Genomic DNA, 43,185 nt, shown 5'->3' on the forward strand with positions numbered 1-43,185 from the left:
CGCTGGCCGGACCGTACAGCTTCTCGTCGAAGACATAGGCGTTGGCGGACGGCTCCAGATTGATCTCGCAGGTCGGCACGCCCATCGCCCGCGCCATCTCGACGAAGCCGGCGGCCGGATAGACCGAGCCGGAGGTGCCGATCGAGACGAAGAGATCGGCCTCTGACAGGGCGTCCTCGATCTCCTCCATGTAGAGCGGAATCTCGCCGAACCAGACGATGTGCGGGCGCGCCGCGCCTTCGCGCCCGCAGGCCTCGCACACGATCTCGGCGGTCAGCGGCGCGGTGTCGGGCCACGTCGCCTGGCAGGCATGGCAGCGGCTGACCGCCAGCTCGCCGTGCATGTGGATCACCCGCTGCGAGCCGGCCCGTTCGTGCAGGTCGTCGACGTTCTGGGTACACAGGAAGAGCGCGCCGCCCCTTGCGGCCAATCCGGCTTCGAGCCTCGCCAGGGCGTCGTGCGCTGCGTTCGCAACCGCACCCGCCAGGTTCTCGCGACGGGCGTTGTAGAAGGCCCGCACCAGGGCCGGATTGCGCGCGAAGCCCTCCGGCGTGGCGACCTCGTTCAGGTCGTATTGCGTCCACACCCCGTCCTTGTCGCGAAAGGTGCCCAGGCCGCTCTCGGCCGACACTCCGGCCCCGGTCAGCACGAAGATCTTCATTCCGCCCTCGAATTAATGCAGCGCAGCAAAGGTGACGCCTCCGTCATTTTTAATTTGACCACCGTCAAGAGTTGAGTTGACAGTGTTCAGGTCGCTCGGAGGCCCGCGCAAGACGGCCCCGTTGATGGACGCAAACTGGCCGATAGGGAGCGCCGCCATGACCGACAAGAACATCACCAAGGACGCCATGTACGACGCCGTGGCGCCGGACGACTTCGAAGCGATGCTCGAACTCGACCGCTACGGCAACCGCTCGTCGGCCTTCGACAAGATCATCGCGGCCACCCACGACCACTTCTGGGATCCGCTGGACAAGACCTATATCGATTTCGACGAGCCGTTCGACATGGAGAACCAGCCGCTGGTTCCCGAAGATCTCGTGATCGCCCTGTCGACCGAGTACGTTTCCAATCACCTCAGCGATCCCAAGCTCCGCACCCGGTTCATCAACCAGTCGGTGCTGCGCAGCTTCTCGTCGATCCTGCACGGCGAGCAAGGCGCGCTGAACCTCTCGGCCAGCCTGTGCCACGTGCTCAAGGACCAAGGCGCCCAGGAGTACGCGGCCAACCAGACCCGCGAGGAAGCCCGCCACGTCACGGCCTTCGCCAAATATATCAGCACCCGCTGGGGTCGCCCGGTCGCGTGCGGTCCGGCCCTGAAGACCCTACTGGTCGAGATCATCGGCGCGCCCGAGGTCTACAAGAAGATCATCGGCATGCAGATGCTGGTCGAAGGCCTGGCCATGGGCGCCTTCGCCACCTTTTACAACCAGATCAACGATCCGGTCGGCAAGAAGCTGCTGCAGCTGGTGATGACCGACGAGGCCTTCCACCACAAGTTCGGGAAGATCTGGGCCGACCGAACTGTGCCCAAGCTGACCCCCGAAGAGCATGCGATCATCGAGGACTGGGCGGCGCACTGCTTCCAGACCCTGCTCTTCAACCTGGTCTCGCCGCACCAGCAGCTGGATCTCTATGCCGAGTTCGGCCTGGACCCCGACAAGGTGGTCGAGGAGTACGGGAAGATCATGACCGACGATGTCCGTCGCGAGGGCATGAAGGAGCAGACCAACATCTTCCGGGTGCTGGTCAAGACGCTGCTGAACGCGGGCATCATCACCGACCGCACCAAGGCGTTCTACGCCATGTATGTCGACCTCAACGAGCTGAAGAGCGAAGGCGACCGCATGGTCGGCGACGACATCGCCGAGGACGGCATCCGCTATCTGCAGGCCATCAACTTCAAGGATCGGCCGGCAAGTGCGGTGAGCATCGCGGCTGAGTAGGCGGAACATCATTTGGCCGACAGGCGTTTGGGCGGACCTAGCAAAGGTTCGCCCATGCGCTTTTCTACGATCGCCCTGCCCGCTCTTGCGACCCTCGTCGCTGGCGCAGCGTGGGCCGCGGCCACCCCGCCCGCCAAGCCCGTGCCCGCCGCCTTCTATTCCGGCCGCTGGTACGAGATCGCCCGCACGCCCAACAGCGGCCAGCGAAACTGCCAGGCGCCGACGACGGACTTCACGGCCCAGGGGACCAACTTCAAGGTCCGCCAGGTCTGCCATCGCGGCTCGCCACGCGGCGCGCAGAAGGTGTTCCGCACCAGCGGCAAGATCCTGCCCGGCGGCCAGAACAACCGCTTCACGATGAGCTTCCTGGGAGGCCTCAAGAAGCAGGAGTACTGGATCCTCGACAGCGCCGCCGACGACAGCTGGGGCATCATGGCTACGCCTGGCGGCAACTATGTCTGGCTGCTGTCGCGCACCCCCGACCTGCCGGCTGCGACCAAGGCCGTCGCCCTCGAGAAGGTCAAGGCGCTGGGCTACCAGAAGCTGGAATATCCGGAGCATCCCGCATGAAGCCTCTGCTCGCCCTGGCCGCGGCTCTCAGCCTGTCGGCCTGCGTCGCCGGGCCGGTCGGCAACCCCAGTCCGCCCCAGCCGGCCAAGGCCGTCGACCTGGATCGCTACGCCGGCCGCTGGTACGAAGTGGCCCGCTACGACATGCGGTTCGAGGAAGGCTGCGAGGGCGTCACCGCCGAATATTCCAAGCGCCCCGACGGCCTGATCCGCGTGCTCAACACCTGCCGCGAGGGCGCGGTGGACGGCCCCGTCAAGGTCAGCGAAGGCAAGGCCAAGGTCGCCGACACGACCACCAACGCCAAGCTGAAGGTCAGCTTCTTCGGCCCGTTCTTCTTCGGCGACTACTGGGTGCTGGACCACGCCGACGACTACAGCTGGTCGATCGTCGGCGAAGGCTCGGGCAAGTACCTCTGGCTGCTGTCGCGCAAGCTGCCGACCGACGCCGACCGCGCCGCCCTGACCGCCCGCGCCAAGGCGCTGGGCTATGACGTCACGATGCTGCGACCGACGAAGCAGCCCGCGCCTTAAGGCCCTGGCGCGCGCCCTGGCCGGACGGCTAGACAACCTCCGGTGAATCACGGCCGTCGGGGGACGTCATGAAGTCTTGGATCTTGATCGCTGGCCTGACGGCCGCCGCGCCGGCGCTGGCGCAGGACGATCCGCCGCCTGCGCCGATCCCGGGCCAGGTGCGCGTCCTCGAAGGCTGCTGGGCGGGAACCGGCGAGGTCATGGGCAAGGCCGTAACCATCGCCCTGGCCGCCAAGCCAATTGTGGAAGGAACAATGTTCCTGATCGAGGCCAAGAGCCACGCTGTCGCGGATCCCAAGGACCGTTACGCCGCGCACCTGGTGTTCGGCGGCAAGGGCCCCGCGCCGAAGAGCGACCAGGCGAGCGCCATATCCGGCTTCTGGATCGACAGCTTCGGCGGCGATTTTACCGCCATAGGCTCGGGCGCGGCCACCGCCGACGGTTTCGACATCGCCTACGCCTATCCCGACGCCAGCTTCGTCAACCGCTGGCGCCCTGCAGGCGAGGCCCTGTCGTGGACGATCGTCGCCAAGACGGCCAAGGCCGAGAACGCCTTCGCGCGCTACGACCTCAAGCGGACGGACTGCCCGAAAGGCTAGGGACGGACCAGGAAGCCGGGCAGCGGCGCTCGTTCCGGATAGGCGGCCGCCAGGCGATAGTCGAAGGCCGGGGCCGGATCGGGACGCGGCTCGGCCTTGGCCATGATCACGGCGGGCGCAACAGGCTTCTGAACGACGGCCTCCACGATCCGAGGGCGTGGGACAAGCTCAGCACGGACAGGCGCAGGCTGGGCCATCACTGGCCGGACGGGCGCGCGCTCGACCATCTGCAGGTCAGCTTGGCGCGGGGGCGGCGGCAAGACAGAGACAGGAGCAGCCTTCGTCGTCTGTACGGCGAAGTCGCGGCGCTGCACCGCCGCGGGCGGCGACCACCTGCGCAGACTGGCGGAGAACTGCGCGAGACAAGCCCGACCGGCCTTATCGAAGATCGCCTTCAGCAAGGCCGCCCTGTCATCCAGCAGCGCGTTACGGGTCGGCGCGCCCTCCGGCATGGGGCCTCCGTTCTTGTCGGAGTTCCACTTGCAGACCTCGGCCAGCGCGATCTCGCGGGTCTGGGTGTCGACCACATTGAGCGCCGCCGAGTAGTAGACCCGATAGCGGCTCCAGGCGAGCGACTGCCACATGAAGCTGCGCGAAGCCGTGACCGTTCCCACGACATAACGGGCAGGTCCGCCCTCGGCGGCGATCTCGCCGGCCTTCATGCGCTGCAAGTTCAGCGGACGATCATCGACCGCGGCGCCGCGCAGGTCGGCCAGTTCAAAAGCCAGGGCCCGGGCCATGGGCGCAGCAGGATCGGGCAGGTCATTGTCGGCGACGATCTGCTTGCCGTCCGACATGTCGATCAAGGCCCCGACGAGGCCGCCGACCAGCAGGTTGCGGCTGCTGGACGCCGCGGACAGACCGCTCGGGCGCAGGGCTCCGTAAGCGATGGTTTCGGGCCCCTCGACAGCGGCGGCCGGCGATGCCCGCGGTCCCGCGCTCGCAACCCCGGCGATCGCCGCCATCGTCGTCGCCAGAATGACAATCCGCGCCGTCACGTCCCACCCCCACCCCGGTTTCGTCAGGAGCCGCATAAGTCGCCGTGGAGTTGTGATAAAGCGCGCTCGCTTACCGGGAGGTTATTTAACCTTGTTCTGCGCTTGCCCCGCGAACAAAGCTGGAACATGATAACGGCGTGGACGTCATCATCCAGCTCCAGAGCCGACCGGAAACGACCCTGACCGTCACGCGGGGAGCCGCGCGGCTGCTCGTCGACCTGGGCTATGCGCCGCTGGCCGAGGTGACGCTGCCCAACGGCCGACGCGCAGACTTGATGGCGCTCGGTCCCAAAGGGGATGTGCTGATCGTCGAAGTGAAGTCCGGGCTGGAAGATTTCCGCGTCGACCGGAAATGGGGCGAGTACGCGCCCTATTGCGACGCCTTCTACTTCGCCGTCGCGCCTAGTTTTCCGGAAGACGTCCTGCCGGACGAGCCGGGCCTGATCGTCGCCGACGGCTTTGGCGGCGCGGTCGTGCGGGAGGCCCCGGCGACGACGCTGGCGCCGGCCCGCCGCAAGGCCCTGACCTTGGCGTTCGCCCGTCTCGCGGCCCTGCGGGCGGCGGGAGTGAATGCTGAGCGGCTGGCGCTCTGAGGGATCGAAACCCCGCCCTTCGACACGCTCAGGGAGAGGTTTCTACGCATCGGCTTGGAAGTCGCCCTCACCCCGAGCTTGTCGAAGGCGAGGACGAGGCCGTTTCGCTAGTCCAGGTTCCGCGCGATCAGGAAGCCCACGCCAAGGCCGATCGCGAACGCGCCCAGCGCGACGCCGACCGGATGTTCCTCGGCGGCATGGTGGGCGACCTGGGCCTTGTCGCGGGTCCAGGCGGCGCCGACCTTGGCCTTCTCCGAAGCGAAGGTGCGGGTCTGCTGGGCCACTTCGGTGGCGGTGTCGCGGGCCGATTTCACGGCCTTGCTGACCGCTTCCTTGGCCTGCTTGGTCTTTTCGGCGGTCGAGGTCTTCGCACCGTCCAGCGCGGCGGCTGCTGACGAGGTGTCGGGAGTGAAGCTGCTGATGTCAGTCATTGGGGGAGGCTCCTAGGCTTGACCGGATACCAACACCCAAGGAGCGGTTTAGTTCTCCCGCACGACCTTCAAAACCGCTTCGCCGTAACGGTCCAGCTTGCCTTGACCCACGCCGCCGGACTTGCCCAGAGCCGCCAGACTGGCCGGACGGGCCGCGGCGATCTCGGCCAGGGTGGCGTCGTGGAAGATGATATAGGGCGGCACATGCTGGGCCTGGGCCGCCTCCCGGCGCCAGGCGCGCAGGGCTTCGAACAGAACCTGGTTCTCGGCCGGGATGGCCAGGGCCTTGCCCTCGCGGCGCTTGCGCGCGCCGGTGGCGCGGCCGGTCTCGGGCGCCTCGGCCATCTGGCGCAGGGCCACGCGACGCTCGCCGCGATAGACCTGACGCACGCCCTCGACGTCGCCCAGGCCGATCAGCGGCCGACCGTCATTGGGGTCCTCGCGCAGCAGCCCCTCGAAGATCAGGGTGTCGAACAGGTCGCGCCACACCGGCTGGCTGAACTCGCGGCCGATGCCGAAGGTCGGCAGCTGGGCCTCCTGCGGCGTGACGTCCTTGGTCTTGCCCAAGAGGTGGTCGATCAGCCGCCCGCGCCCGAACCGGCCGCCCATGCGGTGCACGGCCGAGAGGGCCTTTTGCGCGGCCTCGGTGGCGTCGATCCCGGTCGGCGGCGCGACGCAGACGTCGCAGACGCCGCAGCGAGCCACCCCCTCCTCGCCGAAATAGCGGCGGACGGCGGCGGCGCGGCAGGTGACGCCTTCCAGCATCGAATAGAACTGACGCAGCTTGCGGCTCTGGGCCTGCTTGACCTCGTCGGGCGCCTCGCGGGTCTCGATCCGGCGACCGGCCCAGGCCATGTCGGCCGAGCCGTACAGAGTGATGCCCTCGGCCGGCTGGCCGTCGCGGCCAGCGCGGCCGACCTCCTGCCAATAGGCCTCGATGGCGGCCGGCGGGTCGGCATGGATCACGAAGCGGACGTCGGGCTTGTCGACGCCCATGCCGAAGGCGATCGTCGCCACCATCACCGCGGCGTCGGCCTCGAGAAAGTCCTCAAGCCGCTTGGCGCGGACGGCCTTGTCCAGGCCGGCGTGATAGGCCAGCGCGGGGATACCTTCGGCGTTCAGTTTCTCGGCCAGCTTCTCGGTCGAGTCGCGGCTGCCGGCATAGACGACGCCGGCCCGGCCGGGGCGCTCCAGAACGAGCTCGACGACGCGGTCGTGGCCCTTGCCGCGCTTGCGTTCGGCAGACAGGGCCAGTTCCGGACGGGCGAAGCTGTCGACGAACTCGGCCGCGCCCTGCAGGCGCAGTTCGGCGCGGATATCGTCGCGGGTGCGGGCGTCGGCGGTGGCGGTGACGGCCAGGCGCGGCACGTCGGGGAACAGCTCGGCCAGCCGTCCCATCATCCGGTACTCGGGCCGGAAGTCGTGGCCCCACTGGCTGACGCAGTGGGCTTCGTCGACGGCGATCAAGGCCAGCGGCGTGCGGGCCAGGCGATCCAGCATCCACGGCTGCATCAGGCCTTCGGGCGACAGGTACAGCATGTCGACCTCGCCGGCGTCGATGCGCCGCCAGATGTCGCCGCGCTCGTCCAGCGAGATGGCGCTGTCCATCCGCTCGGCCGCCACGCCCGCCTGGCGCAGGCCTTGGACCTGGTCGGCCATCAGGGCGATCAGCGGCGAGATCACCAGGCCCACGCCCGGCCGGATCAGCGACGGGATCTGGTAGCACAGCGACTTGCCGCCGCCGGTGGGCAGCACGGCCATGGCGCTGTGGCCGGCCAGGATTTCATTGATCACCCCGGCCTGCATGCCCCGGAAATCGGCATGGCCGAACGTACGCCGCAGGACGTCGCGGGCGTGGTCGAGAGCGGGGGATTCGGGAGGAACGTACACGGCGGCTCTTTTGGCAGCCGAACGCGTCTCGGCCAAGGGCGTCATCGTGCTCGCCATTTCCGAAGTTCAATTCCAGGTAGTACAATGGCGCCGGATCCGAAGCGTCACAAGAGCGCCTTAAGCTTCGTTCACCTCTCGTCAATCTTGTCGCGCGTTGTGTGGGCTTGGGATAAACGAGACACGCTCTTCACCGGCGCGCGCCGGGGTGTGTAGGAATACAGGACGACCATGGCGAACGGACCCTTCGGCGGGAACAAGGCGGCTCGGCCGCAACGCACCCCGCTCCAGGCCCTGGTCTATTGGGGCACCGTTCTGGGCGTCTGGGGCCTGATCTTCGTCGTCGCCTTCTTCGCGGTGTTCGCCAGCGACCTGCCCGACACCTCCAAGCTTTACGACGTCAAGCGCCAGCCCTCGATCAACTATCTGGACCGCTCGGGCGCCCTGCTGGCCGTGCGCGGCAGCCAATATGCGCCGCCGGTCGACATCGACGCCCTGCCGAAATACGTGCCGGCCGCCTTCGTGGCGATCGAGGACCGCCAGTTCTATCATCACTTCGGCTTCAACCCTTGGGGCATCATCCGCTCGCTGGCCTGGAACATGACCCATGACGGCGGGCCCCAGCGCGGCGGCTCGACCATCACCCAGCAGCTGGCCCGCAACCTGTTCCTGAGCCCGGCCCAGAACTACCGCCGCAAGGCCCAGGAGCTGATCCTGGCCGTCTGGCTGGAGCTGAAGTTCTCCAAGAACCAGATCCTGGCCCTCTACATGAACCGGGTCTATTTCGGGGCCGGCGCCTACGGCATTGAGGCCGCCTCGCAGCGCTATTTCAACAAGCCCGCCAAGGAGCTGACCATCGGCGAGGCCGCCCTGCTGGCCGGCATGATGAAGGGCCCGGCCCGCTATTCGCCGGTCTCGGCCAAGGAGCGCGCCGCCCGTCGCGCCACCATCGTTCTGGACGAGATGGTGCGCATCAAGGCCATCACGCCCGAGCAGCGCGACGAGGCGTTCAAGACGCCGGTGCAGGTCTCGGCCACCCTGGCCAACCAGCGCGCCCAGTACTTCACCGACTATATCGACGCCCAGGTCCGCTCGCTGGTCGGCGAACCGACCGAGGACCTGGTGGTCGAGACCACCATGGACCTGCCGATCCAGGCCTCGGCCGAGCGCGCCGTGAAGCTGGGCGTGGACGGCCACGGCGAACAGGGCGTGCAGCAGGCGGCCCTGGTGGCCATCGACGGCGAAGGCCGCATCCGCGCTTACGTGGGCGGCGCCGACTATGCCGACAGCCAGTTCGACCGCGCCACCACCGCCCGTCGCCAAGCTGGCTCGGCCTTCAAGCCGTTCGTCTATCTGACCGCCATGGAACAGGGCCGCACGCCGGCGGTCATGGTCGTCGACGAGCCGGTGAAGATCGGCAACTGGGAGCCGCGCAACTACACCAACAAGTTCCTGGGTCCGATGACCCTGCAGACGGCCTTGGCTCAGTCGATCAACACGGTCGCCGCCCGCCTGGCTTCGGAAGTCGGCACCAGCAACGTCGCCGCCACCGCGAAGCGCCTGGGCATCACCAGTAAGATCCAGCTGGACCCGTCGATGGCGCTCGGCGCGGTCGAGGTCAGCCCCATGGAGATGGCCCAGGCCTACGCCCCGTTCTCGAACGGCGGCTTCCTGGCCAAGGGCTACGGCATCGAGCGCATCCGCACCGCCAGCGGCAAGGTCCTGTACGATCACAGCGTCGACCGCCAAGCCCGCGCCGCGGTGATCGGCTCGCCGGCCCTGCAGTACATGAACCAGATGATGCGCCAGGTCGTGGCCTCGGGCACCGGCGCGCGCGCCAAGGTCGCCGGCTACGACGTGGCCGGCAAGACCGGCACCACCAGCGACTACAAGGACGCCTGGTTCGTCGGCTACACCGGCGGCTTCGTGGCCGCCGTCTGGACCGGCAAGGACGACAACACGCCGATGAAGCGGGTGACCGGCGGCGGCGCGCCCGCCGAGATCTGGCGCACCTTCATGGCCGCGGCCCTGCCCCGCCTGAAGGCCACCCCGATCCCCGGCGGCGTGGTTGAACCTCCGCCCGTGGCGACCGAGGACCCGATCGGCGACCTGATCAACCCGGCTCCCACGCCCGAAGGCCCGGCCGCAGAAACCCCAGCCGGCGCGACGCCGCCGGTGGATCAGCTGCCTTACTAAGGACTAGGCCCCGATCGCGTGCAGCTCGGCCGCGTGCGCCCGCAGCCAGGCGCGGTGCGGGGTCGGGTCGCCGGCCAGCTCTTCGCACAGCGCCCAGAAGCGCGGACCGTGATTGGCCTCGATCAGGTGGGCGCATTCGTGGGCGACGACATAGTCGGCCACCGCCGCGGGGGCCAGGATCAGCCGCCAGCTGTAGCGGATCGCCGCCGGCGTTCGCGGCGTCGCCGGCCGGCATGAGCCCCAGCGCGCCTTGGGATCGGCCACCGCCACCGACGGCATCGGCCGGTTCAGGGCCGCGGCGTGGACGGCGGTCCGTTCGGTCAGCACGGCCAGCGCCTCGCGCTTGGCCAGGCGGATGACCTTCAGCCCCCAGTTGGCGTCGTGGGGCGCGACGATGCGCTCGCCGTCGATGCGGGCGCGGCCGGGAGCGGCCTCCAAGCGATAGGGAATGTCGTTGAGGCGCAGGATCCCGCCGGGGGCGAGGCTCATCCGCTCGGGCAGGGCCGCCAGCTGCTTGGCGATCCAGCCGGACTTCTCCTGGGCGAAGGCGACGGCCTCGTTCAGGCGCTTGGGATTTGGCGCGAGGGCGACGATCTCGGAATTGGCCCGGTCGACGCGCAACGAAATCCGCCGCGCCCGGCCATCCACCCGCAGGCGGACGGGCCAGCCGCCGATCTCCAGTCGATCACCATCCGAGAAGCGTGGGGCCTTGAGCGCAAACATCTGGCGCTAAGATCGTGTGCGCCGCCGTCCGCTGCAAGCCGGACGTAACGTTACGCTTCTTCCTCGAAGTGCGGATCGCACTTCCTGATAAACTTGCGCACGCGCGGATAGATCTCTTCGCGGAAGCGGCGACCGTTGAACACACCGTAGTGGCCGACGCTGGGCTGGACATAGTCGAGCTTCAGGTCGTCGGGAATGTTGGCGCACAGGGTGTGGGCGGCCTGGGTCTGGCCGATGCCGGAGATGTCGTCGTTCTCGCCCTCGACCGTCATCAGGCCGATGTCGGTGATCGCCTCGGGCTTCACCCGCGTCCCGCGATGCGTCAGCTCGCCCTTGGGCAGCAGGTACTGCTGGAAGACGATGTCGATGGTCTGGAGATAGAACTCCTCGGTCAGGTCCAGGACCGACAGATATTCGTCGTAGAACTCCAGGTGCTTGTCGGCGCTGTCGCCGTCGCCCTTCACCAGATCGTTGAAGTAGCGGCGGTGGGCTTCCTGGTGGCGCTCGGCGTTCATGCTCATGAAGCTGGCCAGCTGGACGAAGCCCGGATAGACGCGCCGGCCCGCGCCCGGATAGGGCGGCGGCACGGTGTAGATCATGTTCGACTGGAACCAGGTGAACGGCTTTTCCTCGGCCAGCTGGTTGGTCACGGTCGGCGACAGGCGCGCATCGATCGGCGAGCCCATGAAGGTCATGCTGGCCGGACGCGAAGGATGGTTCTGCTCGGCCATCAGGGCGGCGGCGGCCAGAACCGGCGGACCGGGCTGGCAGACGGCCACGACATTGGGACGCGGGCCCAGCACCGACAGCATCTGGATGATGTGGTCGATATAGTCGTGGAAGTCGAAGCGGCCTTCCAGCACCGAGACGTTGCGGGCGTTGACCCAGTCGACGATGAACACCGCGTGGTCGGGCAGGAACGCCTCGACCGTGCCGCGCAGCAGGGTGGCGTAGTGGCCCGAAAGCGGCGCGACGATCAGCACCGCCGGATCCAGCGAGAACTTCCCCGCCCGGCGCATGTCGGCCATGTCGCGGTCGAACTGCACGAGACGCGCCCACGGGCTTTCCCAGACCACGTTCTGGCGCACGCGCACATCGACCTGACCGATCTTGACCGTGTCGATGTTCCAGCGCGGCTTGCCGTAGCGGCGGGTGATGTTGGCGAAGAGATCCGCGCCCGCGTGCATGCGCCGGCCGACGGCCGAGTCTGCGGCCGGATTCAGCGGCGATCCCCAGAAGTCCCGGGCCGCCAGCGCCGCCAGGCGCATCGGAGTGGAGGCGTAATAAGCCGCCTCATGGAGAGCGTAAAGCATGGCGCACCCGCGATGTTGCAACGCAACATAACACGCTGAACCCTAAGAAAGTCCACCCTTTCCTGACTTTTTGCGCCGCGTCATGGCGCCGCTTGCGCGGGGAGGTGGAAACAGGATCGGCGCTCGCGGCTGGGAGGCGGCGCATCCGCTTCCCAGCCGCCGGCCTGGACTAGATCTGGTTGTCCCAGGCCTTCAGTTGGTGATCCTTGAGCATGTCCTCGATCACCTGCGGCACGACGTTGCGGAACTTGCCGGTGTCGGCCGGGACGATGTCGATCATCCGGTCGATCATCTCCTGGGCGTCCATCTTGCCCTCGGGCGTGGCGAAGAAGTCGTCGAAGCCCTTGCGCAGGTCGGCCCGCTTGGTGAAGTTCCGGCCGTCATCCATCCAGCGGAACGGGTTGTCGGCCATCGTCTCGTTGTAGCCGGTGTAGTAGGCGCCCGGATTGATCGTCTGGATCTTGATCCCGTAGGCCGCCAGCTCCTGCTGCATGGCTTCGGCCACCGATTCCAGGGCGTGCTTGGTCGAGACGTAGGTCCCCCAGTTGGCCGGGGTGAACAGCCCGCCCATCGACGAGGTGAAGACCACCTTCTTGCCCTGGCTGGAGCCTTCGCGGACCCACTTCTGCACAACGCCCTGGGTCAGGGTCAGCGGCAGGAAGACGTTGATCTCGAAGTTCTTGCGGACCAGGTCGACGGGGATCTCCCAGACCGGTCCGGCCTCGCCCATGCCGGCGTTGTTCCACAGGATGTCGAAGTCCAGGCCCATGGCCTGCTGGATGTCGTAGGGGTCGGTCAGGTCCAGGCGATAGACGGTGATCTTGTCGGCAAGACCCAGGGCGGCGACCTCCTCGCGCAGGGCGGTGACCTGGGATGAGACCTGCACGGTGGCGATGACGTTGTGGCCGTTCTTGGCCATGCCGATCGCGGCGCCCTTGCCGAAGCCGCCGGCCGCGCCGGTGATCAGGATGGTTTTCTGGGTGGTCATGGTCGTGTTCCTTCTGGATTGGGTTTGACGTTCAGGGGTGGGGAAAGAGGTCAGCCGTTGAGGGTCGCCGCGGCGACGCGGGCGATCTCGGCGTCCTGGTCAGGGCTGCCGCCGGACACCCCGACCGCGCCCAGCAGTCGGCCGACCAGGTCGCGCAGCGGCGCGCCGCCGGGGAAGGTCATCAGGCCGCCGTTGCTGCGCTCCAGGCCGGGAGCTGGCGCGCCGGGCTTGCAGTATTCCCAGACGGCTTCGCTGGTGATGCCGAACAGAGCCGCGGTGCGGGCCTTGCCGACGGCGACGTCGATCGAGCCCAGCACGGCTTCGTCCATGCCGCCGAACGCCTTCAGATGCGCCCCGGCGTCGAGGATGGCGATATTGACCGGCACGCCGATCTGGATGGCGTGGTCGTGGCCGGCGGCGATCGCGGCCTGGGCCTGGTTCAGGGTGAGCATCAAGGTCTCCTCTCCGTTTCTGCCCGAGCCGCATCAGCGCCGCCCGTCTGTGAGGAGGAGAATTGCGCCGATCGATCTTGCCGATTAGATTGGAAATTATCCGATCAATGCTGAGTGAAATTCAGGAATGAGGGCGACCGACCTCTCAGAGTTGGCCGCGTTCGACGCAGTCGCGCGTCATCGCAGCTTCCGCCGCGCCGGCGAGGAGCGCGGGGTCACGGCCTCGGCCATCAGCCACGCCGTCACCAACCTGGAAGCGCGAGTGGGCCTCCGCCTGCTGAACCGCACCACCCGCAGCGTCTCGCTGACCGACGCTGGAGCCATGCTGCTGTCGCGCCTGTCGCCAGCCTTCGACGACATCAGTTCGGCGATGGACGGCCTGAACCAGTTCCGCGACACGCCTTTCGGCAAGGTTCGGATCAACGCGCCGATCTCGATCGCGTCGTTCGTACTGGGACCGGCCGTCGGCCGACTGGCCCGCGCGCATCCACACCTTCAGCTGGAGGTGATCGCCACCGACCGTCTGGTCGACATCGTGGAGGAAGGGTTCGACGCCGGCGTCAGGTTGGGCGAGAGCCTGCGCGACGGCATGACGGCGGTGCGGATCAATCCGCGACTGCGCTTTGCACTGGTGGGCTCACCCGCCTATTTCGCCGAGGCTCCGGCGCCCCATGTCCCGGGCGACCTGAAGAGCCATGTCTGCTTCCAGAACCTCTATCCCAGCGGCGTGCGCTACCCGTGGACGTTCGCGCACCAGGGCCGGGACATCGCGTTCCAGCCGGAGGGCCCCTTCGGCTCGGACGATCATGACCTGCTGATCGCCGGTGCGCTGGCGGGGGCGGGCCTGGCCTATGTCTGGGAACATCGGGTCGAGGACCATGTTCGCGCCGGGCGGCTGGTGCGCTGCCTGGAGCCCTGGTGCCCGCCCGAGGACTGGCTGTACCTCTATTATCCGACGCGCAAATATCTGTCGGCGGGCCTCAGGGCCGTGATCGAGACGCTGCGGGCGTAAGCTGCCCTCGCCTCACCCCTCGCGCATCGCGTCGTCGATGCGCCGGGCGATGTCGGCCGGGGGCAGGTTGTAGGGGATCACCGTCTTGAAGCGGCCCTTGGGGTCCATCAGGTAGATCGCCGTCGAGTGATCCATGGTGTAGCCGGGGCCGGCGCCGACCTTGGCGTAGTAGACCTTGTAGGTCTTGGCCGCGGCGTCGGTCTGGTCCTGCGTGCCGGTCAGGCCGATCGTGGACCGGAGCACGTAGTCGGCCGACAGATAGGTCTTCATCTGCTCAGGCGTGTCGCGGGCCGGATCGATCGAGATGAAGACGATCTGCAGATCCTTGGCCTTGTTCGGACCCAGGATGTCGGTGGCGGCCGACAGACCTTGCAAGGTCCCGGGGCAGACATCCGGGCAATAGGTGAAACCAAAGAACACCGCGCTCCATTTCCCCTTCAACGCCTTCTCGGTCGTGGGGACGCCATCCTGATTGACCAGCTGGAACGGCCCGCCGACAGCGGCCGGCGCCTGGCTCTTGAACACGCCGGCGCGCCAGGCCAGGCCGCCCACGACGACGAAGCCGACAAGGCAGGCCAGGATCAGGAAAAGGCGGTGACGCGGCATGTGCATTTCATCCTTTTACGCTCGCCCAGCCTTTTGCGCTCGCCAGGCGGGAAATTCTGGACAATCCTGCGACCATGGCTGACGCATCGTTTGCTGGAGCGCCCGACGACCCACGTCACAGGGGGCTCGATAAGCCGGGCGAAGACCCTGCGCAAGACGACGGCTGGTCCTGGATGGCTCCCGGGCTGCGCCGGGGTCGCCTGCGGGTTCGCACCCTTCTGGCGCAACGCTGGTTGTGGGTGGTGGGTCAGACCGCCGTCCTGATGGTGGCGGGTCTTGGCCTCAAGCTGCATGTGCCCTGGGCGCTGTGCTTCACCCTGATCGCCCTCTCGGCCTGGCTGAACGTGCTGCTGGGCCTGGCCTCCAGCGGTCAGCGACTGGCCCGTGACGGCGAGGCCACCGCCCAGATCGCCTTCGACATCCTCCAGCTTTCGGGCCTGCTCTATCTGACAGGCGGCGCGCTCAATCCCTTCTCGCTCTTGCTGATCGCGCCGGTGACCCTGGCCGCGGCCACGCTGCCGGCCCGCTATGCGATCGGCCTGGGGGCGCTGGCCATCGCCTCGTCAATCGCCCTGGCGCTGTTCCACATGCCGCTGCCGACCATCGAGGGCGCCCCGCTGCACTACACGCCCAGCCCGCTGATGCTGGGCATCATCGTCACGGCGCGGATCATCGGCATTATCCTGACGGCGGCCTATGCTTGGCAGGCGGCCAGCGAGTCGGCCCGCATGGAGCTGGCGCTCAACGTCACCGAAACCGTGCTGGCCCGCGAACAGCGGCTGTCGGCGCTAGGCGCCCTCGCGGCGGCGGCGGCGCATGAACTGGGCACGCCGCTGGCGACGATCGCGGTCGTCTCGCGCGAGATGGCCCGCAACGCCGTCAGCGAGGAAATCCGCGAGGACGCCGAACTGCTGATCGGCCAGGCCGTCCGCTGCCGCGAGATCCTGGCCCGCCTGACCGAGATGCCCGAGGCCAAGGACGCCGTGCACGAGCGCATGAGCCTGGTGCAGCTGGTCCAGGACGTCATCGAGCCGCACCTGGTGCACGGCATTCGCGTCGAGGCCGTGGTCAACGGCCCGTCGGGCGACACCGCCCCCGACATCTGGCGCCGGCCCGAGATCATTCACGCCATGACCTCGATCGTCGAGAACGCGGTCGACTTCGCCCGCAGCGAGGTGATCGTCATCGCCCGCTTCGACGCCCGCTACGTCGTGATCGAAGCCCGCGACGACGGTCCCGGCTTCTCGCCCGAGGTGCTGGCCAAGCTGGGCGAGCCCTATGTGACGACCCGTCCGGGCGCGGAAGGATCGCGCACCGGGCACATCGGCATGGGCCTGGGATTCTTTATCGCGAAGACTTTGCTGGAACGAACAGGCGCGACCGTGGATTTCCGTAACGGACGTCGCGGCGGCGCCGTGGTTTCGGCGCGCTGGCCTCGACCTGCCTTAGAAGCTCCCGGATATATCGGGGTGTGATCACGACGACACGCAAAGGGGCTTGCAGTCTCTCGTGAAGGCAGGAAAGTATAGGTTGTTATTTGGCCTATCGAGTATTGGCCCGGGGAGGGGCTGACTTCATGGCGGATATCGGCGAGCTGGTCGCGGCGTTGCCCGACAAAACTCTGCTTCTGTTGGACGACGACGGTCCGTTGCGGACCCGATTGGGACGCGCGCTGGAACAGCGCGGCTTCGAGGTCACCCTGGCCGCTTCGGTGGCCGAGGCCCTGACCATCCTGCGCAGCCATGCGCCGGCGCACGCCGTGCTGGACATGCGCCTGGAAGACGGTTCAGGCCTGAAGGTGGTCGAGGCGGTCCGCGACACGCGCCCCGACGCCAAGGTCATCATGCTGACCGGCTACGGCAACATCGCCACCGCCGTGGCGGCGGTGAAGGCCGGGGTGGTCGACTACCTCTCCAAGCCGGCCGACGCCGACGACGTGGCTCGAGCCCTGCTGGCGGCCAAGGGCGACGCCCCGGCCCCGCCGGAAAACCCGATGAGCGCCGACCGCGTTCGCTGGGAACACATCCAGCGCGTCTACGAGATGTGCGGCCACAACGTGTCGGAAACCGCGCGCCGGCTGAACATGCACCGCCGGACCTTGCAGCGCATCCTGGCCAAGCGCGCGCCGCGGTAGGCGATGAGGTCGCGCCCGCGCTGCGCGCGGGCGCTTCTGTCCTCACATCGCCGAGATGCCGCCGTCGACCTTGATCTCGGCGCCGGTCATGAACTTGCTCTCGTCGCTGGCGAGGTAGAGCACGGCATTGGCGATGTCGTTCGGTTCGCCGATACGGCCCAGCGGCACCTGGCGCGCCAGCTTGGCGAAGGCCTCTTCCTTGCCGAACCGCGCCGAGAAACCGTCCAGGATCGGCGTGTCGATAAAGGTCGGGTGGATCGAGTTCGAGCGGATGTCGAGCTTCATCTTGGCGCAGTACAGCGCGATGTTCTTGCTGAGCAGCCAGACCGCCGCCTTCGAGGCGTTGTAGGCGGGCGAATTGCCGTTGGCGATCAGGCCGGCGATCGAGCTCAGATTGATGATCGAGCCCGGCTGATGGGCCCGCATGTGGGTCAGGGCGTGCTTGGCGCCCAGGAACACCGAGTCGACATTGACCGACATGACCTTTTTCCAGAGGTCGAAATCCAGGCTCTCGATCGGCCCGTCGCCGCCGATGCCGGCGTTATTGACCAGCACCGACAGGCCGCCCATCGCCTCCGCGGCCTTCTCCAGCACGTCGATCCACTGGTCTTCCTGGGTGACGTCCAGCTGGAAGGCGAAAGCCGTGCCGGCGCCGTGGGCGGCGTTGATCTCGTCGGCCACGGCCTGCGCCCCGGCCAGGTTGAGGTCGGCCAGAGCGACCTTGGCGCCCTGACTGGCCAGCATCCGCCCGGCCGCCGCGCCCAGACCCTGGGCCCCGCCGGTGATGAAGGCCTTCTTGCCGGCGACCCGGCCTGTGCTGTGCGCCATTGGGCGTCCTCCCGATTATAATTCAAACGGGAGTTTGAATTCTTCAGACGGCCCTGTCCATCTCAGAACGCCAAGCCGGTCGCTTCTGCGAGATCGGAGAGCAGCTGATCTTCGCTGGAGACCTTGATGGCCTTCATGCCCAAGGCCGCCGCCGGCTTGCAGTTGATCCCCAGGTCGTCGAGGTAGATGCAGGCCTCCGGCGCGACGCCCAGGAGCTCGCACATCATCTGGTAGATGCGCGGGTCGGGCTTGCGCACCCCCGCCTTGGAGCTTTCGATCACCGCGTCGAACAGGGCCATGATCTCGCCCACGGCCAGGGCCTTCTGCGCGCTCTGGGCCATGCCGGGTCCGTGGCCGGTCGGGACGTTGTTGGTGATGCAACCGACCTTGAACCGGACCTTGCAGGCCTTCAGCGCGTCCGTCACCCGCGGCCGCAGGTCGCCATAGAGCAGCGGCAGGACCTCGGCGCCGCGCACCGCATGGCCAAGGCGCGTGGCTTCCTCCAGGAACAGCCCGTCGAAGGCCGCCGCATCGATCTCGGCCCGTTCGAACTTCGCCCAGGCGTTGGTGTCGGGATCCGTGGCGTTGACCGTGCGGATGAAGTCCTTGGGCAGGCCCGCTTGTGTCTCGTAGCGCCGGAAAGCCTCGAACGGCGAGGTCGTGAACACCCCGCCGAAATCCCAGATCACCGCCTCGATCGCCATCTCCGCCCCCCTCAAACATTCGTTTGACCCGACGCTAGCCGGACTAGTCGCGGAGGAAAAGGGCCGCCCGTCACGGCCAAGCTCGCGTGAGGGGTGAAATCATGCCGGGCCCCGGCGCGTTAGTGGTTTGTTAAGATCGTTACGGAGTTCCGCCCATGACCGTTCGCCTGTTTGCCGCCCTCGCCTTCGCCAGCGCCGCCCTCGCGGCCGCGCCCGTCGTGGCTGGACCGCATCAGGGCGGACTACCGCTGGATCCGCAGCTGCTGCCGGCCAATTCCGGCCCCGGCGACTGCGTGGTTCGTCGGGTCACCGGTCCGGGCGGCGCCTATCGCTGGGACCGCGTCGAATGCGACAACCAGGGTCAACACCAGTGGAGCGGCCAGCCGCTTGGCGTGGAAACAGCCGATCGCTACAGCGAGCGGCACGACCCCCGCTACGGATATGGCCCGTCGCCCTACGGCTACGACCAACAGTACGCCTACCAAGACCAAGACCTGCGCGAGCGCAGCTATGACGACCGATACGACATGGGCCGTGGGGGCCCCGTCACCCAGTATCCGCCGTCCTATGCGCCCGTGTCTTACGGCTATGCCGCCGCCGGACGAGACGCCTACGGCTACCTCGTCTGGCCCGGAAAGCTGCCCTAACCCATTCCGGGTGGCGCCGCCCTTGCGCCGGATGCGGGGACTTGCACCAAAATGGGACTGGGGGAACTATCATCATGCGCACACCGAGCCGACCGCTCTTCAAGGCCTACGAACTCGTGGCCATCGCCGTGTTCGTCGTGGCGGCCGCGGCCGTCAGCAGCATCGGGCTGGTCTACTAGGACCACTCAGCCGCTTCGAAATGGAACAGGATCGCTGGGCTCACGCGTTGTGTGGGTTCAACCGGAGCCACGATCCTGTCGACCGCCGACGCCACCACCGCGCCCAGCCCTGGGCCCAAGCCCCCGCGGAACCCTTTCCGCGGGCTGTCGCGTAGCGCCAAGATCGGCATCGGCTCGGCCCTGGCCTTGGTCGCAGCGATCATCATCTTCCTGGTGATCTTCGACTGGAACTGGCTGCGCGGGCCGATCGGCCGCTTCGCCTCGGCCCAGCTGCAGCGCGAAGTGGTCATCGCCGGCGACCTGCGCGTCCATCCCTGGTCGTTCTCGCCCAAGGTCGAGGCGTACGGCATCCGCATCGGCCAGCCGGCCTGGGCCAAGTCCGTCGACAAGGATGCGGGCCAGATGGTCCAGCTCCAGCGCATCGCCGTGCAGGTCAAGGTGCTGCCGCTGCTGCGCGGCCAGGTCATCCTGCCGTTCCTGGTGGTCGACAAGCCCGACGTGCGCCTGCTGCGCGCCAAGGACGGCAAGGCCAACTGGACGTTCGGCGCGCCGCGCAAGGACGCCAAGCCGCTGAAGCTGCCGGCCATCCAGCGCTTCGTGATCAATGATGGCAAGCTGCGCGTCGACGACCGCGTCGGCGGCGCGCTGTTCGTCGGCTCGGTGAACGCCCAGGAACGGGCCGGGGAGCGCGGCGGCCGTTTCGTGCTGGAGGGCAAGGGCAGCCTGAACCGTTCGGGCTTCGTGGCCCAGGTCACCGGCGGCCCGTTGCTGAACATCACGCCCGACCGTCCCTATCCGTTCGACGCCGACGTCCGCGCCGGCTCGACCCGCATCACCGCCAACGGCAGCATCACCCGACCGTTCGACCTGGGCCGGTTCGAGACCCAGCTCAGCATCGCCGGCGCCGACCTGAACCGCCTGCACGACCTGATCGGCCTGACCCTGCCCAACACCCCGCCCTACAAGGTCACGGGCAAGCTGGTGCGCAAAGGCCAGCGCTTCGACTTTGAAAAGCTGTCGGGCCGCATCGGCGACAGCGACATCCGCGGCGACCTGTTCGTGCTGACCGGCCGCGAGCGTCCCTACCTGGAAGCCGATCTGCGCTCGCGCCGCCTGGACTTCGACGACCTGGGCAGCCTGGTCGGTGCGGCCCCCGCGACCGGCAAGGGCGAGACCGCCTCGGCCGGCCAGAAGGTCGAGGCCCGCCAGCGCGACGCCACTCAGCGCCTGCTGCCCGACGCCACCCTGCAGGTCGACCGCGTACGGGCCATGGACGCCAAGGTCAGCTACCGCGCCGACACCGTGAACGCCCCAAACCTACCGCTGCGCAAGGTCAGCCTGGACCTGACCCTGGACAAGGGCGTGCTGAACCTGGACCCGATCGCCTTCACCTTCTCGCACGGCGACCTGAAGGGGAAAGTGCGGCTGGACGCCAACCCGGCCGTGCCGAAGACCGATCTGGACGTGCGTCTGACCAACGCCCGTCTCGAGGATTTCATCCCGATCATGAGCGACGGCAAGCGCGCCATCGAGGGTCCCGTCATGGCCCGCGCCAAGCTGACCGGCACGGGCAACAGCGTCCACCGCGCCGCCGCCTCGGCCAACGGTTCGGTGACGGTGGTGTCGCCGCGTGGCCAGATCCGTCAGGCCTTCGCCGAGCTGCTGGGCGTCAACGCCTCCAAGGGCCTGATCCTGCTGCTGTCCAAGAGCGAAAAGGAGACGCCCGTTCGTTGTGCGATCGCCGATTTTGACGTCAAGAACGGCGTCATGACCTCAAACCAGATCGTCGCCGACACCGGCGTGGTCCTGGCCAGGGGGCGCGGCACGATCAATCTGGACACCGAGCGGATGAACTTCCGCATCGAGGGCGACAGCAAGAAGCCGCGCCTGCTGCGCCTGTTCGTGCCGATCACCATCGAGGGCCCGTTCATGGCCCCCAAGATCGGCCTGGACGCCAGCAAGGCCGTCGGCCAGGGCGGCATCGCCGCGGCCCTCGGCTCGCTGGTCAACCCGCTGGCCGCCCTCCTGCCCTTCATCACCACCGGCGAAGCCAAGGACGCCGACTGCGCCGGCCTGGTCAGCGAAGCCCGCCAGCAAGGCGCCCCGGTGAAGACCAGCCAGACGACGCCGGCCAAGGTGAAGAAGTAGACGAAGAACCTGACGCCTTCGCCATCCCGCGACTTGTTCGGGGGCTGCGGACAGGCCCTGCGTCCTTCGAGGCTCGCCTTCGGCTCACACCTCAGGATGAGGACTCTATTGCACTGAATACCTCATCCTGAGCGCGCCTCAGAGGGCGCACCGCGCTGGACGTCCGCTAAGGGTGGAACCCTGACATTGCGGGGGTAAGCTCGGCAGTTATGGAAACGGAACTGACAGACCTCGCAGCTGCTAAGCGCGCTTTTCAGGAGAGCTGGGCAGCCGGAGGTTCGGAGAGAAATCTGAAGTCGGCGGGAAAGTCCCGGTTTGTCTCTCAGTCTGATGGGTGGGCGATAGATTTCAGCTTCGACTTCGTCGGACAGGCGCTGGTTCGTTGCCAAGGCTCAGTGAGCCTGCGGCACCGAGCCTTCGATAAAATCATACACGCGGCGCTAAGCGAGAAATGGCCGGGGGTTTCCAGACAGGCCCCGATTGCACTGGTCTCCGTTGAGGTTCCTGTCGTCGATGACCCTATGTCACCTCCTTCGCTGCTCCACGGCTCTACGGCCTCGCGCGCTGCCTCTTGGTGGGCGTCGGCGGATGCGGCGGAGATGATGCTCCGGCCGTTGCAAGGAGCCCCCGCCGACTACTTGAACTATCTGAAGGATGAGCAGGCTTGGGTTTTCACCTACGAACCTTCTGTGAGCTTCCTTGCACTGCTCAGCGAAAACCCAGATGCAGCCTGGCAAAGGGCGGCGGATCGAGCGGCAGATAGCGGAATGAACGCGGCGTTCTTCGAGTGGTGCGAACGAAACCGCGAGGCTGCAACTGGAGCCGCTGCTCAAATCTATCGTTAGTCCACTGCTCCGCGATAACGCCTGACTAGGGTGGCTAGGCGACGTTGAACTGTTCGCGCGGAGAGAAGCGGCGATGCGAGCGATCGTTGCGTAGGCTGCGAGTGCGGTGGACAGTGCTCCGAGGCGCTCACAGCGCGCCCTGAACTTAAGGTGGAGCTTTTCAGGCGCCGAAGCGTTTTGCGCCCAAGGTTCGTCACGAGGAAACGCCCCCCATGATCTCCGTTACCCTGCTTGCGCTGGTCGCCGGTCTTGCCGGTCAGGCCAAGGAGCCGATCCACATCGTCGGTGTCGGCCAAGGCAGCACTGTCGCGTGCGGTGGGCGCGATGTCGTCGTCGATGGAACCGAGCACAACCTGACCTTCACCGGCAATTGCGCCAGCCTCAAGCTGAACGGCACGGACAACAAGGTGATGATCGACCTGGCGCCGGGCGCGCCGGTGGTGGTGACCGGGACGGATCAGACCGTCCGCTGGCGCGCGTCGCGCCCGCCCCAGGTGCGGATGAACGGCGTCGACAACAGCGTCAGCAAGGCGCCGTAACCCCCCAAACGTTTTCCCGGCGAAAGCCGGGGAAACGGTGTTGTGGGAGAGGGTTGCAGGCGGCGAAACCACCGCTATCCTGTGAAAATCAAACCTCAAGAGTGGTTTATGTCAGAGATTGTGCGCGAGGCGCGGGCCTAACAGGCTCCGGACCTCGGTTCGAAAGTCAGTAGGCCCGTTATCCGCCCGCGTTCGCCGCGGGCGTGCCTCGTCACGCCCGTTCTCGAATAGAGATGGGTCTCGAAGAGACCCGGCGGACGCGATTACGCGCCTCGATCTCTCGGACATTCCCTTGAACATCTCCAAACCGCAGCAACGCACGCTGCATGCTCTGGCCCAAGGCGGCCGGATCGAACTCGAACGTGACGAGAAGGGCCGCATCCTCTCGGCCGACTGCATCACCCGCGACGGCTGGGCGCTGACCGACTGCAATGTCGGCGTCTTCCAGTCTCTCAAGAAGAAACGGCTGATCGCCAGCCAGGAGGGCGGCCCCTACCGGATCACCCGGCTGGGGCTGGGCAACCTGCGCGCCCAGCTCGACAATCGGGTAGGGGCGAAAGCGTGGTGAGCCTTAACCCAGGATCGCCGCCAGGGCGTCGACGACCCGCTCGACGTCGCCGTCCGCCATGGCCGGGAACAGCGGCAGCGTCAGGCAGCGCTTGTACCAGGCGTCGGCGCCGGGCAGGTCCGCCAGGCCCTGGCGGTTGACGTAGTAGGGCTGGCGGTGGACCGGGATGTAGTGAACCTGCGTCCCGATCCCCTGGCTTTTAAGGCTGTCGACCACGGTGCGGCGCGACAGGCCTTCGGCCTCGAAATCGATCAGCACGGTCAAGAGGTGCAGAGCCGGGTTCGAGTGGGCCGGGCTCTGCGCCAGACGCACGCGCGGGCAGCGCTCGGCCAGCCGCTCGGCATAGAGCGCCGTCAACGCACGACGCCGGGCGACGAAACGGTCCAGCTTGGCCAGCTGCGACAGGCCCAGGGCGCACAGGATGTCGGGGATGCGGTAGTTGAAGCCCAGCTCCGGCATCTCGTACCACCAGGGATCGCCGCCGGCGGGCCGGACCATGCCGTGCGAGCGCAGCAGCCGAGCTCGGGCCGCCAGCTCGGCGTCGTTGGTGGTCAGCATGCCGCCCTCGCCCGTAGCCAGCGTCTTGACCGGGTGGAACGAGAAGCTGGCGAAGCTGGAATAGGCGCCGTCGCCGACCGGATGCTCGACGCCGCCAAAAGTCCCGATGGAGCCCAGGGCGTGGGGGGCGTCCTCAACCAGCACAGCCCCGGCGGCGCTGGCCATGGCTTTCAGCGCCGGCAGGTCGCAAACGTCGCCGCGCAGATGCACCGGCAACACGGCCTTGACCCGCTTGTCGCCGACCCGGGACAAAGCGCGGGCCAGGGTGTCGGGGGTCATCAGGCCGCTGTCGGGGTCGACATCGGCGAACACGGCTTCGGCTCCGACGTAGCGAGCGCAGTTGGCGGTGGCCAGAAAGGTGACCGAGGGCGCGATGCAGACATCGCCCTCACCCACGCCCAGCGACATCATCGCCAGATGCAGGGTGGCCGTGCCGTTCGACACGGCGATGGCGTGTTGCGCGCCGACCTTGGCGGCGAAGGCGGTCTCGAACGCCTCAACCGTCGGGCCCGTCGTCAGGAAGTCGCCGCGCAGCGCCTCGGTCACGGCGGCGATGTCGTCGTCCTCGATCGTCTGGCGACCGTAGGGCAGGAAGCCGCTCATCGCGCGGCCTTCTCCTCCAGCATGGCCAGCAGACCATCGGGCGAGAGCCAGTCGTGGTTATTGTCGCTGCTGTACGAGAAGTCCTCGGGCACCGGCTTGGCGCCGTCGACCGCGCCATAGGGCGTGCGGCCGAACTCGGCGAAGTTGGGCTCGATGGCGAAGCGGTCCTCGAACTCGACGGTCGAGCGAGCGTCGTCGGCGCTGATCATGATCTCGTGCAGCTTCTCGCCGGGGCGGATGCCGACCACCTTCATGGCCGCGTCGGCCGACATCGCCTTGACGAGATCCGGCATGGCCATCGACGGGATCTTGGGCACGAAGATCTCGCCGCCGCGCATCATGGTCAGGGACGACAGCACGAAGTCGACGCCCTCGTTCAGGGTGATCCAGAAGCGGGTCATGCGCGGGTCGGTGACCGGCAGCTCGGTCGCGCCCTGGCTCAGCAGGCGGCGATACAGCGGCACGACGCTGCCGCGCGAACCCACCACATTGCCGTAGCGCACCACGCAGAAGCGGGTGCCGATGTCGCCCGACAGATTGTTGGCCGCCACGAAGGTCTTGTCCGAGGCCAGCTTGGTCGCGCCATAGAGGTTGGTCGGGTTGCAGGCCTTGTCTGTCGACAGGGCCACGACCTGCTTCACGCCATTGTTCAGGCTGGCCCAGACGACGTTCTCGGCGCCCAACACGTTGGTGTGGATGCACTCCGACGGATTGTATTCGGCGGCCGGCACCTGTTTCAGGGCCGCGGCGTGGATGACGATGTCGACGCCGCGCAGGGCCAGGGTCAGGCGCTCGCGGTCGCGGACATCACCCAGGAAGAACCGCAGCTTGCCGACGGTCTTTTCGTCGAACTGCTCGCGCAGCTCGATCTGCATGTCGCTCTGCTTCAGCTCGTCGCGCGAATAGACGATGACCTTGCGCGGATCATAGCGGCGCAGCACCGTCTCGATGAAACGGCGGCCGAACGAGCCCGTGCCGCCGGTGATCAGGATCACCTTGCCGTCCAGGTCGAGGGATTTGGGGGAGAAGCGGCCCAAGGTCTGCCTCCTGCAACGGGCGCCGCGACGATAAGCGGCGTCGAATCTCGATTAACGCCTCTGTGTGCGCTTGCAGATGTAAAGAGGACGTCAACCACGCTGCGGTAGCAAGAGGGCATGCAACGCCGCGCTCTCCTCCTGCCGCTCCTTCTTGTCGCCGCTCTGGGCGCGACGCCTGCGCTCGCCAGCGCGGAGAAGAAGGAGGACAAGGCGGTCACGTATTTCCAGCTGGACCCGATCAACGCCGTGGTCCTGCGCCGCGACGGTCGCCGGGGCGTGATGACCGTGGAGACGGGCCTGGAGGTCAAGGACGCCACGCTGATGAAGCGCGCCCAGGCCTCGACGCCGCGCCTGCGGGCCGCCTTCGCCCAGACGCTGATGGTCTATTGCGCGGGCTTGCGCGGCGGCGCGGCCCCAGACATCGACCACGTCTCGCGCGAGCTGCAGAAGGCCGCCGACCAGGTGCTGGGCAAGCCCGGCTCGAAGGTCCTGCTGGGCTCGGCCCTGATCAGCTAGGCTTCTTGCGCCGCGCTCGGAAGAACCCTCGCAGCAATTCGGCGCTCTCGTCGGCCAGCACGCCGCCGGTGACCTCCGGCCGCCAGTGGCAGGTGGGCTGGGCGAAGAACCGCGGGCCATGCACCACCGCCCCGCCCTTGGGATCCTCGGCCCCGAACACCACCCGGCCAATCCGCGCGTGGCTGATCGCGCCGGCGCACATGGCGCAGGGCTCCAACGTCACCACCAGGGTCAGGTCCGTCAGCCGATAGTTCTCCAGCTTGGCGGCGGCCAGGCGCATGACCGCGATCTCGGCGTGGGCGGTGGGGTCGTGGGCGGCGATCGGACCGTTGCCGGCCGCAGCGATAACCTCGCCGGTCCGGGGATCCAGGATCACCGCGCCAACCGGAGTCTCGCCGGCATCGGCGGCCGCCCGGGCGGCGTCCAGCGCCAAGCGCATCATCGCTTCGTCTTGATCGTCAGCCGGATCAGTGTGCATTAGCAGTTGAACGCCCATCGAGAGATGCGCCCAGCCCGAGAAGGACGCCGAAATGACCAAGCCACACGATCCCCTGTACGAGCCTGAACTCGAGGGTCAAGACGGCGAGCTGGACGGCGGTCCCGGCGAGCGGGTCGCCAAGGCCCTGGCTCGAGCCGGCGTGGCCTCGCGGCGCGAGGTCGAGCGACTGATCGAGGCCGGCCGCGTGGCGATCAACGGCAAGGTGCTGACCACCCCGGCGGTCAAGGTCGCGCCCGGCGACTTCCTCACCGTCGACGGCCAGCTGGTGGCAGAGCGTGAGCCGACCCGGATCTTCCGCTATCACAAGCCCACCGGGCTGATGACCACCCACAACGACCCCAAGGGCCGGCCGACCGTGTTCGGCTCGCTGCCCAAGGACCTGCCGCGCCTGATCTCGGTCGGCCGCCTGGACTTGAACTCCGAAGGCCTGCTGCTGCTGACCAACGACGGCGAGCTGTCGCGGGCGCTGGAGACCCCCAGCAACGCCTGGGTCCGCCGCTATCGCGCCCGCGCCTTCGGCGACACCACACAGGCCAAGCTGGACACGCTGAAGGACGGCATCACCGTCGAGGGCGTCAAGTACGGTTCGATCGAGGCCAAGATCGACAAGGCCCACGAGAAGGCCGGCGGCGGCAAGAACATCTGGATCACGGTCAGCCTGTCGGAAGGCAAGAACCGTGAAGTCCGCCGCGTGCTGGAAGCGCTGGGCCTGAAGGTCAACCGCCTGATCCGGATGTCCTACGGCCCGTTCGCGCTGGGCCCGCTGGAAGCCGGCCAGATCGAGGAGGTCGGCCCGCGTGTGATCCGTGAACTGATGGAAGGCATCGTCTCCGAAGAGAACATGCCGACCGGCGATCGCCCCAAGTTCGGCGGCATCGCCAATGCGACCCGCGCGCCCGGCACCGAAGGCGGCGGCGATCTGCAGCGCCGCGGCGCCCCCCGCGCCGACCGGACGGGCGTGATCGACGTCCCCGAAAAGTCCGAGAAGCCGGTCTACAAGGCCGGCTGGGCCAAGCCGAAGAAGAAGGTCTCGCCCCACGCGCCGGCCAAGGGCGCCAGCAAGGGCGCTACCCCGTCCAAGCCCAAGCGCGCGGCCAAGTCGATCGAGAGCAAGTTCATCGACATCGGAAAACCCGCCGCCCGCGGCAAGCCGGCCGCGCCCGCCAAGGGGGCTCGCCCAGGCGCGAAGCCGGCAGACGGCGCCGCACGCCGCATGGCGGAAAAACCCGGCAAGCCCAGCGGCGCTCGCCCCGGTCCGCGCCCGACCGGCGGCGCCGGTGGACGGGGTCCGGCTCCGCGCGGTCCGAAGCGCTAAGCGGCCGCAGCCTGCGCGCCGGTCCAGCGGCGCAGGGCCGGCCAGCGCAGCGACAGCTCGGCCACGCCGATGAAGCCGGCCAGCAGCACCAGCGCGCTGGCGATCAGGCCCGCCTTGAACTCGTGCGGGGCGTCGGGCTGGGCGGTCATCGGCCGGACCAGCAGGACGATGATGGCGTTGTTGGCCGCATGGGCGCCAATGCCCAGCTCGATGCCGCCCAGACGCAACGCCATCCAGGTCAGGCCCGCGCCCATCGCCATCCGCACCAGGAAGGCGTCGAGATTGGGGTCCAGATGGATAGCCGCGAACAGCAGGCCGTTCAGGCCCATCAGCGCCAGCGGATTGCGGATATAGGCGGCGGTCTGCTTCAGCAGCCAGCCTCGGAACAGCAGCTCCTCGGCCGCCGAGGCCAGGATCAGCAGACTGATCGCCAGGCTGGCATAGATCGCCTGTCCCGCCAGGTTGGGCGCGATGCGGCCGACCGGCGGCTCGATATCCTGGCCGCTCAGGGCCGAGCCGCCGACCACCGCGCTCATCACGATGGCCACCAGCACCAGGCCGCCGACCAGAAGCCGCCAGCGAAAGGGCTGGCCGCCATTGATGTAGCCCGACAGCTTGCGGTGATGGATCGCGCCGGCCGCGAACACGAAGCCGACCGCCGCGCCCAGGTTCACCCCGGCCAGCACGGTCAGCAGGAACAGCGATTGGCGGCCAGACGGCTCGGCGAGATTGGGGTCGGAAAAGATCGCGAACAGGTCGCCCGTCGTCGGCGCGCCGTCCAGGCCGCTGACCACGACGAGGGCCGTCACCAGCGCCACGGCGCCGCCCAGCGCCGCCCCGACCACCGCCGCCAGCAGGCCGGCCGGCAGGGCGACCGCCGTCCGCCACGGGTCGCGATCGAAGGGCGACAGATCGGCCAGGAAGCGCGAACGCTTCGCCGACTCCATGATCTCGCCCATGCGCATCGCCTGATCGCCGTCCGTTCGCCTGTGCCCTGTGGCGCGACTAAGAGGCCGCGGGCGCGGACTTGTAAAGCGCACGCTTGCCGCAGGGCGCGGAGGACGGCACACATCCCGTTACAGGTTGTGAGGGGACCATCATGAGCGACGCAAAGACGGGCGATTCCAGCCCAGGACACCTGCACCGGCTGGTGCTGTTTTCGGACGCCGTGTTCGCGATCGCGATCACCTTGCTGGCCATCGAGATCCATCCGCCGCACCACTGGCACGGCGCGTCGGACCTGTTCAACCAGATGGGCCGCAAGCTGCTGGCCTACGCCGTCAGCTTCGCGGTCGTCGGCGTGTGCTGGTTCAGCCATCGGCGCCTGTTCGCGCGCCTGGCCAAGGCCGACAGCGGCCTCGACCTCGTCAACTTCCTGCTGCTGGGCCTGATCGCCCTGTTGCCGCTGGGCACCGAACTGCTGTGGGAAGACGGCAATCAGGCCCTGCCGATCTATGTCGGTCTGGTGGCGCTGATCGGCGTCGCCATGGGCGTGGTCTGGGGCTATGCGGCGTTCGTCGGCAAGCTGACCGAACCGATGCCGGTCGCCGAGGCCTGGTTCATCTGGCTGCGCGTCACCCTGCTGCCGGGATTGATGTGCGGCTTGAGCCTCTACAGCCTGGTCCATCCCTGGGGCTGGTTCCTGATGATCGCCCTGCTGGTCGGCCTCGGCTGGATCAGCAAGCGCGTGACTGCCGCCCCACCTCCCAAGACAGCAACGCCGAAGGCGGCCTGATGCGAATCGTCTCGGGCCAGTATCGCGGCAAGGCCATCGCCACCCCGCCCGGCGGGGTGACCCGCCCTACATCGGACCGCGCACGGCAGGCGGTGTTCAACATCCTGGAGCACGCGGCCTGGGCGCCGGAACTGCACGGCGCGCGGGTCGTCGACCTGTTCGCCGGCTCGGGGGCCCTGGGCCTGGAGGCCCTGTCGCGCGGCGCGGCCTATTGCCTGTTCGTCGAGACCGATGACGCCGCCCGCGGCGCCATCCGCGAAAACATCGACGCCATGCACCTGTTCGGCGTCACCCGCGTGCACCGCCGCGACGCCACCGACCTTGGCCCCATCCCGGCCAGCGCCGGCGCGCCGTTCGACATCGCCTTCCTCGACCCGCCCTATGCCAAGGGTCTGGGCGAAAAGGCCGTGGCCGAGCTGAAAGCCGGCGGCTGGCTGAACTCCGGCGCGATCCTGATGTTCGAACGCGGCCGCGGCGAGACCGACCCGGCGCTGGACGGCTTCGAGCTGATCGACACCCGCGACTACGGCGCCGCGCGCGTGCTGTTCTACAAGGCTCTGGACTAAGCCTCGGCGCTGATCTGGGCCACCGGCTGGATGTCGGTGAAGTTGGCGACGTCGCCCATCACCTCGGCCGCGCGCGGACCGCCCAGCGACGCCTGCAGCGCCGCCGCGTCGCGGAAGGTCAGGTTGACCATCATCACATAGGGCGCCGGCGCACCGCCGCCGCCGGCCAACCCCTTCAGCACTTGGACGTTCAGCAAGCCGGTCGGCGCGAACGCTTCCTTGACCAGCGGGATATGGGTCCCGGTGTAATAGGCTTCGTCGAACTTGGCGCCGTCGGCGGCGGGATAGAGGACGGTGAACACGGCCATGGCGATCTCCCCTGGGTCTGGTTCAACGACCCTACCGGGCGCCGTCGGGGAAGAAGCAAGAGCCTTTGCGCCCCCTTCCTCGCCTTGCGGGTGAGGAGCCGCTCCTTCCCCCGAAACCTCACCGCCACCATTTGACGACTAGACGCTCATCAACCCGGAGACCCCGCCCATGCCCGCTCGCTTCGATGGCCGCCTGAACGAGTTGCTGGGAATCGCGCTGCCGATCGTCCAGGCGCCGATGGCGGGGGCGACGACGCCAGCGATGGCGATCGGCGCGGCCTTGGCTGGCGGTCTGGGCTCCCTGCCCTGTGCTCAGTACGCCCCCGACCAGGCGCGCGAGGCCGTGGCCGCGTTTCGCGCCGCTGCGCCCGGTCGGCCCGTAAACCTGAACTTCTTCAGCCACCAGACCCCGGCCGCCGATCCGGTTGCGGCCCTGGCCTGGCGCGCTCAGCTCGCCCCCTACTATGTCGAGGCGGGTCTCGATCCGGCGGAGACCCCGCCCAACGCCGGCCGCGCGCCGTTCGACGAGGCCTTCTGCGCCGTGGTCGAAGACCTGCGCCCCGAGGTCGTCAGCTTTCACTTCGGTCTGCCTGACGAAAAGCTGGTCGACCGCGTGCGCGCCGCCGGCGCCAAGATCCTGTCGTCAGCCACGACGGTCGCCGAGGCGTGCTGGCTGGAGGACCATGGCGTCGACGCGATCATCGCCATGGGCGCCGAGGCCGGCGGCCATCGCGCGACCTTCCTGCCGGGATATGGCGAACAGCTGGACAGCCGACTCGACATGGCCGCCCAGCCGGGGCTCTTCGCCCTGCTGCCTCAGATCGTCGACGCCGTGAATGTGCCGGTGATCGCCGCCGGCGGCGTCGCCGACCCCCGCGGCGTGTCCGCCGCCGTCGCGCTGGGCGCGTCCGGCGTCCAGGTCGGCACCGCCTATCTGTTCACGCCAGAAGCCCAGATCCCCGCCGCCCATCGCGCGGCGCTGCAGGACGCCCGCGACGACAACACCATGCTGACCGACCTGTTCACGGGCCGGCCGGCGCGCGGCGTCGCCAATCGTCTGATGCTGGAACGGGGACCGCTGGGACAAGCCATGCCGCCCTTCCCCACCGCCGGCGGCGCCCTGGTCCCGCTGCGGGAGGGCGGCGAAAACCGCGACTTCGTCAACGCCTGGTCCGGCCAGGCCGCACGCCTGGCGCCACGAGACCTGTCAGCTCACGACCTGACGCGGTGGCTGATGGCCTAGGCCGCCTGGCTGACCAGGGCCTTGAGCAGGTCCATGGTCTGGGGCGAGCCTTTCAGCTCCTCGCGGGCGCTGGGGTCGCGGGCCAGTTTCAGGGCCTCGACACGAGCCTTGTCCGCAACCGGTCCGGTCGGCCCGGCCTCGCCCATCGCCAGCTTGGCCAGCAACTGCAGGCGGTGCGGCAGCGGCGCCGGCGCGCGGACCAGCATGGTCAGCAGGCGCGTATCGGCCTCGACCAGAGCGCCGACATCGCCCAGCTTGCCGCAGAGCGGCTCGTAATCTTCGCGCACCAGGCCCGAGCGGGTCAGCTGGCGCTGCAGGCCAGCCAGGTTGCTCAGCTTGGCGACCGGCGATTCCGGACCCTGGCGGGTTTCCTTCTCGAAGCGCATGGCGCTGATATTGGCGTTCAGCCAGCGGGCGGCGTTGCGCTTGTTGACCGCGCCCATGACGTTTTCCGCCAGGCGGATCAAGATCTTGATCTCGTCATAGGCCGAACGGTCGCGGCCCAGCAGCGAGTCGATGAAGTCGCCGTTCAGCAGGGTCTTGGACCGGGTGGTGAAGGCGGCCTGGATGTCCTCGGCCTGCAGGATGCGGCCGGCGGCGGCCGTCAGGCTCATGGCCAGGGCGCGCAGGAACTCGATCTCGGCCTCGGCGTCGGTGGGCTTGAGGCGACGCACGCCGTTCAGCTCGGTCACCACACGCTCGGCGATCGCCTTGCGCACGCTGGGGAAGTCGTCGCCGCTCAGCCATTGCGACAGGCGGCGGGCGGTGCCCGACAGCTCGGGCATGCAGTTGCGGACGCTGGCCTCGATGCGGATCAGGGCCTCGACGGCCGAGCCGCCGGTCAGTCGGGTCATGGCCGCCAGGGTAACGCCCAGATCCTCGCCAGTGGTGTCCAGCAGGTCGGCCATGCCGGCGCGTGAACCGATGATCTCGGCCAGGGGCTGTTCGATGGCGGCCATGGCGGCGGCGCGGGCGCGCGGCTCGGTCGGGGCGGCGTCGGCCAGGTCCAGCAAGCGGGCGATTTTCTCGGACCAGTTCTTGCCGGGCGCGATCGAGGCGGCGACGCCGGCCCCCAGCAGGAAGGCGCGGTCGGGATCGGCGACCAGGCGCTCGGCGGCCTTCGCGAAGCCTTCCTTATCGAGGTCCGGCAGGGTCCCCTTCTTGAAGGCCTTGCTGAGATTGCCGATGGCGCGCTCGACCAGGCCCTGGAAGTGGCGGATGACCTCGTGCACGGTCTGGCCGCGCGCCTCGGCTTCCGGAATGGCGATCTTCTGCAGGGCGTGCTGCAGGTCGGTGCCGGAGGCTTCCAGCTTCTCGACCAGGTCGGGACGGTGCAGCAGCTCGAACGGGGTGGCCTTGTGACGGGCCAGCCAGCCCTCCAGCAGGCGGCCGATGCGGTCGCGGGCGTGGGCGGTGTAGAGGTCGGCGGGCTGCACGCACAGCGGATCGCGGTCCTCGACCTCCTTCTTGGGCTTGCCGCCGTCGACCATGCCTTTGGTGAAGATGGCGATCGACTTGTATTCGCCGGTCGACGGATCCAGGGTTTCCTTGCTGATCCGGACGGCGACGGCGCGCTTCTGCTCCAGCACGTCCTCGGCCGTCTGCAGGGCCTGAGCGCGGTTCTCGGTCGCGATCTCGAGCGTCCATTGCGCCCCGACTTTCCGGCGCACGAACAACTCGTAGTGGACTTGGCTCATGCGACGCGCGCTCCCGATCGTCCCGACTATGGGTTCTCATCCCTTAAGGTGAGGTTGAGGAAGCAGAGCTTGGGCCGATGAGCCGCAATCACGCCTTGCTGGGGCCGCAAAGGCCAAAGACAAGCGGAAGGGAAAGCTTTGCCGCGCCACGCGTTGAAGCTGTTGCCGCAGATCGATAGGATCGGCGGTCTACAAGAGGCGAAGGACAAGAAGGCATAGATGGCCGCCATCACGCTCATTGACGACGACGAGAACATCGTCGCCTCGGTCTCGCTGGCCCTGGAAAGCCACGGCCACGCGGTGAAGGCCTATTACGACGGGGTCGCCGGCCTCGAAGGCGTGGAAGCCAGCCCGCCGGACCTGGTGATCCTGGACGTGAAGATGCCGCGCATGGACGGCATGGAAGTGCTGCGCCGCCTGCGCCAGACGTCCGAGATCCCGGTGATCATGCTGACGTCCAAGGACGACGAGATCGACGAGATCCTCGGCTTCAACCTCGGCGCCGACGACTACATGCACAAGCCGTTCAGCCAGCGCCTGCTGCTGGAACGGGTCAAGGCCGTGCTGCGCCGCGCCCGTCCCGAGGACGAGCTGGGCGCCGCTGACCCCGCGGGAGCCGCGGGCTCCAAGGTCATGAAGCGCGGCAAGCTCACGCTCGACCCGGCCCGCCACGACAGCCTGTGGGACGGCCGTCCCGTCCGCCTGACCGTCACAGAATTCCTGCTGCTGCAGGCCCTCGCTCAACGCCCCGGCTTCGTGAAGAGCCGCGACAACCTGATGGACGCCGCCTACGACGATCAGGTCTATGTCGACGACCGCACGATCGACAGCCACATCAAGCGCATGCGCAAGAAGTTCCGTCAGGTCGATTCCGAGTTCGACTCCATCGAGACCCTGTACGGCGTTGGCTACCGTTACCGCGAAGCCTGAGCCCGCGCCCCAAAGCGCCCAGGGGCGCAGGCGACGCTTCACCTGGCCGCGCGGGTCGCGGCTGGGACGGCTGATCATCACGCTGAACGTGCTGGCGCTGCTGATCCTGGTGGTCGGGGCCCTGGTGCTGAACGAGCTGCGCAGCGGCCTCGTCAACGCACGCATCGACAGCCTGACGACCCAGGGCGAGCTGATCGCCAACGTCATCGACCAGTCGGCGACGGTGGGCGAGCCCGAGCCGACGCTGGACCCCTACACCGCCAGCGCCATCCTGCAGGTGCTGTTCATTCCGCGCTCGCAGCGCGCCCGGCTGTTCGACGCCCAGGGCAAGGTGTTGGCCGACTCGTTCGTGGTCGCCGACCGCGTCGACTGGAAGGTGCTGCCGCCGGCCCGCAAGCCCGGGCAGAAGGACGACGGCACCCAGAAGACTCCCCGCGAGCAGGCCCAGGCCGAACGCGCCCAGAAGGCCCTGGCCGACGAGATCGCCCGCGCCATGCAGGGACGTCCCGTCGCCGGCACCCGCATCGCCGAGGACGGCGAGAAGGTGGTCTCCGTCTCGATCCCGATCCAGCATGTCCGCGCTGTGCTAGGCGTGCTGACCCTTGAGGCCGGCGACGTCGACGAGATCATCTCGGCCGAGCGCAAGGCCCTGCTGCCGTTCATCATCGTGGCCATGATCGCCATCGTGCTGTCCAGCGTGCTGCTGCACCGCCTGGTCGCCGTGCCCGTGCTGCGTCTGGCCCGCGCCGCCGACCATGTCCGCCTGCAAGGGGCCCGCGCCATCTCCCTGCCCGACCTGGAGCGGCGCAGCGACGAGCTGGGCGACCTGTCGCGGTCCCTGGCCGACATGACCCATTCGCTGTCCGAGCGCATGGACGCCATCGAGCGCTTCGCCGCCGATGTCGCCCACGAGATCAAGAACCCCCTGACCTCGATCCGCTCGGCCATCGAGACCCTGGACCTGGTCACCGACCCGGCCGCCCGCGCCCGGCTGCTGGCTATCCTGCAGAACGACGTCAACCGCCTGGACCGCCTGGTCACCGACATCTCCAACGCCTCGCGCCTGGACGCAGAGCTGTCGCGCGAGCATCCCAAGATCCTGGATCTGCAGCGCCTGCTCACCGAGATCGTCAGCCTGTACGAGGCCCAGCTGCGTCCTGGCGAAGCCCCCGGCAGCGTCCGCGTCGCGATCGACATCGCCGACCCGGCCCACGCCCACACCATCCTGGCCCGCGAGACCCCGATCGGCCAGGTGTTCCGCAACCTGGTGGACAACGCCCGCTCATTCAGCCCCGCCGACGGCGAGGTCCGCATCCGACTGACCCGCCAGCGCGACCGCCTGATCACCGTGGTCGAGGATGACGGCCCAGGCATGCCGCCCGACAATCTCGAGACGATCTTCGAGCGCTTCTACACCTCGCGCCCCAAGGGCCGCGCGTTCGGCAGCAATTCGGGCCTGGGCCTGTCGATCGCCCGCCAGATCGTCGAAGCCCATGGCGGGGTCATCCACGCCGAAAACCGCCAGGACGCCGCCGGCGCGGTCATCGGCGCCCGCTTCGTTGTCGACCTGCCGGACGCGCGGGCGTGAGCGAGATCCGGCACGGCGGTCTGATCGCCCGCCGCCTGAACGGCGTCTGGCGCGGCGCCCTGATCGAAGGCCCATCGGGGATCGGCAAGAGCGACCTGGCCCTGCGCGCCCTGGACGCTGGCTTTCGCCTGGTCGCCGACGACCGCGTCCTGACCTTCCCGTCCAGCGGCAAGCTCTATGGCAAGCCGCACGAGACCCTGGCCGGCCTGATGGAGATTCGCGGCCTGGGCGTCGTTCGCCAGACCGCCCTGCCGCTGTGCGAAATCGCCCTGGTCATTCGCTGCGTCGAGACGCCAGAAGCCGTTGAGCGGCTGCCTGACCCGCGTTTCACCGTGATAACGGGCGTTTCCGTTCCCGTTTTCGACCTGTGGCCGCGAGAACCCGCCGCCCCCTTGAAAATCGGCGCCATGATGCAGTCTCTTGGAGTCGCACCCTAACGAGCGTATCAAGACCGCCCGCGCGGCGCTCTCCCGGCCGTTGTGGGATAGGGGATCCCGTTTGAGACATCAGGCATGATCGGGCTCGTGATCGTGACGCACGGGCGTTTGGCGGAAGAATTCGTCTCCGCCATGGAGCATGTAGTCGGGCCGCAGAGCGCCGTTAAGGCGATCTGCATCGGGCCGGAAGACGACATGGAACGCCGCCGTTCCGACATCTTGAAGGCTTGCGCCGCGGTCGACGAAGACCAGGACGGCGTCATCCTGCTGACCGACATGTTCGGCGGCACGCCCAGCAACCTGGCCATCTCGGTCATGGAGCAGACCAAGGCCGAGGTCATCGCCGGCCTGAACCTGCCCATGCTGATCAAGCTGGCCAGCGTGCGACAGCGCGAGCCGCTGCAAGCCTGCGTCGCTCACGCCCAAGAGGCTGGACGCAAGTACATCTCCGTGGCCTCTTATGTGCTCGCGGGGGAAAAGTAGGGCATGGCTTCAAGAACGGTCGAGATCGTCAACGAGCGCGGACTGCACGCGCGGGCCTCGGCCAAGTTCGTGAAGATGGCGTCGGGTTTCGACGCCGAGGTCACCGTCAGCCGTGAAGGCTCGTCCGTCGACGCCCGCTCGATCATGGGCCTGATGATGCTGGCCGCCGGAATCGGCTCGACCATCGACATCGCCGCCGAGGGCCCTGAGGCCCAGGACGCCGTCGAGGCGCTGTGCGAGCTGGTGGCGAATCGGTTCGACGAAGAGCGTTAAGGCCGCGCTCTCGCGCTAGCCTCCGGAAACGACCAGTTCCGCCGCCAGGAAGTCCACGAACGCGCGGACCTTGGGCGCCAGTTGGCGATTGGTGGGCCAGACCACCCGGAAGGTCCCCATGCTTCTGAGGAAGGGCTCCAGCACGGGGACCAGGGCGCCGGTCTTGAGCTGTGACCGCACCGAGAACAACGGCACGCACGTCACCCCCTGACCCTGCTCGGCCAGATAGATCAGCGGCTCCAGCGTGCTGGCGGTGACGGCGGCGGGCAGGTCATGACCGACGAAGACGGCGTCGCGATACAGCGGCCACCGCTCCAGCTTGCCGGTCGAGGGATAGCGGTGCTGCAGGCAGGCATGCCCCTGGAGATCCTCAGGCGTCTGCGGCCAGCCCATCCGATCGAAATAGTCGCGCGTTCCCACGACCCGGTGCTCGAACGCGCCCAGGACGCGGGTCATCAGCCGCGAATCGGAGACGTCGCCCGTGCGGACTACGGCGTCGAAGCCCTCCTCGATCACGTCCACGACGCGATCGGTGAAATCCAGGTCCAGCTCGACATCCGGATAGGCGCGCATGAACGCCGACAGGGTCGGCATCAGCAGCATGCCCACCAGCGGAAAGCTCACGCGCAGCAGGCCGCGCGGCGCGGCGTGCGAGGCCGAGAGCTCGCCGGTCAGGGCCTCGACCTCGGCCAGGATGCGGCGCGCCCGATCCAGCAGCAGGCCGCCCTCGGCGGTCAGGGCGATGCTGCGCGTGCTGCGATGAAACAGCCGCGCGCCCAGCTGCGCTTCCAGGCGCGCGATGGCCTTGCCCACGGCCGAAGGCGAAATGCCCAGCCGGCTAGCGGCGAGCGCAAAGCTGCGGGTCTCGGTGACCTGCACGAAGACACTGAGCGCGCCCAGGCTTTCCATCCGGCTTGATCCATTGCGGACAGAAATGTCCCGACTGAGCGGATGTGTAGCGTGTTTTTCGTCAGCAAGCGCCGGGCCATGTGTCTGCCCGCGGCCAGTTCCGGCCGCGTCCCTATCGGATCGCCACGATGACTACCCAACCCGTCGCCGCCTTCTCGGCCGGCCCCGCCCCCACCGTCTTCATCGTCAATGTCATCCACGCCCATCCGGGCCGTCAGGACGAGGCCTTCGACATCATCCAGGATGTCGTGCGCCTGGCGTCGGGCAAGCCGGGGTTCTTGTGGAGCAACCTGGCCAAGAGCACCGATGGCCAGACTGTCGTGAACATCGAGGCGATCGCCGCCCCGGACAATGTCGGCGAATTTTTCTCCGACCCGGTCTTCGTCGAGAAATTCCGCCGCCTGGACGAGGTCTCGACCAGTGAGTTCCACACCTATCGCGTCACCGACCTGATCCTGCCGTCGGCGGCCCGCTGATCATGGCCCCGGCGACGCCATCGCATCCGCAAGATCGCCTGCCGCTGGCCGGCCTCTCGGCCCTGGCCATCGCCGGGTTCCTGACCATCCTGACCGAGGCGCTCCCGGCCGGACTTCTGCCCAGGATGAGCGCCGACCTTCAGGTGTCCGAGCCGATGATCGGGCAGTTGGTGACGGTCTATGCGTTGGGCTCGCTGCTGGCGGCCATCCCGCTCACGGCGGCGACGCGCGGCTGGCGACGGCGGCCCCTCTTGATGCTGGCCGTGGGCGGGTTCCTGGTCGTCAACGCGATTACGGCCCTCTCGCACAGCTATGCCCTGACCCTGGTCGCGCGCTTCTTCGCAGGGGTGTTCGCCGGCCTGGTCTGGGCGCTGCTGGCCGGCTACGCCAGCCGCATGGTCGTCGAGCCGCTTCGCGGGCGCGCCATCGCCGTGGCCATGGTCGGCACGCCCCTGGCCCTGTCGATCGGCATTCCCGCCGGGACGCTGCTGGGCGGCGTGATCGGCTGGCGCGCGGTGTTCCTGATCCTGAGCGGCCTGAGCCTGTTGCTGGTTGGCTGGATCGGTTGGAAGGTTCCCGACTTTCCCGGCGAGAGGCGGACAGCGCGCAGATCCCTGCCAGAGGTTCTCGCCCTGCCGGGCCTCAAGGTCGTGCTGGCGACGACGCTGGGCTTCGTCCTGGCCCACAATGCGCTCTACACCTACATCGCGCCCTTCCTGGAACGAGCCGGCCTGGGCGCCCGCACCGATGCCGTACTGCTGGTGTTTGGCGTGGCAGCGCTGGTGGGGATCGGCTGGGTCGGGGCCCATATCGATCGGAGGCTCCGAACCCTGACCCTGGCCAGCATCGCCCTGTTTGCGATCGCCGCCCTGGTCCTGGGCCTGTTCGGCGAAAGGCCCGGCCTCGTCATCGCCGCCGTCATCGCCTGGGGCGTGGCGTTCGGCGGCGCGGCCACGCTCTTCCAGACGGCCTCGGCGCGGGTCGCGGGTGAAGCCGCCGATGTCGCCCAGTCCATGGTCGTCACGATCTGGAACCTGGCGATCGCCGGCGGCGGGATCGCCGGAGGGCTGGTCTTGCGCGACCTGGGTCCGGGAGCCCTGCCCTGGAGCCTTCTGGCGCTCCTGATCGCCACGGGCGCAGTGGTTCTGGCCAAGGCGCGCGAGGGTTTCCGAAACTGAAGGCCGTAGGGGTCGTCCGGATCGAAAGAACGGGCGGCCCGGCGCCCGAACACTCGGTATTCGTGGTGTCGGAGCAAACGAATTCAAACGCTTGTCGATTTTACGCGTCGCTGAATGATCCGCGTTCACCGCCGCCCCATAATCACCTGGTCCCCGTCGCAAGGGGAGGGCGCTTGGATCCGGCCCAAAGCGGCGACGGTGGATAGGTTGAGCGGGGCCGCTGACGGCTCCCGGCGACGTCGTCAGGTCGAGCGGCTTACTCTTTAGGAGCGCGCATGGGTGACGGGATCGCTCGGGATCAAAGCCGACAGCGGAGCGACAGGGCGGTGAACGTTCAAAGCCGCCTATCGTGGAGCGTCGGGGTCGAGACGGATGTAGCCGATCGACTTGCTCTGCGCCCGTCCGGGGGCTCTTGGGGTCCCGGGCCGATAAGGCCCACGCCCCCCTTCCTCACGGACAAGAACAGCCTGGCGGAGCGGTAAGCGAGCCGAAACACACAAATCCATACGGTCTCCGGGTTCGCCCGGCCGCTCCGTCGCCTCCCCAGCAAACTTCAGCGGTCATGCCGCGTGAAGCCGAAACGCCGTGCCCAGATCCAAGCCCCCGCGCCGCAAGGAGGCCAGGCCTTAGGACCTATTCAGCCGCGATCATGTCTTCCGCTTTGGCTTCCACCTGCACCTTGCCGCCCATCGGCTTCAGGTCCAGGTCCTGGAACAGCTTGCTGTCCTCGTCCATGTCCGGCAGCGGCGTGGTCAGCAGCTTGCCGCCGACGAAGATCGAGTTGGCGCCGGCCAGGAAGCACAGGGCCTGCAGGTCGCGGCTCATGCCCTCGCGGCCAGCCGACAGGCGGACCATCGATTTCGGGCAGACGATGCGGGCCACGGCGATGGTGCGGACGAACTCGATCGAGTCGATCGCCTTGCCTTCGGAGAGCACCTTGTCGCCCAGCGGCGTGCCGCTGACGGGGACGAGGCCGTTGATCGGCAGGCTGTCGGGGTGCGACGGCAGGGTGGCCAGCTGCCACAGCAGGCCGGCGCGGTCGCGGCGCGTCTCGCCCATGCCGACGATGCCGCCGCAGCAGGTGCTCATGCCCGCGTCGCGGACATAGGCCAGGGTGTCGAGGCGCTCCTGATAGGTGCGGGTCGTCACCACCTGACCATAGTACTCCGGGCCGGTGTCGAGGTTGTGATTGTAGTAGTCCAGGCCGGCGTCCTTCAGCTGCTGGGCCTGTTCGGCGGTCAGCATGCCCAGGGTGGCGCAGGTCTCCAGGCCCAGGGCCTTCACGCCGCCGATCATGGTCGCCAGCTTGGGCAGGTCGCGGTCCTTCAGCTCGCGCCAGGCCGCGCCCATGCAGAAGCGCTGGGCGCCGCCGTCGCGAGCGGCCTTGGCCTTGGCGATGACGACGTCGGCGTCCATCAGCTTCTCGGCCTTGAGGCCGGTCTTGAAGTGGGCGCTCTGGCTGCAGTAGCCGCAGTTCTCGGCGCAGCCGCCCGTCTTGACCGACAGCAGCTGCGACAGCTGGACTTCGGAGGGATCGAAATGGGCGCGGTGGACGTTCGCCGCCTGATAGACCAGCTCCATGAAGGGCAGGTCGAACAGGGCCTCCACCTGCGTCAAGGTCCAGTCGTAGCGGGGCTCAGCGGCGTTGATCTTGCTCATGGCGGCGGTTCTAGGACTGGCGCATCACGCTTGGCAAGACATCAACGAGGCGGCACAACGCTGACCCAACGACAGCGTATCGCAGGATTTGGCCAGGTCATGGATCGCGAGATCGAGCTGAAATTCCTGATTCCGCCTGAAGCGGCGGCCTTGGTGCTGGCCCAGCTCCACGGCGAAGGGGTCGCCCGCCAGCTTGACGCCACCTATTTCGACACCCCCGACCACGCTCTGCGCAAGGCCGGCTTCGGCCTGCGGGTGCGCGACGGCGAGGGCGGTCGCAAACAGACCCTGAAATCGGCCTCGGCCGGCGGCGTCTTCGCTCGGGGCGAATGGGAGACGACGGTGGTCGGCCCTGGTCCCGATCGCGACGCCCTGGCGCGGACTCCCGCCGCGGCGGTGCTGGACGGCCAGGACCTGGCGCCGGTCTTCACCACCCGGGTCGAGCGCATCATTCGCCTGGTCCAGGTGGGCGAGGCGACGATCGAGGCCGCCCTCGACCGCGGCGAGCTGCTGGCCGACGGCCGTCGGGCCGCGGTCTGCGAGCTGGAACTGGAATTGAAGGGCGGCCAACCGGCGGCCCTGTTCGACCTGGCCCGCCAGTTGGCCCGCCGCTCGCCCCTGCGCCTGTCGCTGGTCAGCAAGGCCGAGCGCGGCTATGGCCTCGCCGTCGGCGATGAGGGCGGGGCGCCGCATCGGCAGGCCGCGCCGCTCAGCGCCAAGGCCACCGTTGGCGAGGCGCTTCAAGCCCTGGGCCAGGCAGGACTGATCCATCTGTGCGCTGCCCTGGAGGCCGTGCGTGAGCGGCCCGAGCCGGAGGGCGTCCACCAGGCCCGGGTCGCCGTGCGCCGGCTGCGCTCGTTGCTGAAGACCTTCAAAGCCCTGGCCAGCGACACTGCGGCGAAGACTTTGGACGAGGAACTGCACTGGCTGGCCGGCGAGTTCGACGCGGCGCGCGATCTCGACGTCTTCGAGGGCGAGGTCTGGAGCCAGGCTGGCAAAGGCGCAGCCTTCGCCGGCCGCGACGACTTCGAGCGCGCGCTGCAGGCGGCCCGCGCCAACGCCTATCTGCGCATGGAAGCGGCGCTGGAGAGCCCCCGCGCTCGCAGCGTGCTGTTGGAAGCCGCCGCCTGGCTGGAAGCCGGCGCCTGGACCATCGATCCGGCCCTGGCCAAGCTGCGCGATGGTCGCGCTGACGCCTTCGCCGCCGAAGAACTGAGCCATCGGCGCAAGCAGGTGAAGACCCGCGCCAAGGCCTTCGACGACCTCGACGCCCACGGCCGTCATCGCCTGCGCCTCAAGGGCAAGACCCTGCGCTACGCTGTCGAGGATCTCAGCCCGCTGTTTCCGGAGCACCCGAAACGGGTCGAGCACTTCATCGCCGCCGTGAAGGCCGTGCAGGATGTGTTGGGAACGCTGAACGACCGTCACGTCCGAGAACAATTGATCCAGACGGTAGCCCATGGCGATGCCCGGATGGCCCAGGACGTCGCCCGGGTGGCGCTGGACGATCGCGACGACGCCCTGCTCACCGACGCCCGCCAGGCGCTGGACGACCTGCTGGAGGCCAAGGCGTTCTGGTGAGGACGAAGTCCTAAACGGGTATGCTGAAACGGCAAAAGCCACCCGAGGGTGGCTTTTGTACGTAGACCCTTGGGTGCGGGGACAGGATTTGAACCTGTGACCTTCAGGTTATGAGCCTGACGAGCTACCGGGCTGCTCCACCCCGCGTCAGGGTGTTT

At 68.0% G+C, this 43,185-nt stretch carries 47 protein-coding genes and 1 tRNA gene (1 of these 48 running past the window's edge); 28 read left to right on the forward strand and 20 right to left on the reverse strand.

The genetic code is table 11. The features are described 5' to 3' along the window. Positions 1–661: the 5' portion of an NAD-dependent deacylase gene (locus E1H18_RS24630; protein ID WP_172274336.1), read on the reverse strand. The gene continues 44 nt to the left of window position 1, outside the view; 661 of the gene's 705 nt are visible here — the first part of the coding sequence; the start codon lies at positions 659–661; the stop codon falls past the left edge of the window. Positions 662–818: 157 nt separating this feature from the next. Between E1H18_RS24630 and E1H18_RS24635 the strand changes: the two genes are divergently transcribed. The 4 genes from E1H18_RS24635 (at position 819) to E1H18_RS24650 (ending at position 3,645) form a co-directional block, all read left to right on the forward strand. Beyond that, positions 819–1,946, forward strand: coding sequence for a ferritin-like domain-containing protein (locus tag E1H18_RS24635; protein ID WP_172274339.1), 1,128 nt, complete (start codon positions 819–821; stop codon positions 1,944–1,946). Between the two features lie 54 nt (positions 1,947–2,000). Continuing rightward, a complete protein-coding gene (locus E1H18_RS24640; protein ID WP_172274342.1) occupies positions 2,001–2,516 on the forward strand; it encodes a lipocalin family protein in 516 nt (171 codons plus the stop codon). Continuing rightward, positions 2,513–3,046: a lipocalin family protein gene (locus tag E1H18_RS24645; protein ID WP_172274344.1), complete on the forward strand. Its 534-nt coding sequence runs from the start codon at positions 2,513–2,515 to the stop codon at positions 3,044–3,046. The genes E1H18_RS24640 and E1H18_RS24645 overlap by 4 nt, the downstream gene beginning before the upstream one ends. 68 nt (positions 3,047–3,114) lie before the next feature. Further along, positions 3,115–3,645 (forward strand): hypothetical protein, encoded by a 531-nt coding sequence (locus E1H18_RS24650; RefSeq protein WP_172274346.1) that lies wholly within the window; start codon positions 3,115–3,117, stop codon positions 3,643–3,645. Here the strand turns inward: E1H18_RS24650 and E1H18_RS24655 are convergent. Next, positions 3,642–4,643, reverse strand: coding sequence for a hypothetical protein (locus E1H18_RS24655; RefSeq protein WP_172274349.1), 1,002 nt, complete (start codon positions 4,641–4,643; stop codon positions 3,642–3,644). The two genes, E1H18_RS24650 and E1H18_RS24655, sit on opposite strands and share 4 nt — an antisense overlap. Before the next feature lie 137 nt (positions 4,644–4,780). Here E1H18_RS24655 and mmcB point away from each other — a divergent pair, with 137 nt between their 5' ends. Next, positions 4,781–5,236, forward strand: coding sequence for a DNA repair putative endonuclease MmcB (mmcB, locus tag E1H18_RS24660; protein ID WP_172274352.1), 456 nt, complete (start codon positions 4,781–4,783; stop codon positions 5,234–5,236). A gap of 107 nt (positions 5,237–5,343) precedes the next feature. On the opposite strand, the gene E1H18_RS24665 is transcribed toward mmcB, so the two are convergent. Then, complete coding sequence (locus tag E1H18_RS24665; protein WP_172274354.1) at positions 5,344–5,667, reverse strand: hypothetical protein; 324 nt, start codon at positions 5,665–5,667, stop codon at positions 5,344–5,346. Positions 5,668–5,715: 48 nt separating this feature from the next. Continuing rightward, the gene (gene recQ, locus E1H18_RS24670; protein WP_172274357.1) at positions 5,716–7,557 is read right to left on the reverse strand and encodes a DNA helicase RecQ; all 1,842 of its coding nucleotides are present in this window, start codon (positions 7,555–7,557) and stop codon (positions 5,716–5,718) included. 228 nt (positions 7,558–7,785) lie between these two features. Here recQ and E1H18_RS24675 point away from each other — a divergent pair, with 228 nt between their 5' ends. Continuing rightward, the gene (locus E1H18_RS24675) at positions 7,786–9,750 is read left to right on the forward strand and encodes a transglycosylase domain-containing protein (protein ID WP_172274359.1); all 1,965 of its coding nucleotides are present in this window, start codon (positions 7,786–7,788) and stop codon (positions 9,748–9,750) included. 3 nt (positions 9,751–9,753) lie between these two features. On the opposite strand, the gene E1H18_RS24680 is transcribed toward E1H18_RS24675, so the two are convergent. The 4 genes from E1H18_RS24680 to E1H18_RS24695 all read right to left on the reverse strand — a co-directional run bounded on the left by E1H18_RS24680 (position 9,754) and on the right by E1H18_RS24695 (position 13,226). Beyond that, a complete protein-coding gene (locus E1H18_RS24680) occupies positions 9,754–10,473 on the reverse strand; it encodes a SprT family zinc-dependent metalloprotease (RefSeq protein WP_172274362.1) in 720 nt (239 codons plus the stop codon). 50 nt (positions 10,474–10,523) lie between these two features. Then, positions 10,524–11,786 (reverse strand): polyhydroxyalkanoate depolymerase, encoded by a 1,263-nt coding sequence (locus E1H18_RS24685; protein ID WP_172274364.1) that lies wholly within the window; start codon positions 11,784–11,786, stop codon positions 10,524–10,526. 169 nt (positions 11,787–11,955) lie between these two features. Beyond that, positions 11,956–12,774 (reverse strand): SDR family oxidoreductase, encoded by an 819-nt coding sequence (locus tag E1H18_RS24690; RefSeq protein ID WP_172274367.1) that lies wholly within the window; start codon positions 12,772–12,774, stop codon positions 11,956–11,958. 50 nt (positions 12,775–12,824) lie between these two features. Continuing rightward, positions 12,825–13,226, reverse strand: a complete 402-nt coding sequence (locus E1H18_RS24695; RefSeq protein ID WP_172274369.1) for a heme-binding protein — start codon at positions 13,224–13,226, stop codon at positions 12,825–12,827. 127 nt (positions 13,227–13,353) lie between these two features. Here E1H18_RS24695 and E1H18_RS24700 point away from each other — a divergent pair, with 127 nt between their 5' ends. Continuing rightward, complete coding sequence (locus E1H18_RS24700; protein WP_172274371.1) at positions 13,354–14,238, forward strand: LysR substrate-binding domain-containing protein; 885 nt, start codon at positions 13,354–13,356, stop codon at positions 14,236–14,238. A 12-nt stretch (positions 14,239–14,250) separates the two neighbouring features. Here E1H18_RS24700 and E1H18_RS24705 read toward each other — a convergent pair whose 3' ends face one another. Continuing rightward, entirely contained in the window at positions 14,251–14,844 is a 594-nt protein-coding gene (locus E1H18_RS24705; protein ID WP_172274374.1) for an SCO family protein, read from the reverse strand. A 74-nt stretch (positions 14,845–14,918) separates the two neighbouring features. On the opposite strand from E1H18_RS24705, the gene E1H18_RS24710 reads away from it, so the two are divergent. Both E1H18_RS24710 and spdR read left to right on the forward strand, forming a co-directional pair. Further along, positions 14,919–16,319: an ActS/PrrB/RegB family redox-sensitive histidine kinase gene (locus E1H18_RS24710; protein WP_172274376.1), complete on the forward strand. Its 1,401-nt coding sequence runs from the start codon at positions 14,919–14,921 to the stop codon at positions 16,317–16,319. A 101-nt stretch (positions 16,320–16,420) separates the two neighbouring features. Then, positions 16,421–16,978 (forward strand): stationary phase response regulator transcription factor SpdR, encoded by a 558-nt coding sequence (gene spdR, locus E1H18_RS24715; RefSeq protein ID WP_172274379.1) that lies wholly within the window; start codon positions 16,421–16,423, stop codon positions 16,976–16,978. A 42-nt stretch (positions 16,979–17,020) separates the two neighbouring features. Here the strand turns inward: spdR and E1H18_RS24720 are convergent, their stop codons facing one another. Further along, positions 17,021–17,806 carry an SDR family oxidoreductase gene (locus E1H18_RS24720; RefSeq protein WP_172274382.1) on the reverse strand — a complete coding sequence of 262 codons (786 nt, stop codon included), beginning with the start codon at positions 17,804–17,806 and terminating at the stop codon, positions 17,021–17,023. Positions 17,807–17,868: 62 nt separating this feature from the next. Further along, positions 17,869–18,510, reverse strand: coding sequence for an HAD-IA family hydrolase (locus tag E1H18_RS24725; RefSeq protein WP_172274384.1), 642 nt, complete (start codon positions 18,508–18,510; stop codon positions 17,869–17,871). A gap of 155 nt (positions 18,511–18,665) precedes the next feature. Between E1H18_RS24725 and E1H18_RS24730 the strand changes: the two genes are divergently transcribed. The 6 genes from E1H18_RS24730 to E1H18_RS24755 all read left to right on the forward strand — a co-directional run bounded on the left by E1H18_RS24730 (position 18,666) and on the right by E1H18_RS24755 (position 23,436). Next, on the forward strand, positions 18,666–19,157 hold the full coding sequence (locus tag E1H18_RS24730; protein ID WP_172274387.1) for a hypothetical protein: 492 nt from the start codon (positions 18,666–18,668) through the stop codon (positions 19,155–19,157). 74 nt (positions 19,158–19,231) lie between these two features. Next, a complete protein-coding gene (locus E1H18_RS24735) occupies positions 19,232–19,336 on the forward strand; it encodes a hypothetical protein (RefSeq protein WP_172274389.1) in 105 nt (34 codons plus the stop codon). 51 nt (positions 19,337–19,387) lie between these two features. Then, a complete protein-coding gene (locus E1H18_RS24740) occupies positions 19,388–21,484 on the forward strand; it encodes an AsmA family protein (protein ID WP_370526591.1) in 2,097 nt (698 codons plus the stop codon). Between the two features lie 209 nt (positions 21,485–21,693). Further along, the gene (locus E1H18_RS24745; RefSeq protein ID WP_172274392.1) at positions 21,694–22,329 is read left to right on the forward strand and encodes a hypothetical protein; all 636 of its coding nucleotides are present in this window, start codon (positions 21,694–21,696) and stop codon (positions 22,327–22,329) included. A 212-nt stretch (positions 22,330–22,541) separates the two neighbouring features. After that, positions 22,542–22,868: a DUF3060 domain-containing protein gene (locus E1H18_RS24750; RefSeq protein ID WP_172274394.1), complete on the forward strand. Its 327-nt coding sequence runs from the start codon at positions 22,542–22,544 to the stop codon at positions 22,866–22,868. A gap of 292 nt (positions 22,869–23,160) precedes the next feature. Then, positions 23,161–23,436 carry a YjhX family toxin gene (locus E1H18_RS24755; RefSeq protein WP_172274396.1) on the forward strand — a complete coding sequence of 92 codons (276 nt, stop codon included), beginning with the start codon at positions 23,161–23,163 and terminating at the stop codon, positions 23,434–23,436. Positions 23,437–23,439: 3 nt separating this feature from the next. Here E1H18_RS24755 and pseC read toward each other — a convergent pair whose 3' ends face one another. Further along, positions 23,440–24,597, reverse strand: a complete 1,158-nt coding sequence (pseC, locus tag E1H18_RS24760) for a UDP-4-amino-4,6-dideoxy-N-acetyl-beta-L-altrosamine transaminase (protein WP_172274399.1) — start codon at positions 24,595–24,597, stop codon at positions 23,440–23,442. Next, positions 24,594–25,634, reverse strand: a complete 1,041-nt coding sequence (gene pseB, locus E1H18_RS24765; protein WP_172274402.1) for a UDP-N-acetylglucosamine 4,6-dehydratase (inverting) — start codon at positions 25,632–25,634, stop codon at positions 24,594–24,596. The genes pseC and pseB overlap by 4 nt, the downstream gene beginning before the upstream one ends. 117 nt (positions 25,635–25,751) lie before the next feature. Here pseB and E1H18_RS24770 point away from each other — a divergent pair, with 117 nt between their 5' ends. Further along, the gene (locus tag E1H18_RS24770; protein WP_172274405.1) at positions 25,752–26,150 is read left to right on the forward strand and encodes a hypothetical protein; all 399 of its coding nucleotides are present in this window, start codon (positions 25,752–25,754) and stop codon (positions 26,148–26,150) included. On the opposite strand, the gene tadA is transcribed toward E1H18_RS24770, so the two are convergent. Beyond that, complete coding sequence (tadA, locus tag E1H18_RS24775; RefSeq protein WP_172274408.1) at positions 26,143–26,628, reverse strand: tRNA adenosine(34) deaminase TadA; 486 nt, start codon at positions 26,626–26,628, stop codon at positions 26,143–26,145. The two genes, E1H18_RS24770 and tadA, sit on opposite strands and share 8 nt — an antisense overlap. 52 nt (positions 26,629–26,680) lie before the next feature. Here tadA and E1H18_RS24780 point away from each other — a divergent pair, with 52 nt between their 5' ends. Beyond that, entirely contained in the window at positions 26,681–27,964 is a 1,284-nt protein-coding gene (locus E1H18_RS24780; RefSeq protein WP_172274411.1) for a pseudouridine synthase, read from the forward strand. On the opposite strand, the gene E1H18_RS24785 is transcribed toward E1H18_RS24780, so the two are convergent. Then, on the reverse strand, positions 27,961–28,923 hold the full coding sequence (locus E1H18_RS24785) for a CPBP family intramembrane glutamic endopeptidase (protein WP_241736186.1): 963 nt from the start codon (positions 28,921–28,923) through the stop codon (positions 27,961–27,963). The two genes, E1H18_RS24780 and E1H18_RS24785, sit on opposite strands and share 4 nt — an antisense overlap. A gap of 140 nt (positions 28,924–29,063) precedes the next feature. Here E1H18_RS24785 and E1H18_RS24790 point away from each other — a divergent pair, with 140 nt between their 5' ends. Together E1H18_RS24790 and rsmD are read left to right on the forward strand one after the other, a co-directional pair. Further along, entirely contained in the window at positions 29,064–29,699 is a 636-nt protein-coding gene (locus tag E1H18_RS24790; protein ID WP_172274417.1) for a TMEM175 family protein, read from the forward strand. After that, positions 29,699–30,265, forward strand: coding sequence for a 16S rRNA (guanine(966)-N(2))-methyltransferase RsmD (gene rsmD / locus E1H18_RS24795; protein ID WP_172274420.1), 567 nt, complete (start codon positions 29,699–29,701; stop codon positions 30,263–30,265). Before E1H18_RS24790 ends, rsmD begins: the two co-directional genes overlap by 1 nt. Here rsmD and E1H18_RS24800 read toward each other — a convergent pair. Beyond that, positions 30,262–30,573 carry an EthD family reductase gene (locus tag E1H18_RS24800; RefSeq protein ID WP_172274423.1) on the reverse strand — a complete coding sequence of 104 codons (312 nt, stop codon included), beginning with the start codon at positions 30,571–30,573 and terminating at the stop codon, positions 30,262–30,264. The genes rsmD and E1H18_RS24800 overlap by 4 nt on opposite strands. Before the next feature lie 169 nt (positions 30,574–30,742). Here E1H18_RS24800 and E1H18_RS24805 point away from each other — a divergent pair, with 169 nt between their 5' ends. After that, positions 30,743–31,816, forward strand: a complete 1,074-nt coding sequence (locus tag E1H18_RS24805; protein ID WP_172274426.1) for a nitronate monooxygenase family protein — start codon at positions 30,743–30,745, stop codon at positions 31,814–31,816. Here the strand turns inward: E1H18_RS24805 and E1H18_RS24810 are convergent. Further along, complete coding sequence (locus E1H18_RS24810) at positions 31,813–33,513, reverse strand: hypothetical protein (RefSeq protein ID WP_172274429.1); 1,701 nt, start codon at positions 33,511–33,513, stop codon at positions 31,813–31,815. The two genes, E1H18_RS24805 and E1H18_RS24810, sit on opposite strands and share 4 nt — an antisense overlap. 219 nt (positions 33,514–33,732) lie before the next feature. On the opposite strand from E1H18_RS24810, the gene E1H18_RS24815 reads away from it, so the two are divergent. The 5 genes from E1H18_RS24815 to E1H18_RS24835 all read left to right on the forward strand — a co-directional run bounded on the left by E1H18_RS24815 (position 33,733) and on the right by E1H18_RS24835 (position 37,224). Next, entirely contained in the window at positions 33,733–34,443 is a 711-nt protein-coding gene (locus tag E1H18_RS24815; RefSeq protein WP_172274432.1) for a response regulator transcription factor, read from the forward strand. Beyond that, positions 34,418–36,031, forward strand: coding sequence for an ATP-binding protein (locus tag E1H18_RS24820; RefSeq protein ID WP_172274435.1), 1,614 nt, complete (start codon positions 34,418–34,420; stop codon positions 36,029–36,031). Before E1H18_RS24815 ends, E1H18_RS24820 begins: the two co-directional genes overlap by 26 nt. A gap of 5 nt (positions 36,032–36,036) precedes the next feature. After that, complete coding sequence (locus E1H18_RS24825) at positions 36,037–36,468, forward strand: HPr kinase/phosphorylase (RefSeq protein ID WP_172274496.1); 432 nt, start codon at positions 36,037–36,039, stop codon at positions 36,466–36,468. A gap of 75 nt (positions 36,469–36,543) precedes the next feature. Continuing rightward, on the forward strand, positions 36,544–36,951 hold the full coding sequence (locus E1H18_RS24830) for a PTS sugar transporter subunit IIA (protein ID WP_172274438.1): 408 nt from the start codon (positions 36,544–36,546) through the stop codon (positions 36,949–36,951). Between the two features lie 3 nt (positions 36,952–36,954). After that, positions 36,955–37,224 (forward strand): HPr family phosphocarrier protein, encoded by a 270-nt coding sequence (locus E1H18_RS24835; RefSeq protein ID WP_172274441.1) that lies wholly within the window; start codon positions 36,955–36,957, stop codon positions 37,222–37,224. A gap of 15 nt (positions 37,225–37,239) precedes the next feature. Here the strand turns inward: E1H18_RS24835 and E1H18_RS24840 are convergent, their stop codons facing one another. Then, on the reverse strand, positions 37,240–38,133 hold the full coding sequence (locus E1H18_RS24840) for a LysR family transcriptional regulator (RefSeq protein ID WP_172274444.1): 894 nt from the start codon (positions 38,131–38,133) through the stop codon (positions 37,240–37,242). Between the two features lie 128 nt (positions 38,134–38,261). Here E1H18_RS24840 and E1H18_RS24845 point away from each other — a divergent pair, with 128 nt between their 5' ends. Together E1H18_RS24845 and E1H18_RS24850 are read left to right on the forward strand one after the other, a co-directional pair. Then, positions 38,262–38,609, forward strand: coding sequence for an antibiotic biosynthesis monooxygenase (locus tag E1H18_RS24845; RefSeq protein ID WP_172274447.1), 348 nt, complete (start codon positions 38,262–38,264; stop codon positions 38,607–38,609). 2 nt (positions 38,610–38,611) lie between these two features. Further along, the gene (locus tag E1H18_RS24850; protein WP_172274450.1) at positions 38,612–39,787 is read left to right on the forward strand and encodes an MFS transporter; all 1,176 of its coding nucleotides are present in this window, start codon (positions 38,612–38,614) and stop codon (positions 39,785–39,787) included. A 633-nt stretch (positions 39,788–40,420) separates the two neighbouring features. Here the strand turns inward: E1H18_RS24850 and bioB are convergent. Beyond that, positions 40,421–41,446, reverse strand: coding sequence for a biotin synthase BioB (gene bioB, locus E1H18_RS24855; RefSeq protein ID WP_172274453.1), 1,026 nt, complete (start codon positions 41,444–41,446; stop codon positions 40,421–40,423). Positions 41,447–41,545: 99 nt separating this feature from the next. Between bioB and E1H18_RS24860 the strand changes: the two genes are divergently transcribed. Continuing rightward, positions 41,546–43,027, forward strand: coding sequence for an inorganic triphosphatase (locus E1H18_RS24860; RefSeq protein WP_172274456.1), 1,482 nt, complete (start codon positions 41,546–41,548; stop codon positions 43,025–43,027). A 70-nt stretch (positions 43,028–43,097) separates the two neighbouring features. Here the strand turns inward: E1H18_RS24860 and E1H18_RS24865 are convergent. Beyond that, positions 43,098–43,174, reverse strand: a tRNA-Met gene (locus tag E1H18_RS24865). Positions 43,175–43,185: the final 11 nt, after the last annotated feature.

The organism is Caulobacter sp. RHG1 (assembly GCF_013181195.1).
GTDB lineage: Bacteria > Pseudomonadota > Alphaproteobacteria > Caulobacterales > Caulobacteraceae > Caulobacter.

Excerpts from the sequence above, each read along its gene's own strand:
- E1H18_RS24635 (WP_172274339.1), top strand. The coding sequence starts at position 819 with ATGACCGACAAGAACATCACCAAGGACGCCATGTACGACGCCGTGGCG.
- E1H18_RS24640 (WP_172274342.1), top strand. The coding sequence starts at position 2,001 with ATGCGCTTTTCTACGATCGCCCTGCCCGCTCTTGCGACCCTCGTCGCT.
- E1H18_RS24645 (WP_172274344.1), top strand. The coding sequence starts at position 2,513 with ATGAAGCCTCTGCTCGCCCTGGCCGCGGCTCTCAGCCTGTCGGCCTGC.
- E1H18_RS24650 (WP_172274346.1), top strand. The coding sequence starts at position 3,115 with ATGAAGTCTTGGATCTTGATCGCTGGCCTGACGGCCGCCGCGCCGGCG.
- E1H18_RS24665 (WP_172274354.1), bottom strand. The coding sequence starts at position 5,667 with ATGACTGACATCAGCAGCTTCACTCCCGACACCTCGTCAGCAGCCGCC.
- E1H18_RS24675 (WP_172274359.1), top strand. The coding sequence starts at position 7,786 with ATGGCGAACGGACCCTTCGGCGGGAACAAGGCGGCTCGGCCGCAACGC.
- E1H18_RS24680 (WP_172274362.1), bottom strand. The coding sequence starts at position 10,473 with ATGTTTGCGCTCAAGGCCCCACGCTTCTCGGATGGTGATCGACTGGAG.
- E1H18_RS24685 (WP_172274364.1), bottom strand. The coding sequence starts at position 11,786 with ATGCTTTACGCTCTCCATGAGGCGGCTTATTACGCCTCCACTCCGATG.
- E1H18_RS24690 (WP_172274367.1), bottom strand. The coding sequence starts at position 12,774 with ATGACCACCCAGAAAACCATCCTGATCACCGGCGCGGCCGGCGGCTTC.
- E1H18_RS24695 (WP_172274369.1), bottom strand. The coding sequence starts at position 13,226 with ATGCTCACCCTGAACCAGGCCCAGGCCGCGATCGCCGCCGGCCACGAC.
- E1H18_RS24700 (WP_172274371.1), top strand. The coding sequence starts at position 13,354 with ATGAGGGCGACCGACCTCTCAGAGTTGGCCGCGTTCGACGCAGTCGCG.
- E1H18_RS24705 (WP_172274374.1), bottom strand. The coding sequence starts at position 14,844 with ATGCCGCGTCACCGCCTTTTCCTGATCCTGGCCTGCCTTGTCGGCTTC.
- E1H18_RS24710 (WP_172274376.1), top strand. The coding sequence starts at position 14,919 with ATGGCTGACGCATCGTTTGCTGGAGCGCCCGACGACCCACGTCACAGG.
- spdR (WP_172274379.1), top strand. The coding sequence starts at position 16,421 with ATGGCGGATATCGGCGAGCTGGTCGCGGCGTTGCCCGACAAAACTCTG.
- E1H18_RS24720 (WP_172274382.1), bottom strand. The coding sequence starts at position 17,806 with ATGGCGCACAGCACAGGCCGGGTCGCCGGCAAGAAGGCCTTCATCACC.
- E1H18_RS24725 (WP_172274384.1), bottom strand. The coding sequence starts at position 18,510 with ATGGCGATCGAGGCGGTGATCTGGGATTTCGGCGGGGTGTTCACGACC.
- E1H18_RS24730 (WP_172274387.1), top strand. The coding sequence starts at position 18,666 with ATGACCGTTCGCCTGTTTGCCGCCCTCGCCTTCGCCAGCGCCGCCCTC.
- E1H18_RS24735 (WP_172274389.1), top strand. The coding sequence starts at position 19,232 with ATGCGCACACCGAGCCGACCGCTCTTCAAGGCCTACGAACTCGTGGCC.
- E1H18_RS24745 (WP_172274392.1), top strand. The coding sequence starts at position 21,694 with ATGGAAACGGAACTGACAGACCTCGCAGCTGCTAAGCGCGCTTTTCAG.
- E1H18_RS24750 (WP_172274394.1), top strand. The coding sequence starts at position 22,542 with ATGATCTCCGTTACCCTGCTTGCGCTGGTCGCCGGTCTTGCCGGTCAG.
- pseC (WP_172274399.1), bottom strand. The coding sequence starts at position 24,597 with ATGAGCGGCTTCCTGCCCTACGGTCGCCAGACGATCGAGGACGACGAC.
- E1H18_RS24770 (WP_172274405.1), top strand. The coding sequence starts at position 25,752 with ATGCAACGCCGCGCTCTCCTCCTGCCGCTCCTTCTTGTCGCCGCTCTG.
- tadA (WP_172274408.1), bottom strand. The coding sequence starts at position 26,628 with ATGCACACTGATCCGGCTGACGATCAAGACGAAGCGATGATGCGCTTG.
- E1H18_RS24780 (WP_172274411.1), top strand. The coding sequence starts at position 26,681 with ATGACCAAGCCACACGATCCCCTGTACGAGCCTGAACTCGAGGGTCAA.
- E1H18_RS24785 (WP_241736186.1), bottom strand. The coding sequence starts at position 28,923 with ATGGGCGAGATCATGGAGTCGGCGAAGCGTTCGCGCTTCCTGGCCGAT.
- E1H18_RS24790 (WP_172274417.1), top strand. The coding sequence starts at position 29,064 with ATGAGCGACGCAAAGACGGGCGATTCCAGCCCAGGACACCTGCACCGG.
- rsmD (WP_172274420.1), top strand. The coding sequence starts at position 29,699 with ATGCGAATCGTCTCGGGCCAGTATCGCGGCAAGGCCATCGCCACCCCG.
- E1H18_RS24800 (WP_172274423.1), bottom strand. The coding sequence starts at position 30,573 with ATGGCCGTGTTCACCGTCCTCTATCCCGCCGCCGACGGCGCCAAGTTC.
- E1H18_RS24805 (WP_172274426.1), top strand. The coding sequence starts at position 30,743 with ATGCCCGCTCGCTTCGATGGCCGCCTGAACGAGTTGCTGGGAATCGCG.
- E1H18_RS24810 (WP_172274429.1), bottom strand. The coding sequence starts at position 33,513 with ATGAGCCAAGTCCACTACGAGTTGTTCGTGCGCCGGAAAGTCGGGGCG.
- E1H18_RS24815 (WP_172274432.1), top strand. The coding sequence starts at position 33,733 with ATGGCCGCCATCACGCTCATTGACGACGACGAGAACATCGTCGCCTCG.
- E1H18_RS24830 (WP_172274438.1), top strand. The coding sequence starts at position 36,544 with ATGATCGGGCTCGTGATCGTGACGCACGGGCGTTTGGCGGAAGAATTC.
- E1H18_RS24835 (WP_172274441.1), top strand. The coding sequence starts at position 36,955 with ATGGCTTCAAGAACGGTCGAGATCGTCAACGAGCGCGGACTGCACGCG.
- E1H18_RS24840 (WP_172274444.1), bottom strand. The coding sequence starts at position 38,133 with ATGGAAAGCCTGGGCGCGCTCAGTGTCTTCGTGCAGGTCACCGAGACC.
- E1H18_RS24845 (WP_172274447.1), top strand. The coding sequence starts at position 38,262 with ATGACTACCCAACCCGTCGCCGCCTTCTCGGCCGGCCCCGCCCCCACC.
- E1H18_RS24850 (WP_172274450.1), top strand. The coding sequence starts at position 38,612 with ATGGCCCCGGCGACGCCATCGCATCCGCAAGATCGCCTGCCGCTGGCC.
- bioB (WP_172274453.1), bottom strand. The coding sequence starts at position 41,446 with ATGAGCAAGATCAACGCCGCTGAGCCCCGCTACGACTGGACCTTGACG.
- E1H18_RS24860 (WP_172274456.1), top strand. The coding sequence starts at position 41,546 with ATGGATCGCGAGATCGAGCTGAAATTCCTGATTCCGCCTGAAGCGGCG.